Source organism: Collinsella sp. AM18-10, assembly GCF_003471585.1.
Classification (GTDB): domain Bacteria; phylum Actinomycetota; class Coriobacteriia; order Coriobacteriales; family Coriobacteriaceae; genus Collinsella.
In genome coordinates this window covers 1-42,073 of record NZ_QRJO01000017.1, presented here as the reverse complement: position 1 = coordinate 42,073, position 42,073 = coordinate 1, and the positions used below count along the sequence as shown (strand labels likewise).

At 59.9% G+C, this 42,073-nt stretch carries 37 protein-coding genes and 1 riboswitch; of the genes, 14 read left to right on the top strand and 23 right to left on the bottom strand.

What is annotated here, in order from left to right:
* Positions 1-91: 91 nt before the first annotated feature.
* Positions 92-421 carry an IS3 family transposase gene (locus DW211_RS10410; protein WP_197032199.1) on the top strand — a complete coding sequence of 110 codons (330 nt, stop codon included), beginning with the start codon at positions 92-94 and terminating at the stop codon, positions 419-421.
* Between the two features lie 175 nt (positions 422-596).
* Here DW211_RS10410 and DW211_RS08880 read toward each other — a convergent pair whose 3' ends face one another.
* From DW211_RS08880 to DW211_RS08870, 3 genes are all read right to left on the bottom strand, one after another.
* Positions 597-2,045, bottom strand: a complete 1,449-nt coding sequence (locus tag DW211_RS08880; protein ID WP_118260367.1) for a PTS transporter subunit EIIC — start codon at positions 2,043-2,045, stop codon at positions 597-599.
* 31 nt (positions 2,046-2,076) lie between these two features.
* Positions 2,077-3,507 (bottom strand): 6-phospho-beta-glucosidase, encoded by a 1,431-nt coding sequence (locus tag DW211_RS08875; RefSeq protein ID WP_117635389.1) that lies wholly within the window; start codon positions 3,505-3,507, stop codon positions 2,077-2,079.
* Between the two features lie 121 nt (positions 3,508-3,628).
* Positions 3,629-4,609 (bottom strand): EamA family transporter, encoded by a 981-nt coding sequence (locus DW211_RS08870; RefSeq protein WP_118260366.1) that lies wholly within the window; start codon positions 4,607-4,609, stop codon positions 3,629-3,631.
* A 499-nt stretch (positions 4,610-5,108) separates the two neighbouring features.
* Here DW211_RS08870 and DW211_RS08865 point away from each other — a divergent pair, with 499 nt between their 5' ends.
* The 3 genes from DW211_RS08865 to DW211_RS08855 all read left to right on the top strand — a co-directional run bounded on the left by DW211_RS08865 (position 5,109) and on the right by DW211_RS08855 (position 7,332).
* Positions 5,109-5,651: a DJ-1 family glyoxalase III gene (locus tag DW211_RS08865; protein WP_118260364.1), complete on the top strand. Its 543-nt coding sequence runs from the start codon at positions 5,109-5,111 to the stop codon at positions 5,649-5,651.
* The gene (locus DW211_RS08860; protein ID WP_118260362.1) at positions 5,648-6,229 is read left to right on the top strand and encodes a nucleoside triphosphate pyrophosphatase; all 582 of its coding nucleotides are present in this window, start codon (positions 5,648-5,650) and stop codon (positions 6,227-6,229) included. The genes DW211_RS08865 and DW211_RS08860 overlap by 4 nt, the downstream gene beginning before the upstream one ends.
* 101 nt (positions 6,230-6,330) lie before the next feature.
* The gene (locus DW211_RS08855) at positions 6,331-7,332 is read left to right on the top strand and encodes a P1 family peptidase (protein ID WP_118260360.1); all 1,002 of its coding nucleotides are present in this window, start codon (positions 6,331-6,333) and stop codon (positions 7,330-7,332) included.
* A 376-nt stretch (positions 7,333-7,708) separates the two neighbouring features.
* On the opposite strand, the gene DW211_RS08850 is transcribed toward DW211_RS08855, so the two are convergent.
* A complete protein-coding gene (locus DW211_RS08850; protein ID WP_118260358.1) occupies positions 7,709-8,740 on the bottom strand; it encodes a glycosyltransferase family 2 protein in 1,032 nt (343 codons plus the stop codon).
* Positions 8,733-9,935, bottom strand: coding sequence for a UDP-galactopyranose mutase (gene glf / locus DW211_RS08845; protein ID WP_118260356.1), 1,203 nt, complete (start codon positions 9,933-9,935; stop codon positions 8,733-8,735). Before glf ends, DW211_RS08850 begins: the two co-directional genes overlap by 8 nt.
* 231 nt (positions 9,936-10,166) lie before the next feature.
* Here glf and pta point away from each other — a divergent pair, with 231 nt between their 5' ends.
* Positions 10,167-11,147 carry a phosphate acetyltransferase gene (pta, locus tag DW211_RS08840; protein WP_006234296.1) on the top strand — a complete coding sequence of 327 codons (981 nt, stop codon included), beginning with the start codon at positions 10,167-10,169 and terminating at the stop codon, positions 11,145-11,147.
* 348 nt (positions 11,148-11,495) lie between these two features.
* Here the strand turns inward: pta and DW211_RS08835 are convergent, their stop codons facing one another.
* The 9 genes from DW211_RS08835 to rnd all read right to left on the bottom strand — a co-directional run bounded on the left by DW211_RS08835 (position 11,496) and on the right by rnd (position 20,513).
* Positions 11,496-12,674: an acetate/propionate family kinase gene (locus DW211_RS08835; protein WP_118260354.1), complete on the bottom strand. Its 1,179-nt coding sequence runs from the start codon at positions 12,672-12,674 to the stop codon at positions 11,496-11,498.
* A gap of 164 nt (positions 12,675-12,838) precedes the next feature.
* Complete coding sequence (locus tag DW211_RS08830; RefSeq protein ID WP_006234305.1) at positions 12,839-14,017, bottom strand: acetate/propionate family kinase; 1,179 nt, start codon at positions 14,015-14,017, stop codon at positions 12,839-12,841.
* 102 nt (positions 14,018-14,119) lie between these two features.
* On the bottom strand, positions 14,120-15,298 hold the full coding sequence (locus DW211_RS08825) for an MFS transporter (protein WP_118260352.1): 1,179 nt from the start codon (positions 15,296-15,298) through the stop codon (positions 14,120-14,122).
* A 119-nt stretch (positions 15,299-15,417) separates the two neighbouring features.
* Positions 15,418-16,308 carry a LysR family transcriptional regulator gene (locus DW211_RS08820; RefSeq protein ID WP_118260350.1) on the bottom strand — a complete coding sequence of 297 codons (891 nt, stop codon included), beginning with the start codon at positions 16,306-16,308 and terminating at the stop codon, positions 15,418-15,420.
* Positions 16,309-16,349: 41 nt separating this feature from the next.
* Positions 16,350-16,685 carry a histidine triad nucleotide-binding protein gene (locus tag DW211_RS08815; RefSeq protein WP_035137921.1) on the bottom strand — a complete coding sequence of 112 codons (336 nt, stop codon included), beginning with the start codon at positions 16,683-16,685 and terminating at the stop codon, positions 16,350-16,352.
* Between the two features lie 49 nt (positions 16,686-16,734).
* The gene (gene xseB, locus DW211_RS08810; RefSeq protein WP_006234311.1) at positions 16,735-17,001 is read right to left on the bottom strand and encodes an exodeoxyribonuclease VII small subunit; all 267 of its coding nucleotides are present in this window, start codon (positions 16,999-17,001) and stop codon (positions 16,735-16,737) included.
* Between the two features lie 42 nt (positions 17,002-17,043).
* Positions 17,044-18,495: an exodeoxyribonuclease VII large subunit gene (xseA, locus tag DW211_RS08805; RefSeq protein WP_324249364.1), complete on the bottom strand. Its 1,452-nt coding sequence runs from the start codon at positions 18,493-18,495 to the stop codon at positions 17,044-17,046.
* 115 nt (positions 18,496-18,610) lie between these two features.
* Positions 18,611-19,315, bottom strand: coding sequence for a zinc metallopeptidase (locus DW211_RS08800; RefSeq protein ID WP_118260348.1), 705 nt, complete (start codon positions 19,313-19,315; stop codon positions 18,611-18,613).
* A 64-nt stretch (positions 19,316-19,379) separates the two neighbouring features.
* On the bottom strand, positions 19,380-20,513 hold the full coding sequence (gene rnd, locus DW211_RS08795; RefSeq protein ID WP_006234315.1) for a ribonuclease D: 1,134 nt from the start codon (positions 20,511-20,513) through the stop codon (positions 19,380-19,382).
* 98 nt (positions 20,514-20,611) lie between these two features.
* Between rnd and DW211_RS08790 the strand changes: the two genes are divergently transcribed.
* The 5 genes from DW211_RS08790 to DW211_RS08770 all read left to right on the top strand — a co-directional run bounded on the left by DW211_RS08790 (position 20,612) and on the right by DW211_RS08770 (position 27,531).
* Positions 20,612-21,529, top strand: a complete 918-nt coding sequence (locus DW211_RS08790) for a diacylglycerol kinase family protein (protein ID WP_117637502.1) — start codon at positions 20,612-20,614, stop codon at positions 21,527-21,529.
* Between the two features lie 397 nt (positions 21,530-21,926).
* Positions 21,927-23,855, top strand: coding sequence for a C69 family dipeptidase (locus DW211_RS08785; RefSeq protein WP_118260346.1), 1,929 nt, complete (start codon positions 21,927-21,929; stop codon positions 23,853-23,855).
* 400 nt (positions 23,856-24,255) lie between these two features.
* On the top strand, positions 24,256-24,828 hold the full coding sequence (locus tag DW211_RS08780; RefSeq protein WP_118260341.1) for a hypothetical protein: 573 nt from the start codon (positions 24,256-24,258) through the stop codon (positions 24,826-24,828).
* Positions 24,829-25,040: 212 nt separating this feature from the next.
* Entirely contained in the window at positions 25,041-26,792 is a 1,752-nt protein-coding gene (locus DW211_RS08775; RefSeq protein ID WP_118260339.1) for an ABC transporter ATP-binding protein, read from the top strand.
* A complete protein-coding gene (locus DW211_RS08770) occupies positions 26,785-27,531 on the top strand; it encodes an energy-coupling factor transporter transmembrane protein EcfT (RefSeq protein WP_118260337.1) in 747 nt (248 codons plus the stop codon). The genes DW211_RS08775 and DW211_RS08770 overlap by 8 nt, the downstream gene beginning before the upstream one ends.
* Before the next feature lie 125 nt (positions 27,532-27,656).
* Here the strand turns inward: DW211_RS08770 and DW211_RS08765 are convergent, their stop codons facing one another.
* Positions 27,657-28,403 (bottom strand): aspartate/glutamate racemase family protein, encoded by a 747-nt coding sequence (locus DW211_RS08765; protein WP_231501595.1) that lies wholly within the window; start codon positions 28,401-28,403, stop codon positions 27,657-27,659.
* Positions 28,404-28,487: 84 nt separating this feature from the next.
* Positions 28,488-29,744 carry an ATP-grasp domain-containing protein gene (locus DW211_RS08760; RefSeq protein ID WP_118260333.1) on the bottom strand — a complete coding sequence of 419 codons (1,257 nt, stop codon included), beginning with the start codon at positions 29,742-29,744 and terminating at the stop codon, positions 28,488-28,490.
* A 393-nt stretch (positions 29,745-30,137) separates the two neighbouring features.
* On the opposite strand from DW211_RS08760, the gene DW211_RS08755 reads away from it, so the two are divergent.
* On the top strand, positions 30,138-31,271 hold the full coding sequence (locus DW211_RS08755; RefSeq protein ID WP_117776421.1) for a glucosaminidase domain-containing protein: 1,134 nt from the start codon (positions 30,138-30,140) through the stop codon (positions 31,269-31,271).
* A 37-nt stretch (positions 31,272-31,308) separates the two neighbouring features.
* Here DW211_RS08755 and DW211_RS08750 read toward each other — a convergent pair whose 3' ends face one another.
* The 5 genes from DW211_RS08750 to DW211_RS08730 all read right to left on the bottom strand — a co-directional run bounded on the left by DW211_RS08750 (position 31,309) and on the right by DW211_RS08730 (position 35,376).
* Complete coding sequence (locus DW211_RS08750) at positions 31,309-32,688, bottom strand: protein kinase (protein ID WP_158568519.1); 1,380 nt, start codon at positions 32,686-32,688, stop codon at positions 31,309-31,311.
* Between the two features lie 98 nt (positions 32,689-32,786).
* Positions 32,787-33,209: an XRE family transcriptional regulator gene (locus tag DW211_RS08745; protein ID WP_117637494.1), complete on the bottom strand. Its 423-nt coding sequence runs from the start codon at positions 33,207-33,209 to the stop codon at positions 32,787-32,789.
* A gap of 33 nt (positions 33,210-33,242) precedes the next feature.
* A complete protein-coding gene (locus DW211_RS08740; RefSeq protein WP_055309781.1) occupies positions 33,243-33,686 on the bottom strand; it encodes an FxLYD domain-containing protein in 444 nt (147 codons plus the stop codon).
* A 164-nt stretch (positions 33,687-33,850) separates the two neighbouring features.
* Positions 33,851-34,171 (bottom strand): hypothetical protein, encoded by a 321-nt coding sequence (locus tag DW211_RS08735; protein ID WP_147357258.1) that lies wholly within the window; start codon positions 34,169-34,171, stop codon positions 33,851-33,853.
* Positions 34,172-34,173: 2 nt separating this feature from the next.
* Positions 34,174-35,376: an amidohydrolase gene (locus DW211_RS08730; RefSeq protein WP_199576760.1), complete on the bottom strand. Its 1,203-nt coding sequence runs from the start codon at positions 35,374-35,376 to the stop codon at positions 34,174-34,176.
* 131 nt (positions 35,377-35,507) lie between these two features.
* A riboswitch (Lysine riboswitch) is annotated at positions 35,508-35,676 on the top strand.
* Between the two features lie 65 nt (positions 35,677-35,741).
* Here DW211_RS08730 and dapA point away from each other — a divergent pair.
* The 3 genes from dapA to dapD are packed head-to-tail and all read left to right on the top strand — an operon-like array spanning position 35,742 to position 39,543.
* Positions 35,742-38,051 (top strand): 4-hydroxy-tetrahydrodipicolinate synthase, encoded by a 2,310-nt coding sequence (gene dapA / locus DW211_RS10330; RefSeq protein ID WP_118260325.1) that lies wholly within the window; start codon positions 35,742-35,744, stop codon positions 38,049-38,051.
* Entirely contained in the window at positions 38,044-38,784 is a 741-nt protein-coding gene (gene dapB, locus DW211_RS08720; protein WP_199576758.1) for a 4-hydroxy-tetrahydrodipicolinate reductase, read from the top strand. The genes dapA and dapB overlap by 8 nt, the downstream gene beginning before the upstream one ends.
* A gap of 39 nt (positions 38,785-38,823) precedes the next feature.
* Positions 38,824-39,543, top strand: coding sequence for a 2,3,4,5-tetrahydropyridine-2,6-dicarboxylate N-acetyltransferase (gene dapD, locus DW211_RS08715; protein WP_082437754.1), 720 nt, complete (start codon positions 38,824-38,826; stop codon positions 39,541-39,543).
* 245 nt (positions 39,544-39,788) lie between these two features.
* On the opposite strand, the gene DW211_RS08710 is transcribed toward dapD, so the two are convergent.
* Both DW211_RS08710 and DW211_RS08705 read right to left on the bottom strand, forming a co-directional pair.
* On the bottom strand, positions 39,789-40,793 hold the full coding sequence (locus DW211_RS08710) for a nucleoid-associated protein (RefSeq protein ID WP_022094136.1): 1,005 nt from the start codon (positions 40,791-40,793) through the stop codon (positions 39,789-39,791).
* A gap of 111 nt (positions 40,794-40,904) precedes the next feature.
* The gene (locus tag DW211_RS08705) at positions 40,905-41,939 is read right to left on the bottom strand and encodes a DUF2974 domain-containing protein (protein ID WP_233540986.1); all 1,035 of its coding nucleotides are present in this window, start codon (positions 41,937-41,939) and stop codon (positions 40,905-40,907) included.
* Positions 41,940-42,073 lie beyond the last annotated feature (134 nt).

Genomic DNA, 42,073 nt, shown 5'->3' with positions numbered 1-42,073 from the left:
GTCAATCCTGGTCTAACAGAGCCTTATTTAATCCCCGTCCCGAAATTGAACCGCCCCTCATTTCTTGAACATTAGAAATGGGGGCTTCTTTATGGACGGGAGAGTCAGGCACGACGCCACGCTGAGGACTCTTGCAGCAGAGCTTTGCGACAGGGGGTGCGGGCGCGCCGAAGGCCAGCGGGAGGCCGAAGGGTGCCCGGACCCGGCCGGGGCCGGCGGCGTGCGAGGGCAAGCTCATGCGACGGAGCTGCTGCCCGGGCGCCTGAAGGACGAATTCTACAGGAGCCGGACGTGGCGGAGCTTCGAGGAGTTCAAGCGGGACCTCGAAGCCTATACCGTTCACTGGAACAAGAGGAGGCGGGTTAAGCAAAAGGGACTGACCCCGGAGGAGTTCCGAAATCAGTCCCCATGTGCGGCATAGGCCGCTAATTGACCCGTCCAAGTATCGGGGCGCAGTTCATTTCAGCGCCGCCCGAGAAAGCTAAACGCCTTCTGGCAGGTTGTCCCGGGCCGAGGGCGGCCACCTTGATCGCCCTCGGCCCTCACCCACCTCAACTGCCCCTCAATTACATAGAGCTGATTGAGGAGGGCGCAGGCTAGCGGGTGCCTTCCTCATCGTCGTTGGGCCGGTAGGTGATGAACTCGATAACAAAGGCCAGGACGGCAGAGACGAGCGAGGCGATGATCGCGAAGATCATGTGGGAGATCCCGGCGCCACCAGGGGCCCCGTCGATAAAGTTGAGCAGGTTGAAGACGCCGAGGCCACCCGAGATGTACATGAGAGCGCCAGTCATTCCCACGATGGCGCCGCCCACGGCGGAGCTCAGGCATGCCACGACGAACGCGCGCTTGTTGGGGAGGGCGATGCCGTAGATGCCCGGCTCGGTGACGCCGAAGAAGAAGGCGGAGATCATCGCGGGAAGGGCGATGCCGCGGAAGCGCTCGTCCTTGTTTCTGAGGTACATGGCAAAGATGACCGCTCCGAGCGCGAACCCGTGGCCGATGGTGGCGGCGAGCACGCTGTCGTGGCCGAGGGTGTTCAGATTCATGATGGAGATGGGGATGAGGCTCCAGTGGAAGCCAAAGATGACGAGGCACATCCACAGTCCGCCAACCAGGGCGCTGCCCAGGACGGAACCAACCACGGGGAGCTGGAAGATGAACGAGAATGCCGCGCTCAGCAGGTTGGTGATGAGGGTGGCCACCGGGCCGATGATGAGGTAGCCCAAGACGATGGAGACCGTCATCGTGGCGAGCGGGACAAGGAACATCTTGAGCGCAGCCGGCATCCAGCTCTTGAGCCAGCGCTCAAGGATAGAGCCGAACCACACCATGAGAAGGACGGGGATCACCGAGCTCACGTAGCCGGACACGGGCATGATGATGGGGAGCCCGAGGGCGGTGGCGTACCACGAGAACGTGCCGGCCACGCCGAGGTCGATGCTGCCGAGCGCCTCGCCCGAGGTCAGGGCGACCATCGTCGGGTAGAGAAGCGCCACGCCGATTGCCACGCCGGTGAACTCGTTCATGCGGAACTTGCGCGCGGCACTGAACGCCAGGGCGACGGGAAGGAAGTAGAAGAAGCCGTCAGCCACGGTGTAGAGCAGCGTGTAGAGGCCGTCGTTTGCAAAGGCCGGGACAAAGTAGGTGATGAGGGCAAGCAGTCCCTTCATGATGCCTGCGGCGGCAAGCGGTCCCAGGATGGGCTGGAAGATGCCAGAGATGAGGTCGATGACGACGGAGGCAACGGTCTTATCGCCCTGGGGCTCGTCGTCGGCGCTTGCGCCGCCCGAGAAGTTGCCGGCCTCCAGGACCGCGTCGTAGACGTCCTCGACGATGTTACCCACGACCACCTGGTACTGGCCGTTGGCCTGGATGACCTGGATGACGCCCTTGAGGGCCTCGATCTTGGCAGTGTTGGCGCGGGACTCGTCCTTGAGTTTGAAGCGCACGCGCGTGATGCAGTGCGCGACGCTGGCGACGTTCTCTGTGCCGCCTACGTTCTCGAGTATGGATCTGGCCAGATCGTCGTATTTTTCAGCCATTATTTTCTCCTTAGTGATATTGCCCGGGCGGCTAGCCCAGGTCGCCTCCGTTGGTGGCGATGGCCTGTTGATACCAGTAGAAGCTCTTCTTGCGCCTGCGCTCGAGCGTGCCGTTGCCCAGATTGTCGCGGTCCACGTAGATGAAGCCGTAGCGCTTCTCCATCTCGCCGGAGCCCGCGCTCACGAGGTCGATCGGCCCCCAGGTGGTGTAGCCGAGCATCTCGACGCCGTCCTGCTCGATGGCGTCACGCATGGCCTCGATGTGCTCGCGCAGGTAGGCGATGCGGTAGTCGTCCTCGATCGTGCCGTCGGGAAGCACCTCGTCATAGGCGCCGAGGCCGTTCTCCACCACAAAGAGCGGCTTCTGGTAGCGGTCCCAGAGGTCGTTGATCGTGATGCGGAATCCCAGCGGGTCGATGACCCAGCCCCAGTCGCTCGTGCGCACGTAGGGGTTCTCCACGCCGGCGAAGGCGTTGCCCTCGGCGACGCCGCCCACGGAGTCGGGGTCGCCCGCGGTGCAGCGCGAGGAGTAGTAGCTAAACGAGATGAAGTCGACGGTGTTCTCCGCAAGGATGCGCTCGTCCTCGGCGGTCATGCCCACGTCGATGCCCTCGCGCTCGAGCATCTTGAGCGCGTAGCCGGGGTAGTGCCCGCGTGCCTGCACGTCCACGAAGAAGAGGTCCTCCTGGTTCTTGACCTGCGCTGCACGGACGTCCTCGGGACGACAGGAGTAGGGGTAGTAGCTTCCCGCGGCGAGCATGCAGCCAACCTTGTTCTCCGGGTCGACCTCGTGGGCGATCTTGGTGGCCCAGGCGCTCGCCACGAGCTCGTTGTGCGCGGCGCGGTACTCGGCCTCGCGGGCATTCTCCCCGGGCTCGAGGACGATGCCGGCACCCATGAAGGGACGGTGCAAGATCATGTTCATCTCGTTGAACGTGATCCACCAATGCACGAGGCCGCGGTAGCGGTTGAAGAGCACCTTCACGAGCCGCTTGTAGAGCTCGATGAGGGCGCGGTTTCGCCAGGCGCCGTACTTCTTGACGAGGTGGATGGGGCAGTCGAAGTGCGTGATGGTCACGAGGGGCTCGATCCTGTGCTCGCGGCAGCAGCGGAACACGTCCTCGTAGAAGGCGAGCCCGGCCTCGTTGGGCTCCTCCTCGTCGCCATTGGGGAAGATGCGGCTCCAGGCGATGGAGAGGCGAAAGACCTTAAAGCCCATCTCCGCGAAGAGGGCTATGTCCTCGCGGTAGTGGTGGTAGAAGTCGATGCCCGTCTGGGCCGGGTAGTAGTACCCGGGCTCAAAGTCGAGCATGCGCCTCAGGCCGCGACTTACGTCGTTGCGCTCCGACCCGTGTGGGATGACGTCGACATTGGCAAGGCCGCGGCCGCCCTCGTCATAACCTCCCTCGCATTGGTTAGCAGCGGTGGCTCCTCCCCAAAGGAACCCTTTTGGAAATGGCATGGTGCCTCCTTCTCTCTGGCGCCCCCACCTCTGCGGGGACGCTTTATAACGTCCTTGCGACCTCACGCGCCGGGCCCGTGGCCCTTTCCCTGATGCGCGCGGGCCGCCCGTGAAGGGGTGACTAGCTGACGGCTTGTCCTGCGGCGGCGCGACGTGCCTCCCGGCCTCCAAGCAGGGAGGGGACCTGTGCCAGGCACACGCCGGCGAGGATGATGGCGACGCCCAGCCACTCGACGACGCCGAGCGGCTCGCCGAGGACGATCATGGCGATGAGCAGGCCGGCGGGGAGTTCCGCGGCGGCCATGACAGTGGAGAGACCCGCGGGCAGGTGCGGAGAGCCCATGCCGAAGAGCAAGACCGGGCAGAGCATGCCAAAGAAGCCGGCGATGACGGCAAAGGGCAGGATGCCCTGGGCGAGGACGCCCGAGACGACGTAGTCCGGGCACACCGTGAGCGACATGACCACGGAGCCCGCGCACACGATGACGCCGCGCTGCTCGGACGAGCAGGGGGCCTCGACCTTGCCGGAGAGGGTGACAAAGAGGGAGCAGGACACGGCCGCCCCCAGCGCGCAGAGCAGGGCCACGGGGTCGTACCCGGTGATGCCGGTCTTGTAAACGCCGCTCGCGAACACCGTCCCGAAGACGATGGTCAGGGCGGAGGCCACTTGGAGGGGCCTCGGCGGCCGGCGCGTCATGACGGTCTGCCACACGAGACCCAGCCACGTGAACTGGAAGAGGAGCGTGAGCGCCACCGGGGCGGGCAGCACACTCATGGCATAGCAGTAGAGGATTGAGGTGAGGCAGGTGAGGGCTCCCAGGCCCATGAGCTTAAGGGCGAGCTTCCAGCCCACGCGCTGCCAGCGGTGCCCGAGTGCGTGCCCTGCGAGCGTGGCGAGGGCGAAGAAGAGGCAGCCGAGCCACGCTTGGCTCGCCACCACCTGTGCCGAGGTGAAGCCCGCGGCGTAGGCGAGCTTGTAGGTCGTGGCCATCGCGCCGTAGCAGGCGCCGCCCGCAAAGACCTGGAGCGCCGCCTTGGCCTGTCCCGCGCCCGTGGCTCCCGCCCCGGCGGCCTGCTGCTTGATTGTGTTTGTTCCTGCCATTAGGCTCCCTTCCGTCTGCTGTCTTGCAGACGCACGTCTCGTGCGTCTGTTCCCTGCAGTCGGAAGGTGGGCTCGTGCGGTCTTCTGGCGGTGCATGTGGCACCTGCTGCCAAGACGAAAAAAGCCACGCAACCGACTGCTCGGTTGCGTGGCAAAAAGGTGGCTAGCGCCCAGAAAAGTCCACGCGTTTTTAGACTGGGGCATAGTACTACAACAGGTGAGATTCCGTCAAGAAAAACCGAGAAAAAAGTGAGCCTCTGCCCGCCGTACCTGTGGCGGTCGTTCCCCGAACGGGGCAGTGCTGTTGGGGACTGTCTCGATCTGCAACAGTTGGGGCTAGTTTTGGTCGATGGATGTTACAGATTGAGATTGTTGAGGATGGGTGGGGGTAGCTAATTCGGACGGGGCTATTTTAAACATTGGGAAATCGAGCGTGGCAAGCGGAGGTCTTCGGGGTATAAGACGGCTAATTGTATGCCGTTTTTTGAAAGGAACCCTTATGCCCAGCGTTGCCGTTCTTGCCGCCGATGGCTTTGAAACGATTGAATGCCTGACCATGGTCGATGTCATGCGTCGCGGCGGCGTGCGCGCCACGCTCGTCTCGATCATGCCCACCCGCGAGGTCGTAAGCTCGCTGCAGATTCCCGTAACTTGCGACGCGCTCTTTGACGAGATTAACTTTGACGAGTACGACTGCGTCGTGCTGCCCGGCGGTCTGCCCGGCGCCACCAACCTGCGCGCCGACCAGCGCGTCTGCGACGTAGTCTGCGAGTTCGCCGCGACCAAGCATGTTGCCGCCATCTGCGCTGCCCCGTTTATCCTGGGCGAGCTTGACCTGCTCGAGGGACGCCATGCCACGTGCTTCCCCGGCTTCGAGAAGAGCTTCCCCGAGGGCGTCTATACCGGCGACAAGGTCACGCACGACGGCAACATCATCACCGCCAGCGGCATGGCCCAGTCGCTCCCCTTTGCGCTTGAGCTGCTGCGTACGCTCGCCGGAGACAAGGCTGTCGAAAAGGTTGCCGAGGGCATTCAGCTATGATTTTGGCTTCGCAATCACCGCGCCGCATCGAGTTGATGCGCGAAGCGGGCTACGACATCCGCGTCATTCCCGCAGATATCGACGAGACTCCTTTTGATGACGAGGCCCCGCTTACGCTTGTCGAGCGCTTAGCTCGCGCTAAGGCTGCCGCCGTTGCCGCCGAGCACGCCGAGCCCAATGAGCTGACCATCGCGGCCGACACCATCGTCACCTTCGATGGCAAGGTTTTGGGTAAGCCGGCAAACGAGGACGAAGCCCGCACCATGCTCCACGAGCTCTCGGGGCGCACACACCAGGTCGCAACCGGCGTCTGCATCGTTAGAGCCGGAGACGTCATAGCCCCGCACGCCGCCGAGAGCCTGTCGTTTGTCGATGTGACCGACGTGACGTTTTATGAGCTCACCGACGAGCAGATTGAGCGCTACGTCGCCTCGGGCGAGCCCATGGACAAAGCCGGCGCCTACGGCATCCAAGGCACAGGCGGCCGCATGCTTGTGCACGATATTTCGGGTGACTTCTACAACGTGGTGGGCCTGCCCATCGCTCGCGTCGCGCGTGCGATTCAAAAACTATCGTAATTGCATCTGGCGCTGGGTATCCCCCAGCGCCTACAATTTCGGCGTACCGTACGGATCCCGACCGGGCATAAGGCCCGGCGGAAAACCGATAGGAGTAAAACATGGATACACTGCTTGAGGCCATTGACGTTTGCGATGTCGATGGCTTTTGCTTTGGCAACTACACGGACGAGGAGGCCGGCACCGGTTGCACCGTAATCGTGGCAACCGAGGGCGCCACCGGCGGTGTTGACGTTCGCGGCGGTGCCCCGGCATCGCGCGAGACCGACCTACTGCGTCCCGAGAACACTGTGGACAAGGTCCACGCCGTCTGCCTTTCGGGTGGATCGGCCTTTGGCCTGGAGGCCGCAAGCGGCGTCGCCCGCGAGCTCGAGAGCCGCGGCATCGGCCTTCCCGTCGGCCCCACGCAGGTGCCCATCGTGTGCTCCAGCTGCATCTTCGACCTCGCCTTTGGCGACCCCGCCGTACGCCCCAACATTGAGGCTGGCATCTCCGCCGTGCGCGAGGCGCTCGACAACACCCCCACCACGCTCGAGCAGGGCAATGTAGGTGCCGGCACCGGTGCCACCGTGGGCAAGCTCATGGGCCCCGCCACCTGCATGAAGGCCGGCCTGGGCGCTGCCGCCGTGGCACTCGGCCCTGTTAAGGTGGGTGCCGTGGTCTCGGTCAACGCCTGCGGCAATATCGTCGACCCCTTCACCGGTGAATGGGTCGCTGGTATGCGCGCCGCAGCAGATAGCGATCAGATCGTCGACATGGAGCTCGCGGCCTTTGCCGCCGCCAGCTCTATGCAGATGCCGCTCGACCGCACCAACACCACCATCAGCTGCATCGTCACCAATGTGGAGCTCACCAAGGCCCAGGCCACCAAGGTGTCCCAAATGGCCGCAGACGCCTATGCGCACGCCATCCGCCCCACACACACCACCAACGACGGCGACACCATCTACACCCTCGCCAGCGGCAAACTAGACGCTCAGACAAGCGCCGCCGTACCCCTAGACCTGCTGGGCATGCTCGCCGTAAGGGCCCTACAGACCGCCATCGTAAACGGAGCCAAAACCGCCAAAACCTCCCACGGCATCCCCGGCGCCGCGAAGTAATCTCACTCGTCCGTCGGTCGGAGGCGGGCGGGCATTACGTTTGCTGCTCTACAGTCCTATGCAAGACGAAGGCCACATTAAGTGGCCTTCTTTGCATGCGGAACTCGCGACAAACGTAATGCCCGCCCGCCTCCGACCGACTTCCAACCTTATTCTTTTCAGCTCAGGCCCCTGTGTACCGCGCGTCTAAGGTCTTCAAATTCAACTAACCTGACAATCGATTCTTATAGCAGAGGCCCCTTGGCCTTTAGTTTGATACAAGTTCCGCACGAGCCGGAAAGCACTTAATGTGCTTTCCGTGCGAGCAGGACTGTTCGCAGTAGCAAACTAAAGGCCAAGGGGCCCAGTCAACCTAACAGCAGCGATTACTCGGCAGTTAGTTGAATTTGAAGATCTTTGAGGCAAGATGGTATAGGCCGAGTGTGGTTTTGTCTCCGGCCCGTCCATGCAGGTTGGTAAAGAATCCAACCACGCCGTAGCGAGCGCGACGATACATGCGCTCGTCGTACTCCTTCAGGTCCTTCCACAACGTCTTCAGGCGCTCATCGGCACAATCTTCCTCGGAAAGCTTGGTGAGCACCGAGCAAATCGCCATCATCATGGTGAAGTAGCCCATCATGTACGAACGCAGACGCGAGGACTCAACGTCCTGGTACAGGTGGAACGATTCCATCATGATGCGCGTTACGCGGAACTGCTGACCCAGGCGCTTGACCATCGTGGCCTCATTGACGCTCTGGCCCTCGCGACCGATAAAGTAGCGATAGAGGTCGATGTCGGCGTAGTACATGGTCTTGCAGCGCGGCAGCGGCACGTATGCGTAGATATTATCCACGTAGAACGTGTGTGCCGGCATAGGCAGATTGGACTCGCGCAGCACGTCGGTGCGATAGCACAGGCTGTGCATGAGCAGGTTCTGATCGGGACGGAAGTGTCCGATCTGGTCCCAAGAGAAAATCTTTTTGCGCGGCAGGGCAATCTTGTAGCCAATAGCGGTATGCGTGCCCTCGTAAACCTTCTCGTACACGTAGTTCGAGATAAACAGGTCGACGCGCTGGTCGCGCTCCTCAAAGCCACGCAGAATCGACAGCATGGTCGAAAGCGCCGCACCGTCGAGCCAGTCGTCCGAGTCAACGACCTTATAGTACGTACCATGCGCCTCACGCAGGCCCGAGAGGACGGCGATACCGTGGCCGCCATTCTCCTGGTGCACCGCGCGGATGATTCCAGGATAACGGGCCTCCCACTCGTCGGCCTTGGCGGCCGTCTCGTCCTTGGAGCCGTCGTCCACCACAATAATCTCGATATCGGTGGCGTAATTGCTCCCCTCCAAGATGGAGGTGATGCAATGGTCCATGTCCTTGGCGGCGTTATATGAGGGAATACCGAATGTTATGACTTTATGCATGGCAGGCGATAATCTCATCCGAAAGATCGAGGGCAGAATTGGTCACGGCGTCCATATCGTAGTAACGATACTCGGCCAGACGACCCACCGGGTGGAAGTTCGTCAGGTTCTGGACGCGCTCAAGGTAGCGCTCATAGAGCTCACGGTTCTCGGGCTCCAGAATAGCGTAGTACGGCGTCTCGCCCGAGCCGGGCGTATAGGCCTTGGAGTACTCCTTCATGATGGTGGTCTTGCCGGGCAGGACCTGACCAGTCATGTTCTTGAACTCGGTGATGCGCGTATAGTCCTCGCTCGTGGTGTAGTTGACGGTGCCCACGGGCTGGAACTGGTCCATATCGAGCGTCTCGAACTTCATATCGAGCGTGCGGTACGGCAGCGCGCCCAGGTCGAGGTTGAATAGCTCGTCGAGCGGACCGGTGTAGACGATCTCGCCGCCATAGACCTTGCCGTCGATCTTGACGGTGGTCTCGTCGATTTCAAAGAGGTCACGGGCGTCTACGTCATAGAATACGTCGATCAGATCGTGATCGAGCATATGCTCGAACAGCGCGGTATAGCCGTCCTGCGGCATGCCCTGGAAAGGAGCCTGCGGGAAGTAGCGATCGTCATCGCCCACAAAGACGGGAACGCGCCCGGTAATCGAGGGGTCGATCTGGTCGGGCGTCTGGCCCCACTGCTTCATGGTGTAATGCAAAAAGACGTTCTCGTAGACGTAATCGGCGACCTCGGCCAAGTCGGGGTCGTTCTTCTTACGCAGCTCCATAATGGGCACCTTGACATCCTTGCCAAAGGTCTCCACGAGCTTCTGATACAGCTCCTCGCCGCGCTCGTCACCAAAGGCGAGCTTGAGACTCGCATGGTTGAAGGGCACGGGCATAAGGGTACCGTTGATGTTAGCGAGCACCTTATGCTGATAATCCGTCCACTTGGTAAAGCGCGACAGGAAATTGTGCACGCGCTCGTTAAAGGTGTGATAGATATGCGGACCGTACTCGTGGATCAGGATTCCGGCCTCGTCAGTGCAGTCATAGGCATTGCCCGCAATGTGGCTACGGCGCTCCAAAACGGCAACACGATAGCCGATGGTCTCGGCAAGACGGCGGGCGCAAACGGCACCGGCATATCCAGCACCGACGACAATCATGTCGTACGCGCCGGCGTTAAAGCCTTCAGGCAGGCCTGAGGTAATCTGCATCGATACTCCTTGTCAAAAGCCACGGGCTCGTTAGCTGGGCTTTTCTCGAACATTCTTCGAGACATATTTATCAGAGCGATTATAGCGCTAATGCGTCCTATAATGAGCTTGCCACACAAGGAAAGCTCAAGCACAGCGGCGAACATAATTGAAAGGTAGACCCGCTAGCAGCGGGTTTATTCGTGAACAGCCGGGCGCCTGGAGCTTAGCAAAACGCTTGTAAGGAGTAACATGAGCGATTTCCTTAACCGTATGAAGTCTGCCGCCAAGGCCGACCTTAAGACGATCGTCCTGCCCGAGGGCGAGGATCCGCGCACCATCGTCGCGGCCACCAAGATCATCGAGGAGGGCCTGGCAAAGATCGTCATCCTGGGCAACCCCGACGAGATCAACGTTCCCGGCGCTACCGTCATCGACCCGCGCAATGCCGAGAAGCACGAGGAGTACGCGCAGAAGTTTGCCGAGCTCCGCGCCAAGAAGGGTGTCACCATCGAGCAGGCTCGCGCCCAGGTGATGGACGCTACCTACTTTGGCACCATGATGGTCAAGATGGGCGACGCCGACGGCCTGGTCTCCGGCGCCTGCCACTCCACCGCCGACACGCTGCGCCCCGCGCTGCAGATCCTCAAGACCGCCCCGGGCACCAAGCTGGTCTCGGCCTTCTTCGTGATGTGCACCGACACCCCGCAGTTCGGCACCGACGGCACGCTGATCTTCGCCGACTGCGGCCTCAACATCAACCCTTCCTCCGATGAGCTCTCCGAGATCGCCATCGCCTCCGCTCACTCCTGGTCCACCTTCATGGGCAACGTTGAGCCGCACGTGGCCATGCTCTCCTACTCCACCATGGGCTCCGCCGGCGGCGAGGTCGCCAAGAAGGTCCAGGAGGCCGTTAAGTTCTGCAAGGAGAAGGCTCCCGAGCTCGCCATCGATGGCGACCTGCAGCTCGATGCTGCTATCGTCCCCACCGTCGCCCAGCTCAAGGCTCCCGGCTCCTCCGTCGCCGGTAAGGCCAACGTGCTCGTGTTCCCCGACCTCGAGGCCGGCAACATCGGCTACAAGCTGGTCCAGCGCTTCGCCGGTGCCGACGCCTACGGCCCCATCCTGCAGGGCATCGCCAAGCCGGTCAACGACCTGTCGCGCGGCTGCTCTGCCGACGACATCGTGGGTGTCGTAGCCATCACCGCCGTCCAGGCTCAGATGGCTGAATAGCTTACATATCCCCTCGGGACCCTGCAGGGCAAAGCTCTGAAAACGTCCTCGGACATGCAAAGAGGCTCCGCTGCGCGCTTCGCGCGGCGGAGCCTCTTTGCGTCCTGCGGAATGTTTTCAGAGCTTTGCCCTGCAGGGTCCCTGCCGTCACGCAGCAGTCAGGGAATCTGGAGTGGGCGGCGGCTTGGCTACGAGCTGGGGCTGAGGATCTGAATGATTGAGTGCCGTTGTTGGGAGCGCAGGCGTTACCGGCGATGATCACTTTGGGACTGGAATTTCCGCCTGCTAGTAAAAAGGCCTCCGGAGCTGTTGCTCTGGAGGCCTTTTTGTCAATTACAGACGAATGCGTTAGTTGTTCTTGGTCAGACGCTCGACGTCGTGGGCGATCATGTATTCCTCGTCGGTGGGGATGACCATGACCGTGACGGAAGAGCCGGCGGCGCTGATGACCTGCGGGCCGTTACCCACGGCCTCGCGGTTCTTGTTGTTGTCGATGCGCACGCCCAGCCACTCGAAGCAGTCGCAGAAGGCCTTGCGGATTGACCAGTCATTCTCGCCGATGCCGGCGGTAAAGGTAATGGTGTCCACGCCCGCCATGGAAGCGATCATGGAGCCGGCCTGCTGCATGGCCTTGTAGGCGAACATATCGAAGGCGAGCAGGCAGCGCTCGTCGCCCTCGGAGGCGCGCGTACGGATGTCACGGGCGTCGTTGGAGATGCCCGAGATGGCAAGCAGACCAGACTGCTTGTTCATCATGTCATCGACTTCCTGGTAGCTGTAGCCGCCCTCGCGCTGCAGGTAGCACACGGTAGCCGGGTCAATGGAACCACAACGGGTGCCCATCATCAGGCCGTCGAGCGGCGTGAGACCCATCGTGGTATCGCAGCATACACCGTCCTCAATGGCGGCGAGCGAAGCGCCGTTGCCCAGATGACACGAAAGCAGACGGTGGCAGCGCGAACCCAGGATCTCCTTGGCCATCATCCACTCGTAGCGGTGGCTCGTACCGTGGGCGCCGTACTTGCGCACGTGGTACTTGTCACACACGTCCTTGGGCAGGGCGTAGGTGTAGGCGACCTCGGGCATAGTCATGTGGAACGAGGTGTCGAAGACGGCCACGTTGGGCAGCTCCGGATACATCTCGCGACAATACTCGATTGCCGCTGCCTCGCCGTAGTTGTGCAGCGGGGCAAGCGGTGCCACCTCGAGAATCTTAGCCATGACCTCATCGTCAACGACCGCGGAATCGTCAAAGTACCAGCCACCCTGAACGATACGATGCCCAATGCCATCGATCGTAAAGTCGGTCTTCTCGAGCTCCTCGAGCACACGTGCGATAGCCGAACGGTGGTCCGGGAAGGGAACCTCCTCGGTTTGCTTGGCGCCACCGTTCTCGGAGTGGCCAAAGATGCCCATGTCCGAACCGATACGTTCGCAGTTGCCCTTGGCGAAAACCTCGCGGGTATCGGTATCCAAAAGCTGATATTTAAGGCTTGAGCTACCGGCGTTGACAACAAGTACGTTCATGAGACTCCTTTGCAGTGCGATACGGTCGGCGCAGACCCCTTAAGGCGGCCGCATGTTAATAAGAAGTTATCACAACTTAATAAATAACTATCAGGCATATCGCCCAACGAGCACAAAAGAGGGGCCGAACGGCGCCCGGTCGTCCAGCCCCTCCCCTTTTGCAATTACTTGCCGTTGACGATGCGCTCGACGTCGGAAGCGATCATGAACTCCTCGTCCGTGGGGATAACGAAAATCTTAACCTTGGAATCCTTGGCAGACAGGCACCATGCGCCGTCACCACGCAGGGCGTTGCGGGCATGATCCATCTTGACGCCCATAAAGGCCAGGCGGTCGGCCACGCCGGCGCGGACGGCAGGAGCGTGCTCACCGATGCCGGCAGTGAAGACCAGGGTGTCCATACCGCACATAGAAGTAGCCATCTCGGCCGCCTTGGCGGCAATCTTGTAGACGAACATATCGAAGGCGAGCTGGGCCTCGGGGTCACCGGCAGCGGCGAGCTCCTCGACGTTGCGGCAGTCGTTGGTCTTGCCGCCGGTCACAGCCAAAAGGCCGGACTTCTTGTTCATCATCTCGTCGACCTCGTCGAAGGTGTAGCCGCCCTCGCGCTGCAGGTAGCACACGGTAGCCGGGTCGATGGAGCCGCAGCGGGTGCCCATCATAACGCCGTCGAGCGGCGTCAAGCCCATGGTGGTGTCCATGCACTTGCCGTCCTCGATGGCGCACAGGGAAGCGCCGGAGCCGATATGGCACACGACGACCTTGCGGGCCTCGCCGTTGGTCATCTCGGCGACCTTCTTGGAGATGTAACGGTAGCTGGTGCCGTGGGCGCCGTACTTACGGATGTGCAGCTTGTCGCAGACGTCCTTGGGCAGGGCGTAAGTCTTGGCGACCTCGGGCATGTTGAAGTGGAAAGCGGTGTCGTAAACCGTGACGTTGGGCAGGTCGGGATACTGCTCCAGGCAGTACTCGATAACGTTGGCCTCGGGGTTGTTGTGCAGCGGGGCGAGCGGAGCGACCTCGCGGATCTTGGCGAGGACATCCTCGTCGACGAGGGAGGAATCGCCAAAGTACCAACCGCCCTGAACGATACGGTGGCCGATACCCTCGATCTTGACGCCGTTGGCCTCGAGGTCCTTCAGGACAACCTCGATGGCGACCTTGTGGTCGGGGAACTCGATGTTCTCGGTCACCTTCTTGGAGCCGTTGGCAGCATGGGTGAAAGTGCCGCCGGTAAAGCAGACGCGCTCGCAGGAGCCCTTTGCGGACACCTTATGGGACTTGGTATCGATGACCTGATACTTAAGGGTCGAAGATCCTGCGTTGACGACCAGAACGTTCATGTGTCTCCCTACTAACAGGCGGTGTGGCGCCGCCAGGTTACATATGCTTCAATAATAAACCCAAACGCCCTCGCGCTCGGGTTTATTGCGTTGATATATAAGTTATCGGTGTCTAAATACCCATGTCCTTTGACTTGTAAGACGAAATAGCGCGGGGATATACACAAGGGAAGAAATCCCGAGCGCGACAAGCAATATGACTCGAATGCCCGCAACGCTACTCAACACAGCGTTGAGCAGATAGAAAAGAACAGCGCCCACCGCCACCATCTGGCTTTGAACCGAAATCAGTGAACAGCGCATCGATGAATCGGCAGCATTTTGAAAAACTGAGTATTTGATTGGGGCAAACAACGAGTAGGCGACCGTCTGCAGCACATAGAACACGGGCAGCAAATTAGCCGGAGTAAGAGGAATCAAAAACAAAGCTGTCAATACTAAGCGAAAGATGCCGCAAATACGCGCAAAACGGCCCTTGTCGACACGAGCAATCACACTGGGCACAATAAACCCCATGGAGGCCGAGGCAAGGAGCTGGACCGCAATGGTCACGCCCGAAGCGACGGCATTCATTCCGCGGCCTGCAAGTAACAGTGAGAAGAAGTCTTCCAGAGCGACGAAGGCAAATGCCTGAGAACAGTCCATGATGAACGATGACCGAAGAACGCCATTACCCGTAATAGCAGCACCAATCATCTTCGGGCTCATTCCAAGCTCAGGTGTCGCCGCAGTGCCCCCTCTTCGCATCTCAGGAATGCAGATAACGACAACCAACGTCAACACCATTGCGATGATATCTGCCGAAAGACCAATGAGGTATGCACCGACAGACGAAATGAAGCCGCCCACACAAGCGGAGATGGCATAAGAGGCAAAGAAAACAAATCGCTCAACGACATTAAGTCTTACGAGCTGGTCCTGAGAGACGCTGTCAATGTAAATCGCTTCTATGGATCCGCTCACACATGCAACGGCAAAACCTTTGAGAGCAAACGCGCCGATTAAAAGCAGAGGAGAACGGACGAGAAGCAGGGCGGCGTAGTATCCAAGCATTCCCACAACGCCAACGAGACCGCTAGTCTTTCGTCCAAACCTATCAGCAATATAGCCAGTGGGAACTTCAAGGATGAACTTGCTCACTTGATGTGCAATCATCATGCTAGAAATCGCCACCATCGAGAATCCGACGAATTCAAGGTAAACCGTCAGAAAATACAAAATGGTGCTGAAGTTCGACAGAAAAACGAACGTCATATAAAGCAAAACCGTACGGTTTTTCATGCTCCGCCCTCCAAGAGTCAGCAATCTAAATCGGAATCTTGGAAAAGCATGAGGGCAAAGCTGTCAGCTATGTGTTGCAAGGCGTCAATAATCACTTGACGCCTCGAAGCCAATTAATCTCACGAAGCAAGATGACGCAATAGGTGCAGAAAAACCGTCTGGTGTCGATCGGTCCAGGAGTTTTGCCGATAGCAGAAGTAGATGGGCAAGGCTACGTCATGCGAGGCTTCAATGGAGCACTCGCTCACTTCCGATCCATCTGATGCGAGAGAAGAGCCAGAAAAACCCAATATCAATCCCCCGGCTTGAAGAAACTCAGCCTGCGCTCTGTTTCCGTATTCGACGTCGCGGAAGCGGAAATTAACCAGCTGAGCTTCGGGGCATTGATTGATTGCATTGAGACAGGGCGACAAATTAATGGGAACAGCTAACCTGCCGCCCAGTAACTCACGGACGGTCATAGCGCCCACAGATTGATGACCCGCTGGGCACGAAAGAACCTTGAGCTCCTTTTCACCCAAGTATTTCGAAGAAAGGACACTGTTCCTTGGTTCCTCAAATGAGATGGCCGCATCCGAAATGCCAAGCACAAGTGATTCAAAGCATGTAGCCGTTGGCTGATGCCACACATCAAGGTGAATCTGAGGGTGCGAGCTTTCAAACGAGTCGTACCAGTTTTCGGAAAAGAGACGCCCCCGCCCTTGAAGGCAGGGGGCGTAAAGACGGAAGTGGCCGTCGGGCGAGACGCCGTCGTCCCTCGATTGGGCGTACTTTTTAAGATCGTCGACTTGTGCCAGGATCACGCGTGCACGACGCGCAAATTCTCTGCCCGCCGGAGACAAAACAGCCTCCCCCGCCGATCGGTCGAGCAAAACAATCTGATACTCAGATTCCAACTTTTTGATTGCCGACGAAACGGCCTGCGGACTCACATGAACGGCGCGAGCTGCTTTGCGCACGCCGCCATAGTTCGCTACCGCTTGAAGGTATTCGAGTTGAGAAAGCTGCATAGATTACTCCAAAGGCAGCCAAGTCGACGGGCTACGTGTCCTCAGATGAGGTTCTCGCCCAGGTTCTTGCCGCCGAGGACATGCATGTGGAAGTGCATGACGGTCTGGCCGGCGTTGACACCCTTGTTGGAAATGACGCGGAAACCGTCCTCCAGTCCCTTGGCCTTGGCGACCTCCTGGATGGCGTGAGCCATGGCGCCCATGGTCTCGGCGGGCACGTTGTCGGCGATGTCGCTGTAGTGCTTCTTGGGGATCACGAGCGTGTGGACCGGCGCCTGCGGGTTGAGGTCGTCGAAGGCGATGACCTGGTCGTCCTCATAGACAACGGTCGAGGGGATCTCGTGGTTGGCAATTTTACAGAAGATGCAATCGCACATAGCTGGTTCCTTTCTTACAGACCAAGGTAATTATATTTGGTCGAGATGCTTAGAACGAAAGGTTATCATCGGTGTTGGCGGCCTCGCCGTCGGCGAGCACGTCGTTGCCGTCGACGTCCTTAAGGAGCACCGAGACCTTCTGCTCGGCATCGGACAGGCGGGTGCGCAGGCTTTTGAGGAGCTCGACGCCGCGGGTGTAGCTCTCGAGCGACTCCTCAAGCTCCATATCGCCCGACTCCAGGCTGCGGATGATGAGCTCCAGCTCCTGCGAGGCCTGCTTGTACGTAAGCTGCTCGACCGGGGTCTTCTCTGCCATATCTGTTTCCTTTCCTAAGGGTCTATCACTGCGAAACGCGGTCTACTCGACCGTATCGACCGTTGCTGCCACGTTGCCGTCTGCCATGCGCACGCGAATGGCGTCGCCAGGCTTAAAGGTCTTGGCACTCGTAGCCACACCATCATCGCTGTACGCGATGGAATAGCCGCGAGCAAGCACTTTGAGCGGCGACAGGGCATCGAGCGACGCTGCCGCACGGCTCAGGTCGGACGCTGGCTTGCTGAGCATCGTGCGCCCTTGATGCTCTAGGCGGGAACTCGCAAGCGTGAGCGCATGGCGCTTACCATCGAGCCCCGAGGTGCTTGTAATCAGACGCTCGGGCAAGCGCTCAAAGTTGGAGCGGAATGTCCCGACCGAGCGTACTATGGCGCCCGACAGGCGATCGGCAGTCAGCGCAAGCTCCGATTCGCGACGCTCGACCATAAATGTGGGGTCGTTGAGGCACGGGCGACACGCAGCGGCATCGAGCGCATCACCCAAGCGAGCCGTATAGGTATCCCAGGCACGGCGACCGCGCTGATCGAGCATCTCCAGGTCGACCTGGGCCGACCCAATCATCGATGCCATCGCGGCACCCAGACGCTGATGGCGCGCCTCGAGCACATCGGCCAACTCCGTCATAGCCGGCGCCACCGATTCTGCCGCCGCCGTGGGCGTGGAGGCGCGTCGGTCGCTCACCATGTCGCAAATCGAGGTATCGGGCTCATGGCCAATGCCGGTCACCACGGGCACAGGACAAGCCGCCACCGCGCGGGCAAGCTCCTCGTCATTAAAGGTCATGAGGTCCTCAAAGGAGCCGCCGCCGCGCACCAGCAAAATACAGTCGGGCGCCGGCGTAATGGAAGCGGCGCGGCGCAAGCCATCAATGAGCTCGGCCGGCGCACCCTCGCCTTGAACCTTGGCACCCACGCAGACAAGCTCGACGAGCGGGTTGCGACGGCGCAGCGTACGCTTGACGTCGTCGATTACCGCACCGGAAAGCGAGGTGACGACCGCCACGCGTGAGCAAAACACCGGGATGCGGCGTTTGCGGGACTCGTCCATCAGCCCCTCGCGGCGTAGCTTTTCGGCCAACTGCGCCACCTGTTGACGCAGCAGACCCTCCCCCGCCAGCGAAAACGAGCGAGCGACAAAGCTCATGCGGCCCGTGGCCTTATAGAGATTGAAGCTGCCCTTAAAGCTCACCTGCATGCCGTCGCGCAAATCGAAGGTGCGCTTGAGATAGGCGCCCTTCCAGATGATGCAGTCGACGGCGGCCGAGTCGTCTTTAATCTGGAAGTAGCAGTGGCCGCTTCGGGCGTTGGGACCACGGAAACCCGTGACCTCGCCCAGGACACTCAGCTGCGGAATGGCATCGAGCGCACCGGCGGCGATCTCTACCGCCTGGCTCACGCTGAGCTCCTTACGCTCCTGCTCGTCCGAACCGTCGAACTCGGCGGAAACGGCATTGCCGGTTAGATTCCAGCCTGCCACGCAGTCTCCTTTCGTCATCGTGCACAAGGGCTCCGGCCCTGCGCAAATTCAAGTCCAACACATAGTACAGCGCCGCGAGGACACGAATCCCCGCGGCGCCTGCCTGTCCCATTTGTTATCGGTTGGAGTTTCTGTTGTAGCGAGCCATAAGATAGAGCAGCTGAATAATCGAGGTGAGCGCAGCGGCAACATAGGTAAGCGCGGCGGCCGTCAGCACCTTCTTGGCACCGTTGACCTGCTTGGAACTCATGCCCGACTGCTCGATATACGCCACGGCGCGGCGGCTGGCGTCAATCTCGACCGGCAGCGTAACGAGCTGGAACAGCACGCTAAACGAGAAGAAGATCAGCGCGAGGGTCGTGAGTCCCGCGATGTTCATAAACAGGCCCAAGAGCAACACGATGGTCCAGGTGTTCTGGGTAAAGTTGACGACCGGCACGAGGGCGGTACGTACCTTCATCATGGCATAGCCGCTTTGACGCTGCGTGGCATGGCCTGCCTCGTGACAAGCGACAGCAACGCTTGCGACCGAGCCGCCCGAACGGTTGGAATCCGACAGATACAGGTTGTTGTCCTGCGGGTTGTAATGGTCAGTGAGCTCACCGGCGACGCCCTTGATACCCACGGCGTTGCAACCGTTGGCGTCGAGCATGCGGCGAGCGACCGTGGCACCCGTGTCGCCGTCCGAGCGAACCTTGGACCAGGTCTTGTACGTCGAGTTGATATAGTTCTGCGCAGCAAGGCCAAGCACTGTACAAACAAGAACAACCAGCAGGTACAGCGGGTCGATGCCAAAGCCGTATCCATAGTAATAAGGCATGCGAATTCCTCCGAATCGAGTTACACGTTGGAGGCATTCTACCCACTCAAGCGGCTAGGCTTCCTTATAGCAATTCAATTTTGCCATCTTTGACCGTCAGCCCCATATTGCCCGAGAGCAGATCGTCCAGACGCGAACCCACAAGCTCAAAGCGCCAGCCTTCGCGCAGGGGGCTCTGCTCGGGATGCTCAATATAGTCGGCCAGGTCATCGCGCGAGGCAATGACCGAGGTCGCCACGCCCGAGCGCTCGGCAACTAGGCGAATGAGCGCATACATCAGGTCCGTCACGCTCTCCAACTCCGGCGAAATCTGACGGTGCCCGCGCACCATGAGCGGCAGGCGATCGTGCGGGCAGCTCGCACCGCGCTTGATGGCCATGAGCGCACCGTCCACGTCGCGCTCCCCCAACTGATCGGTACCGCGGATGCTACGGAACTCCTCAACGCGCACAGGGTTGCGCTTGACGAGCGCCAGCAGCGTGTCGTCAGACATGACCCATTTGCGCGGGATGTTGCGGCGCTCGGCGCGATCCTCGCGCCAGGCGGCGAGCTCGCGCGCGATACCCAGCTGGTGACGGCTGCACGAATTGATGCGTTTGACCTTGCGGAACGCCTCGTGGCGATCGGCGCGATAGTGCGACTCGTCGGCCAGCGGGCGCAACTCGTCGAGCACCCAGTCCACACGGCCCAGCTCGCGCAGGCGACTCATCATCTCGGTATAGGCGACGATCAAGTACTTGACGTCATCGATCGCGTACTCAATCTGCTTATCGGTCAGCGGGCGACGCGACCAGTCGGTCAGCGACTCGGTCTTGGGCAGCGAGACGCCGCAAAACGTCTGCACGAGCGCGCCGTAGGAAATCTGCTGGCGCTCGCCCAAAAAGGCGGCGGCGACCTGCGTATCGAAAATCGGTCGTGGCAGCACGCCCACGGTATGGAGCATGACCTCCATATCCTGCGAGCAGGCGTGGAAGACCTTGGTCACGCTCTCGTCGGCCATGAGTTCGGCCAAGGGAGACAGGTCGTCGATCACCAGCGGATCAACCGCGACGCTCTCGGCAGGAGTGGCAATCTGGACCAGGCACAGGCGCGGATGGAACGTGCGCTCGCGCAAAAACTCGGTATCGACGGCAATCGCGTCAAACTCACGGGCGCGCTGACAAAAGTCGAGTAGAGCCTGATGTGTGGAAATGTACATATCAACCCATCGAATAAGGTTAGGCCCGAAAAACACGGGTAGGATATCGGCATTGCCTTACAACTATACTCGGTTAGTCACAGAACGGGAACGTAAGTATGCGCTGCCTTATCATCCACAACCCGGCATCGGGCCCCAGCTCAGATGAAATCTACGCATTCACGCACGCCCTCGCGCAGGGCGGCGACGAGGTCGTGATGCGTTTTATCGGCGATGGCATGGAACCCGAAGACGCCGTGGCAGACGTGCGCGAGTTTGATCGCGTGGTGATTTCGGGCGGCGACGGCACCGTCTCCAACGTACTCGACCAAATGCGCGGATGCGGCGTCCCCACGCTCGTCTTCCCCTCCGGCACAGCCTGCCTGTTCTTTAACAACATCGGTAATGCCCCCGAGGCAGCGGCACTTGCCAAGGCCTGCCGTGCCGGTCGCACGGTCAAAGTGGACATGGGCGAGCTCTTTTGGCTCGACGAGAACGGCAACGAAAAGCGCCACGGCTTTATCATCATCGCCGGCTCGGGCTTCGACGCCGAGATCATGATGAAGGCCGCTCCCACCAAAAACGACATCGGCGAGATCGCCTACTTCCTCTCTGCGCTCGCCACGCCCAACCCCACGGTGGCGCACTTTACGATTGAGCATGACGGCATTGTCGAGGAGCTCGACGGCATCTGCTGCATGGCGGGCAATACCTCGGTCATTCAAAACGACATCAACCTGTTCCCCGACTGCCGCATGAACGATGGCATGGTCGACATTGCGGTCATCGAACCCGTGCGCACCGTTCAGCTGCTGCCTACTGTGATCACCGCTGCGCTTGACCCCGCCGGTAAGGTACTCGGGCGCCCACAGTTCAAGATCATCCAGACCAAGGAAGCCAAGATCACCTGCACCCCGTCACTGGGCATGCAGTTCGATGGCGAGATTATCTCCAGCAATTCGGGCGTCTTTGGAGCCCGCGCGCTTCCGCAATGCCTCGACCTCATCGTCGACGAATTCTCCCCGCTCGGAAAATAGGAGGACCCCCGTGAACGACAACCCCATCCTTGGCTTTATCGTCATCGTTTTGGCCATGCTCGTCGGCTATGCCATTAACGTGATTCACCGTCGAAAGAAGTAGCCATTACTCTTAGACGGCCCGTGCAGCCCGGACCCCTCGCCGGCATGAAACCACATGCCGGCGAGGGGTCCGCTTTTTTCTTGACGCTTTATTTAGCTACATTTTTCGCTGGCGTTATACAAATTGATTTCCCACTAAATGAGTTCAATTTACCGTTAATCGCATATTTCGCTACGCTTATCGAGTAAATAACTTTCATGAATGTATATTGTTTCGAATTCGTTACGCTAAGGGGGTGTAATTATTGGGTGAAGCCCTCTGGAGACAGAGGGCTTTCGCACGCAGGGAGGGAATATGAGTAAAACTCATCCCGTCAACGCGCTCAAGAAGCTTGGCATAGGCCTTGCATTTGGAGCTGCAACCATCATGTCCATGCCGACCTCTGCGCTCGCCTGCACGCAGATGTACATGGGCAACAAGCTGACGGCCGACGGTGACACGTACTATGGCCGCGCCGAGGACTTCGATAAGCGCTACCTCAAGCACTTTGGCATTGAGCCTTCTCACGGCCCGGGGCATACGTACGGCTCGGACGAGTCCGCATTCATGTATACCTCGACCAAGACCACGTATCGCTACACCTATGTACGCGACCATCCCTCCCAGTGGCACGGGCGCTATGATGCCTACTCTGAGGCAGGCATCAATGAGAAGGGCGTGTCCTGCTCCGCAACGCTGACCACCGGCATGAATGCTGATGCTGAGGCAGCAGACCCCCTGACCAAAACCGGTATTGGCGAGTACAGCTACGGCAGCGTTATCTTAGGTGAAAGCGCCAATGCACGTGAGGGCGTCGAGCTCCTCGGCAAGATCATCGACGAGCAGGGCGCCTGCGGCAACGATCAGATTATCATCGCCGACAGCAACGAGACTTGGCTGTTTGCCGCACTTTCCGGCCACCAGTGGATCGCCATGAGGCTCACTGACGATATCGCCTCGCTCAACCCCAACATCGGCAACCTCAACTACAAGGTTGACCTCACCGACACCGCGAACTGTCTCCACTCTGCGACCATCGAGTCCATGCCTAAGGAGAATGGCTTCGCCAAGTACTTCGATGACGGTCAATTTGACGTTGCCCAGACCTACGGCGAGGCAATTAGCGAAAAGGCCATGCATTCTTGGGCCCGTTATGTCCAGGGTCGCGCCTACTTCGGTGTGCCGCTCACCGAGGGCACCGACTACGAGATCGTCAAGGACGAGCGCGAAGATGCTCGTGCCACGACCGGCGCCCTGGTTAGCAAGGCGCAGCCGCTGTTCTTCCAGCCCGGCAAGTCCGACTGGAACACCTTTGAGATGATCCGCGCGTTTGGCAACCGCGGCGAGAAGGTCCCGGGCCTCAACGCCAACACCGACGGCGCCTACGCCATTGGTACCGAGACCAACACCGAGGTCAATCTCTTCCAGATCCGTCAGGGCATGGACCCCGAGATCGCGACCATCCAGTGGGAGATGCTCTCCCGCGCCGCCTACTCCGTCGCCATCCCCTACTACTCCGCACTGCTCACCGAGGTTAGCCCGTACTACAGCGACCAGACCGTCTCCTTCGATCACTGCGAAGAGGAGGACATCGTGAACAACGAGGAGCCCGAGAACTCCATCAACTATGTCCTCATGGACATCAGCTCCCTGTGCTTCGAGCACCGTGAGCAGCTCGGCACCGGCGTTCGCGCCTACCTCGACGCTCTCCAGAACGAGCTCATCGAGCAGAACCTCGAGGTCGACAAGGCCATGCTCGCCGAGACCACCACTGAGGGCCGCACCGCCCTGGCCAACAAGGCCGGCAAGGCTGCCACCAAGAACACCTATGTCAAGTGCAAGGCCCTGCTTCAGGAGATGCGCGCTTATCTGAAGGCTGAGGACTTCAGCAAGCCCTTCACCCCGAGCGACCTGAACACCGAGACCAACGGCCTCAAGGTGTCCATCACTTACGCCAAGGATGCTCTTGCCACCGATCCGGTCACCCCGGATCAGCCCGGCACCCCCGAGCAGCCCGGCACCCCCGAGCAGCCCGCTAAGCCCGAGCAGCCCACCACCAAGCCCGAGAAGCCTGGCAAGTCGGACACCACGACCACAGTAACCACCAACAAAACGAACACCAAGGGCGGCCTGCCCACCACCGGTGATCGTTTTGATGGCCGCGTGGTGGCTGCATTCGCCATCGCTGGCGTTGCCGTCATCTCCGCGGGCGGTTACTTCCTCTACCGTCGCAATAAGGAGTAACGTCTTAGCTGAGCGGGCAAGGCAGCAATGGCAGCCTCGCCCGCTTAGCCCGCTCTTTTGACCGACGGGAAACCCGCCTGAAATCTTTTTAAAAAAGATTTCCCCGCACACACTTCGCTGTGCTATAGTGCAGCGCAACAGCAACTAGGTGCGACCGCGCCACGGCATCACGAAAGGAGCCACCAACATGAAGAACACGATGAAATCTCTCAACAACTGGTGGTGGCGTGATGCGAATACGATCGGTCGACAGTGAGTCCCTCACGCCTGTTTTTGCGCTCTAGGTGATTGGAAGGCCTCCGGTTTCGACCGGGGGCCTTTTTCTATCTCGAGCCCAATCGCATTCGCATCACGCGCCTCCGCTTTTCTCTTGCAATCCCCTTCCGAAAGGATTTTCACCATGTCTCAGAACACCACCGCCACCCAGCCCCGCACCGTCCAGACCGCCGACCGCGGCAAACTCGATGTCCGCGCCCTCGTCCTGCTCGCCATCCTGCTCGCCGCCGGCTTCATCCTCAACTTCACCGTCGGCAAGGCAATCTCGGGCATCTCGGGCGGCATGATCAGCCCCGAGTTCATCATCTCGGCCTTCTGCCTCACCATCCTGGTCGTTCGCCCCAACATCGGCCAGGCGCTCGTCATTGGCCTCATCTCGGCTGCCGTAATCCAGATCACCACCACTTCGCCGTTCGTCGATTTTGCCGCCGAGGGCATCGCCGCCATGCTCATGGCCGGCATCGTCAACGCCGCCGGCAAGAACGGTCAGGTCAAGCCCGCCATCGCCATTGTCGCAACCTTCCTGACCACCTTTGTCTCCGGCGTTATCTTCATGGTCATCAAGATGGCCATGCTCGGCGTGGTAGGCGAGCTCGCCGCCGCCATGCTGCCCGTCGTCGCCATGACCGCCGTCTTTAACGCCATTCTGGTCGGCGCCCTCTACTTGCCCATCCAGAAGGCCCTTAGGCTCAATTAACCCGCTCGGCTTTACGAGCCACCCCATCTTGGCGTTCATTCGTCGCTCGCGTACCCAAGTACGCTTCGCTCCTCTTTCGCGCCAACCTGGGGCCCCTCGTAAAGCCGTCTCCGCACTCCACCAACAAAGACTGTCCCAAACAACTAGCTCTTGGGGACGTTCTTAAACGACTAGTCATTAAAGAACGTCCCTGATGACTATGAAAGGTATCCATGGAAACGATCATCAACGTCGACGATGTCTCGTTCTCCTATGGCACGCAGACCGAGCAGGCGCTCAGCCACATCTCACTCGGCGTGAACAAGGGAGATTTCATCGGCATCATCGGACCCTCGGGCGCCGGCAAGTCCACGCTTGCCGCCTGCCTGTCGGGCGCCGTGCCCCACCACTACACCGGCACGTTCTTTGGGGCCGTCATGGTAGACGGCCACGACACCTGCGAAGCCTCGCTCACCGACGTGTCGCAAATCGTCGGCAGTGTGCTGCAGGATATCGACACGCAGATGGTCGCTTCGGTCGTCGAGGACGAGATGCTCTTTGGCCTCGAGAACTTTGGCGTTCCCCACGACCAGATCGAGCGGCGCGTGAGTGAAACGCTCGAGACCGTCGGCATCAGCGACCTGCGTGACCGCGAGATCGTCACCCTCTCGGGCGGACAGAAGCAAAAGGTGGCCATCGCCGCCATCCTCGCCATGCGTCCGCGCGTCTTGGTTCTCGACGAGCCCACCGCGGCACTCGACCCCGCCAGCTCCACGTTGGTCTTCGAGACGCTGCGTGAGGCAAACCGCGCGCTTGGAATCACCATCGTCGTCGTTGAGCAAAAGGTCGCCCTGCTCTCGGAGTACTGCAACCGCGTGCTCGTGCTCAACCATGGCGAAATCGCGCTGCAGGGCGAGCCACACGAGGTCTTCGCGCATACCGACGAGCTCCGTGCCATCGGCGTCGACTGCCCTCGCGTCACGCGTATCTTCAATAGCCTCGAGGCCGATGGCCTGGTAAGCGGTACCCCTTGCTTGGATGTCGATGAGGCCGAGCGCCTGATTTCGGGCATCGTCGACCCCGCACACGCAAGCAGCGACATTCAGGCACCCGCCGGCTCACCGCACGCACCGTCGTTGCGCCCGCACGCCAAGGACGCCGAGCCCGTGCTCACCTTCGACCATGTTGAGTTTGCCTATCCCAATGGCGGCGCCGCCGTCCACGACCTCAACCTGACCCTCTATCCCGGCGAGCTCGTGGGCATCGTCGGCCAGAACGGTGCCGGCAAGACCACGCTCACCAAGCTGCTCACAGGCCTGCTTAAGCCCGCCTCGGGCAGCGTGCGCGTTACGGGGCTGGATACCGCCGCGGTCCCCACGAGCCGCATTGCCCGCGAGGTCGCAACGCTCTTCCAAAACCCCGACCGCCAGATCTGTAAGGATACCGTACTCGACGAGGTCGCTTTTGGCCTGGAGCTTGCCGGCATCGACCGTGCCGAGGCTCTGCGTCGTGCTCAACTTGTTATCGACCGCTTTGGCCTGCCTGCCGATGAGGCACCTTTCTCGCTTTCGCGCGGCCAGCGACAAATGGTGGCGCTTGCCTCCGTCGTAGTGGTTGAGCCCAAGATCGTCGTGCTCGACGAGCCCACGAGCGGCCTTGATTACCGCGAGTGCATGACCGTCATGGAAACGGTACGCACCATGGCCGAGCGCGGCTGCGCCGTGATTATGGTCTGTCACGACATGGAAGTCGTTTCCGACTTTGCCGAGCGTATCGTAGTAATGGCCGACGGTCGCATCCTCGACCGCGGCCGCACGCACGAGCTATTCTCGAACATCGATCTCATGCGGCGTGCCTACGTGGAGCCTCCCCAGGTTATTGAACTCTCGCGCCGTCTGGCATCTTCCGTCTCGCCCGCTTTTGCGCAGGTGAGCGAGGTCACCGATGTCGTTCGAATTACCAAGGAGATGGTCCACCGTGGTTAACGTCATCGACTACATGCCGGGCGATACGCTACTGCATCGTTTGAACCCCGTCGTCAAACTGGGCCTCGCCGCCGCCATCATCGTCGGCATCTTCTTGTCCGACACCTACGTGGCGCTGCTGGGCTTTTTGGCACTCACCCTTGCGCTGGGTGCCTATGCCGGTGTCGTCGACCGTCTGTTCTCGCTGCTCAAGTTGCTGATTCCGCTCGCGCTTATCATGCTGGTGCTCCAGCTGGCCTTTATGCGCGATGGCAACGTTGTGTGGGGCTTTATCACCGACACGGGCCTCATTACCGGATCGAAGGCCTGCCTACGCCTGTTGGGCGTGGCGCTGCCACTCATCCTCATGCTTATGGTGACCAAGCTCAACGACCTCGCCAACGCCTGCGTCGAGGTGCTGCACGTGCCGTATCGCTATGCCTTCACCTTTACCACGGCGCTACGCTTTGTGCCGGTGTTTGGTCAGGAGATGAACGCCATCATGGAAGCGCAGACCGCACGCGGCGTCGAGTACGACACCAAGAACCCCATCAAGAAGCTTAAGCTCATGCTGCCACTGTGCGTGCCACTGCTCATCTCGAGCGTGGGCAAGACCGATGCCACAGCCTTGGCGGCAGAACAGCGCGGCTTCTATCTGCGTACACGCGCCAGCTCATACAAGCGCTACCCCATCAAGGTCCTGGACATCGCCGTGCTCATCGTCAGCATCGCCCTCATCGCCATCGGCTTCCTGTTCTAGTTCGCCACCGGCAGCAACCGCCCAACGCAAAAGGCCTCGGCTCGCACCAAACGAGCCGAGGCCTTTACTGTTTCACCAGATAAAACCTACCAAAATTAACCTGTCCCTTTTTGACGGGTCGGAAGCTAGAGGCGGTAGGGGACGCCGCTGCGGATGATGGATTCGCGCACCAGGACATCCATAGCATCGAGGGTGATCTCGGGCATCTCTCGATACTTCTGCAGCACCGATAGCTCGGTGCAGGCCAGAATGACACGGTCGCAGCCGCTACGGGCGAACTCCCACATCACGCGGTCGAACTTATCCATATCGGGCTCACGTCCGGCCTTCACATCATCGTAGATAAGCGACATCACATCGTTCTGACGTTTCTCGCTGGGATAGACGACCTCAACACCCGCAGCCTCGCATTCGCGGCCGTAGACGCCCGCGCCCACGGTTCCGTCGGTGCCCATAATGCCAATCTTGTGCACCGGCTCGGCCGGCATACTCAGGTTGGGGTCGAACTCGCACTCCCCCATCACCGCACCCGCAAGGGCATAGCGCACCGACTCACGCGGCATGTGGATAATCGGCACCTTCGTAAACGACTGGATCTGGTCGTAGAAGTAGTGCGACGTGTTGCAGGGAATGGCAATGTGCGCACAGCCCAGCGACTCGAGTGCCTGGGCACACTCTTTCATGGTCGCCAGCAGCTTGGCATGCTCGCCGGTCTTAATGGCAAGCGTGCGGTCGGGCATAGTCGACTTGGAGAGCACCACCATGTCGATATGTTCCTGATCGCAGGCAGCAGCCGTATGGCGCACCACCTGGTCGTAGTAATACGACGTGGCCTCGGCGCCCATGCCGCCGATAACTCCCAGCTTTTCCATCGCCGCCTCCTTGGTGACGTTTGCGCAATTGCGCGTATCATACCCGCGCCCGCCCGATGTAAACCGGACGGGCGCCGCACTCATCTACTTGTAATACGTCTTGAACAGCTTAAAGTGGCGCAGCTTGGTGTGCCACATGCGCAGCCAGCGGTTAAAGACAAAGTCGCCCTTCATAAACGAAGGGTCGGCGCCCTTGCCTTCCTTGTCCAGGCGATGCACCTTAGCGCGCAGCTCGGGATCCTTGACGTACTTGTCGACGACGCCCATGGGAACGACCATCCACAGCGCCTCGTCCTGCGCCGTCACAAACTCCGGCTCAAACGGGCGGTTGAACACATACTCGTCCACCACATACTTGGCAACGTTAAAGCCGCTGTTAGTGACGTAGTAGTTGCTGCGACCTTGGCGCGTGTTGAAATCGAAGAACTTAAACGAGCCGTCGCGCTCGTCATACTTAACGTCAAAGTTGGAATAGCCCACAAAGTGAAGGTCCTCGAGCAACTTGTGCACGCCGCCCATGAGCTCGTCATTGGGCTCGGTGATGATACAGGCGTGGTTGCCGACACCGTGAGGCTGATGCTCCTCGAGCAGCACGTGACCCAGGCACATCATGCGCACCTTGCCGTTGCGGTCGGAATAACTGGTGAGCACGCGCATGTACTCGTCATTGCCGGGCACGCGATCCTGCAAGATCAGGTCGTCGGTGTAGCCGCTGGCATACGAGTCGCGAATGACCTGTTCCAGCTCGGCACGGTCGGCAATCTCATAGGCCTTTTTCTGGCCCTCGAACTCGTGCTGCCACCACATGATGCCGTCAGAAGGCTTCAGAATCATCGGGTAGGGAAAATCGATCTGGTCGAGCACTTCGGCAGGCGCCTCGCCTTGGGCGTTCAGCATCGCCATGGTGAAGGTAAAGGTATGCGGATAGGGCACGCCATGCTTCTCGCACAGCTCGTAGAAGATCTCCTTCTTCTGACACTGCTCAAGCATGCTATAGGGAGCGTAAGGCGCGACGATGTTATCCGCCAACTCATGGGCATCCTTGGCCTGAGCCACGAGGGCAACATAGTTATCGCCACAGCCCACAAGGACAATCGTCTTATCGGCATGCGCTTGGGCAATGCCGTTGACGGTCCTGAGCATCACGGGCATGGTATCGATATCCACGTTGGGCGTGTAGTCGATAATCTGGCTGCGGTACGCGGGACCCGTCTGATACTTGCCAAAGACCAGACTCTTGACCTGGTACTCCTCATAGAAGGCGCGCGCCACCGAATAGGCGTTGATGTCGCCACCGAGCAGCACGGGAATGAACTCGCGCTCTGTAAACTGCAATGCCATGGAAACTTCCTATCATGAACTGCCCACACAACGGGCGGTCTTTGCGCAACTGATTTATTCTAGCGTGCCAAGCCGCCGGCGCCCAAAGCTCCACCGTATCTATGGCAATCAGCGCAATTATCCAGCATGAAATCCGCCCTCGCCGTGATGGGACCCTGTAGTTGCAAAACCCCACATGAGGCGACTTTTGATAAACAAAAACCCTCTCGACAGGGCTCCGTAACGTTAAAGTTGAACTCTATGGTTTCTCAACAATTCATCATAACTGCAGGTCAAAGCTAAAGCCTCAAGTTCAACTTGACCCTTTGGAACCTTTAAGGTTCAAGTTGAGGTCGAAAGCAGTAGTAGAATACCGTTCGGACCATAACCTACGATTGATTGCAGAGGGACTGGATGCAGCATTCGAATCATCGCGCCGCAGCGCTCATTGCGTCGAAGCCGGCTCGTATCATCACGAGCGCCGCGCTCGCCGTTGCGCTGACGGCCACGCCGATGCTCTCCCCCGTTGCGGCGTATGCCGCCTCGCAGGCAACGCAGGACCAGCTTTCCGCAGCCCAGCAGAAGATCGAAGCCGCCACGAGCGCCTACAACGACGCCCGCACCAAACTCGATGACCTGCAAAAGCAGATTGACTCCAATGAAGCAAGCATCGAGGAAATCGAGGCCAAGCTTCCCGAGCAGCAGGCCAAGGCAAGCTCCGCCATGCGCGATCTGTACAAGTATCAGAAGGGCACCAACCCCATCGTGAGCTTCCTGGTCAACGCGCAGAGCCTGGGTGAGTTCATCACGACCTGCAAATACACTAACCAGATCACGAGCTCGAGCGTCGACGAGATCGAACAGCTCAATAACATGCAAACCGAACTCGAGCAGAACAAGGCTGAGCTCCAGCAGGCCAAGTCTCAGCTTGAGGCAGAGCAGAAAAACGCCGAGGATGCGTTGGCTCAGGCCCAGCAGCTCCGCAGCGAGGCGCAGGCAAAAGCCGAGCAGGAAAATGCCGCCGAGCTTGCCAAGCTTGAGGCCGATAAGGCCGCTGCCGCCGAGAAGATCTCGGGCGAGGGCGTAAGCGGCAACAATTCCAGCAGCCAGGCCACCAACACCAACACCACCATCGACACCACGGTGAACAACGCCAATACCGGTAGCTCCGATTACGATTCGTTCATTAATGAGTGGACGAGCCGCATCGACAATTATCTCGCCGGCTCCCCCATGGCAGGCCAGGGCTATAACTTTGCCGTCGCCGCTTGGAATACCGGTGTCGACCCCCGTTGGTCCCCCGCCATCGCCTGCATCGAGAGCACCAAGGGTGCTTATTGCGCCAATTCTTACAACGCCTGGGGCTGGAGTGCCCGTGGCGGCGGTTGGCGCAGCTTTGGCAGCTGGAGCGAGGGCATCTCCGCTCACGTTGCCTATCTGGGCGCCAACTACGGCTCCACCCTTACCCCGGCAGCGGCCAAAAAGTACTGCCCGCCCACGTGGCAGGACTGGTACAACAAAGTCGCCGCTCAGATGAACCGCATCTAGGTGCAACTGCAAAGGGCCCCAATGGGGCCCTTTTCTTTTAGGTAGCGGAGGTATCGACGACGCCGGTCGCATTGGCAACCGCGACTATGACGATCATGCATAGGAGCAGCACACCCAATGCCTTGAGCCAAAGTTTCGCGAGTTTCTTGCCGCGATAGCTGTCGAGCAGTGCGAATCGCCGACGAAGACGGCGCTTATCGAGCAGCGCAAAATGCATAAGCACCATAAGGCCATCGACAAAGAAAAAATACTCGATTATGAGAAGCCACGTCGGGTAGCTTTGGTTTGCTCCCGTGGGGTGAAAGACGGCAAAGTGACTTCCGGCAAAGAACACAAGTAGCGAGAAGCAGACGAGCGCATTCCAAATGCGCCCCAGAGACTCCGGAACGCGAGAGAGCGGACCGCATGCAGCGGAGGCGGCAGGCCTAGGAAGCCCTGCGGGGTTCTGGAGCCCTTGGAGCGTCAACACCGTCTCCGAGGCCGGAGTACGGACAGGCGCAGGTGTAGGAGGCCGCACGGGGCGGCTCAGATCGTATGCCGAGCGCGTCGCCCGTCCCAACGCTTCCGCACTCGCAAAACGCTTGGCCGGGTCGAGCGCCATCGACATGCAGACGGCATCGGCAAGTGGAGTGGGAACGCCACGCGCCTCGCATTGCTCGCGCATGTCGAGCCCTGGTTTAGGATCGACTCCCGTCAAACAGAAGAACAACAGGGCGCCCAGTGCGTAGACGTCGCTGCGCACACTCGTCTGCCCAAACCCATACTGCTCGGGCGGCGCATAGGGTCGCGTGCCAAACTTGACGGTGTCTGCATCGGCGCCATCGCGCCACACGCGCGCAATCCCCAAGTCGATAATCACCAGCGACGAAAACGTCAGGCCGTCATCAGGCGTATAGTTGGCACCCGTCACGATGATATTCGACGGTTTGAGGTCGCGATGGATCACCGGCGCCGACGTCTCCCCCGCCATTGCAAAACCGGCGTGGAGCTCGCCCACGGCATCGCATAGGGCAGGATACAATTCACGCGCATAATCGGGGGTGGCTCCCAGACGGTCCACCAGCGCCCTGAGCGTCTCCCCTTCGATGTATTCCATAACCACGTTGAGCTCGTCGCCCACACGATGACAATCGACGATTCTGGGCAGGTGCTCAAAACGCCTGCCTGCCCGCTGGGCGGCAAACAGACGCCCGTATGCCCCGCCGATTTGAGCCGAAGCATCGATGCGTTTACGGACAAAGGGGCCGAGCGAACCACCGCCGGTTCCTTCAAAGTACACGAGCTCGGTTGTTTCAACGGACGAGCGCTTAAGTACACGCTCCACGCGATAGCTGTCGTCGCGATCGAGCGATGCCAGATGTTCGGCAAGCGCTGCGGTCAGCTCGTCATCGGAATATGTTGTGGTCTGAGTATCCATAGCCTCCATCATAGCGCAGGGCGCAGACACCCCATGGCATCCGCGCCCCGTTCGTTTGCATCGTTGTTCGGCAGCTCCGCCGGCTCAGATATCAGCCGCTAACTCACCGTCTCCTCGCCAAAGCGATACAGCTCCTCGTTGACCTTTTGGAGGCTGCACCCGCGATCGATGCAAAAGATGATAATCGCATCACGGCGATCCTTGCAGTTAAGGACGCTTACCCCGGCAGCCGTCAGTGCACGGTTGGCCTCTTTGAGCGTCAGCGCCATCGCAAAGGCAATCTGCAGCACCTTATTGCGACTCGGGTGACGCGCACCGGTAAAGATCTGATAGCCGAAGGTCTCATTGAGATCGGCCATACGAACCACGCGCGAGCGCTCCAAGCCCTTTTCCTGCAGCAGCTGCTTCAGGTAGTCCGAAAGCGACGGGGCGGCAAAGTCGTGCTCCCTGATATAGCCATCGATGTTCGGCGCATCGAGAAGCTCATTGAGCAGCTCCTCGGTCAGCTTTTTATCGGGCATACGACTTCACCTCCCCCCAGTGCATGCAACATGCTAAAAACCGCTTACATCCGAACGCTCCCAGCTAGCAACCTGGTCAGGAGACACCGTACCCAGCGCCTCGAACTTCCAGGAGCCGCCCGCCTTCAGATGATTGGTGTTTGCAAGAGCCGTTCCAACCTGGTTGCCATCGGCATCATACAGAACATACTCAATCTGAATGTAGCTCTTTTCCTTGTCCGTGTTATTGGTCAGCGTGCCCGTGATCTTATAGGCAAACTGATTGGAGGTGTCTTCAGCCTCGTCAGCAATGGTATACGGTTCTTGCGGTTCTTTTTGCTCCTCAGCCTGCTGTGTCGCCTCGGCAGGTTTTGCCGAATCGCTCGCAGACGAATCGGTTGAATTGCCACCCATAGAGCCCACGGCACCGACGATAACCAGCACCACGATGACGCCTAGGACAATCTTGCCGATCGGCTTCTTTCCCTCTTTTGCCATTATGCATCCTTCCTATGATCCGGCTACCGCGCCGGCGCACAGCACATCGTAGGAAGGATTGGACTTGAATTCATTAGCTGTGAGCTAAAGTTGCGATAAACGGCCAATGCAGTTATCCGAACGCCGAGCAAACGCACTTTGCACGACCGTCTGCTGGCTGTGTATCAACCCAACGTGACGGATTCCCCGGTAAAGGTACTCGCAAGCAACAGGATAAAGAAAACTAAATAGCTGATGCTCAATAGGTAGGCGACGACTAAAAAGATGGTCCATCCAACATTGGTCTTACCATCGGCACGACGTTGCTCGCGAGAACGGCACAGCCAGACCGTCACGCCAATGGCCACAATCAGCAGCACGAGCGCCGCCGCGGCCAACCCGGCAAGCGCAAACATCACGCCAATGCTCACAGCAATAACCGGAAGCAGCAGCAAGCCACACCCGCATCCACCCGGACTATATACGGAAGACTGTCGGCGCTTCATCGTCACTCCAAGTTAAGCAATCGTTTGTAGACATCGAGGCCTTTGAGAAGGATTTCCTCGTCGAAGAGCATGCTATCGGTATGCAGAGCGCTTGTGGCATAGGCGGGGCAGCCATCCGAATCACTCGGGTTGTCTTGGTCCTCTGGCATACCCGTGCCCAGCAGGAAAAATACGCCCGGCAGATGGCGTTGATAGAACGCGAAATCCTCGGCAATCAGCAGCGGCTCGTCCACGAGCTGTAACTCGGGCAGAGCAGGCGCGATTCGATCAAACAACTCGGGGTCGTTGTCGACCGGCGGATAGCCCTCGGCAAAGTCGAGATCGTACGTGCAGCCCGTTGCAGTGCATGCCTCATCAAGCACGCGGCGCACACCCTCGCGTGCACGGTCGAACATGCCGTCCGTAAACACACGCAAGCTGCCGGCCACATGGGCCTCCCCCGCCACCGCGTTGCAGACGGTACCGGCCTGCAGCAGGCCAAACTTGCCGATACAGGGCTCGTCGGTGCCCAGTTCGTCCATCAGCTCGCGCTCGGTAATCAAAAACTTCGCTGCCGCCAACGCGGCATCGTGTGACTCCTCAACCGGCACACCATAAGTCTTAGCAATATGGATACTCGTACCGTGAATATGGATATGCGTCTCGCTCGAACGCGCCAGCAGCGGACCAGAACAACTCGCCAGCGTGCCGGCAGACAGATCGGGCCACACGTGAAAGCCAAAAATACGGTCGACCCCGTAGCATTCGAACACACCGCTCTCGCATACTGTCTTGGCGCCACCGGTCGTCTCCTCGGCAGGCTGGAACACAAAGAGCACGTTGCGCTTGATGGCGCCTGCCTGCTCACGAATCGTGCAATCGACAAAGGTTGCCGCCGCAAGTGCCATAGCCATGTGTCCATCGTGGCCGCAAGCGTGCATCTTGCCGGGATGGGTCGAGGCAAAGGCCGCACCCGTCGCCTCCGCGATGGGCAGCGCGTCCATATCGGCGCGAATCGCCGTGGCATGCGCGGTGCCCGTGCCAGCATCGAAGAAAGCACAGACGCAGCTGGGGCACGGATGGATCACTTCACAGGCAAGCGAGGCGAGCACGCCCTCGATATAGGCTATGGTTTGAGGAAGATCGAAATCGAGTTCCGGAATGCGATGCAGGTCGCGACGATAGCGACGAAGTTCTTGGAGCTCGGTCATAAAGGATCCTTTCATGGGGGCATATCCATTCACACACTATTGTGATGCAGAATTGTGACGCCCTTGTTTCTAGCATATCCCTGCATTTTTTAAACGTTATATACGAATACTCTTGTTTGGTAAAGTGCAACGTGGTAGGGTCGTTACCACTTGATAGAGGCGCGGGCACGAAGAGCCGCGGGCGAGCCGGCAGGCTTTGACCCCGCGGGGAGGCGAAACCCGCCGAACTGGGTTTTTCGGGCACGAACAACCTGGTGGGCCTGCGGGAAACACCCGCAGGACTGTCTGCAGCAATGCGGGAGCGCTATCCGGACATTGGGTCCACGCTATGCGGATTCGATGCGCAGATAGCGCCGTCTGGATAGCGAGGTTTACGGGACATGGCATTGACCCCCAACGAGGCATATGCGGCCAAACAGCCGTTTGTGGACAAGGTAACGCTCGAGCATATCGTCGAGCAGTTCCCCACGCCGTTTCATCTATACGACGAGGCGGGCATCCGCCGCAATATGCAAGAAGTGCGCGACGCCTTTGCATGGAACCCGGGCTTTAAGGAATACTTTGCCGTCAAGGCCAACCCCAACCCGGCGCTCATCTCCATTCTCAACGAATACGGCTGCGGCTGCGATTGCTCGAGCTATACCGAGCTCATGATCGCCCGCTCGCTGGGTATCACCGGCCACGACATCATGTTCTCGTCCAACGACACGCCGGCGGCGGACTTTGCCCTTGCAGATAAACTGGGCGCCATCGTCAACTTTGACGACATCAGCCACATCGAGTTCTTTGAGCGTGTCGCGGGGCCCATCCCCAAGACAGTCAGCTGCCGCTTTAATCCGGGCGGCCTGTTCCAGCTCTCCAACGGCATCATGGATAACCCCGGCGACTCCAAGTACGGCATGACCACCGAGCAGCTCTTCGAGGCCTTTCGCACGCTCAAAGCCAAGGGCGCCGAGGACTTTGGCATCCACGCATTCCTTGCCAGCAACACCGTCACCAACGACTACTACCCCAAGCTCGCGTGCATCCTCTTTGAGCTTGCCGTGCGCCTGGAGCGCGAGACCGGCGCACACGTCGCCTTCATCAATCTATCCGGCGGCGTCGGCATCCCCTACCTGCCAGAGCAGCAGGCCAACGACATTCACGCCATCGGCGAGGGAGTGCACGCGGCATACGACGAGATCCTGGTTCCCGCCGACATGGGCGATGTGGCCATCTGCACCGAGATGGGCCGCTTTATGATGGGCCCCTACGGCTGCCTGGTCACCAAGGCCATCCACGAAAAGCAGATCTACAAGGACTATATCGGTGTCGACGCAAGCGCCGTCGATCTGATCCGCCCTGCCATGTATGGCGCCTACCACCACATTACAGTGATGGGCCAGCCGGGTGGCTCCGACAAGACCGCGGCGCCTGTCACAAACACGTACGACATTACGGGCAATCTGTGCGAGAACAACGACAAGTTCGCCATCGACCGCGAGCTACCGCAGATCGACATGGGTGACGTGCTCGTGGTCCACGATACCGGCGCGCACGGCTACTCCATGGGCTACAACTACAACGGACGCCTGCGCTCCGCCGAGGTATTGCTGCGCCCCGACGGATCGGCAGATCTCATTCGTCGCGCCGAGCGCCCGGGCGACTACTTTGCCACACTCGACGTGCTGCCGTGCGGCCGCGAGCTGCTGGCCAAGTCGCGCGCCGAGAGCGCCCGTCGCCGCGCCCAGGACGAACGCCTGGCCGTCGCCGCTCAATGGAACAAACGCATCCAGATCGCGGAAGCGAAGGAGAAGAACATGGATATCCGCAACCTCGAGGGCTCAATCGTCGCCCTTGTTACGCCGTTTAAAAAGGACGGCAGCGTCGACTTTGACGCACTCGAGCGCCTTATCGATTTCCACCTGCAAAATGGTACCGACGCCATCCTCACCCTGGGCACCACCGGCGAGAGCGCCACGATGACCGACGACGAGGACAACTCCGTCGTCGCCGCAGTGGTCAAGCAGGTTGCGGGCCGCGTCCCCGTCATCGCCGGCTCGGGTTCCAACTCCACGCAGACCATGCTTACCAAGTCGCTCACCTATCAGGGCCTGGGCGCCGACGGCCTGCTGCTCATTACCCCCTATTACAACAAGTCCAACGAAGAGGGCATTTATCAGCACTTTAAGACCGTTGCCGACGCGGTGGACATCCCCTGCATCCTGTACAACATTCCCGGCCGCTGCGGCTGCGGCATCAGCGAGCGCAACGTGGAGCGCTTGGCCGCGCACCCCAACATCATGGGCATCAAGGAAGCCTCGGGCAACGTTGCCTACGCGGCCAAGATCGCCCACCTGCTGTCCGACGACTTCCGTATGTACTCGGGCGAGGACGCGCTCACCGTGCCACTCATGAGCCTGGGCGCCTCGGGCACCATCAGCGTGTGGGCCGACGTTCAGCCGCAGCTCGTGCACGACATGTGCCGCGCCTATCTGGACGGCGATGTGGCGCGTGCCCGCGATATCCAGATTGCCGGACAGCCGCTCATCAATGCCCTCTTTAGCGAGGTCAACCCCATCCCCGTTAAGGAAGCGCTCGCTCAGATGGGTATGATCGAGGCAAACTACCGCATGCCGCTGTGCCCCATGGCCGACGATACGCGTGCCGCACTTACCGATGCTCTGAAGGGAGCTGGTCTGCTTGATTAAGACCGTCATTATGGGAACGGGCCGCATGGGCTCGCTCATCCGCACTACCGCCGAGGGCATTGTCGACGCCGCCGGTCAGCCCGTTTTCGACATCGTCGCCCAGATCGGTTTCGATCTGTCCGAGCTCGAGAGTGCCCCGGCAGCCGACGTCATCATCGACTTCTCGAACGTCGTGACCTTCGATGCCGTCGTCGCCTATGTCGAGCGCACGGACGCGGCGTTGGTCTCGGGCACCACAGGCTACACCCCCGAGCAGATGGACCGCCTGCGTGAGCTGGGCCAGAACACCCGCGTTATGCACTCGGGCAATTACTCGATCGGCATCGCAGCCCTGCGTCATCTAGTGGCCCAGGCCACGCGTGAGCTGCCCGGCTTTGACTGCGAGATTGTCGAGACGCACCACAACCAAAAGGTCGACGCCCCCAGCGGCACTGCAAAGCTGCTGCTCGACGCCGTAGTCGAGGCCGAGCCCAAGGCAGGCTACCACCCCGTCTATGGCCGCGAGGGCATGTGCGGAGCGCGCGACCCCAAGGAGATCGGCATGCACTCGCTGCGCGGTGGCACTGTCGCCGGCGTGCACGAAGTGAGTTTCTTTGGCCAGGACGAAGAAGTCACGCTCACGCATCGCGCCACAAGCCGTCAGATCTTCGTCAACGGCGCCCTGGCAGCCGCGCAGAAGCTCGTCACCCGCGAGCACGGCTTCTATACGTTCGACCAGGTCATGTTTGCCTAACCAGGTATCAACCGGATCCACCCAAAGGAGAGACAGCAAATGAGCAATGCAGCCGAGATGGATGCCCAGGAGATTATCAACTACATCGCCACAGCGCCCAAAAAGACGCCCGTCAAACTGTACGTGCGCGAGAAGCCCGGCATGAAGGTTGCCTGGGGCGATGCGCACGTCTACGGCGGTCGTCGTGGCAAGACCGTCTTTGGTGACTGGGATGAGCTCAAAGCCATCCTTGATGCCAATGCCGATTCCATCGATTACTACGATGTGGAGAACGATTGCCGCAACTCCGCCGTGCCCATGCTCGACCTTAAGGGCATCAACGCCCGCATCGAGCCGGGCGCGATCATCCGTGACCGCGTCGAGATCGGCGATCGCGCCGTCATCATGATGGGTGCCATCATCAATATCGGCTCCGTCATCGGTGAGGGCTCCATGATCGACATGGGCGCCGTGCTGGGCGGCCGCGCCACCGTGGGCAAGAACTGCCATATCGGCGCCGGCACCGTGCTGGCAGGCGTCGTGGAGCCCGCCAGCGCCACGCCCGTCATCATCGAGGACGATGTCATGATCGGCGCAAACGCCGTGGTCCTGGAAGGCGTGCGCGTGGGCAAGGGCGCTGTTGTCGCCGCCGGCGCCGTGTGCGTCGAGGACGTCCCCGCCGGCGCCGTCGTGGCCGGTGTCCCCGCCCGCGTCATCAAGATGCGCGACGAGAAGACCGACAGCAAGACCGGCCTCGAGGAAGGTCTGCGCCAGCTGTAGGGTTACGCGGGTTTACCAACCCGCGTAACGGCTCGACGCTGCAAACGCCCCAGAGCGGCAATCTGACGTTCAATCGTCGGGCATGACCAAAAGGTCAATGCCCTCCTCTTTCACGTCACCTTGCTCGCTCTGGGGCGTTTTCGCTGACTTATGCTCAACCAGTAGCGTAATTAAGCCCCAAGTAAAAAGGCCGAAGCCCTCATCCGAGGCTTCGGCCTTTATTTTTTGCAGCGTCCAAGCGCAGTTTATCGATTCTCAATTGACCCGATATTCTTGAGCTCGATGGAGATGAGGCCGTTGGGTTCGTTGACGAACTCGATGTACTCGGAGTTCGAGCCCATCTCGGCCGGAAAACTGATCTCGATGCCCGTATCGGTACGAATCTTGTGGTTGCGCACTGCCGCACGCTCGACCTGCTTGCGCTCCACGGGAACGCGCTCGGGAACCTTCTCCTCGGTCAGTGCCGCGCGTACACTTTCCTTGATAACCGGCTCATCCTCAAAGACCTCGTCGACGATATCCCAAGGCGGCAATTCCTCGTCATCCTCGACCTTTTCAGCCACGGCAGCCTTGACCTTAGCAAGCGCCACAGCAGTGTTGGCGCCGTGTTCCTCGGCGACTTCCTCGACCACGCGCGTCACGGTGTCGATGACCTCCTTGCCCGACACCCCCGTATCGCACTGCAGCAGACCGTCGGGAATGAGCATACGGTCTTCGCCGGCAATCTTGCGCTTCTTGTCCACATAGCCGATCTCCATGGTGCTCGCGCGCACGATGGCATAGCTTGGCACCTTTTGCGAGGGGTTTGGCAGAATAGCGTAGTGGCGCGCGATGTCGTTGCGCACCTCCCCCTCCTCGCGGCCCACCTCGTGCATAAAAGCCTGCTTGGAGCCCAGCAGCATCACGGCAAACCAGCGGGCATCCTCGTCGTCGTCAAAGTCGGCCACGAGCACATCGGTGGACTCGGCTTTTTCGGCCTTGGTAAGCTCGGAGGAAATGAACTCCGCAATCTGCTGCGACAGGTCTACGAACTCGCGCTCGCCAAAGAAATAGCCCTTGAGCTCGCCGCCAAACGCAGAGTTCTCGGCAAACGTGGCGCGCTTATTGTCGGCCGAGGTTCGTGCGCGGCGCAGATGCGTGGTCACAAAGTTGCGCACGGTACGGCTCTCGATATCGAGCTCGCGCTGGCTCATGACGTTGACGGCAGAGTCAAAGTCCAGGATATGCAGAATCGCGTGATTGATTTTCATATACGGCATTCCGTTCTAGATCGATTTCGGCACGAACCAGTATAGCGGTCGGGCCCGCCCCAGGCGCATCGAAGCTTGATGCATCGGGGACAGGTTGCTTTGCACCAATGGTTAGCGCAGGAGCTCGGACTGCCAAGCCTCGAGCTGTTCTGCCAAACTCTTGCCGGCAGCGGGCATGTCGATCTGGGGTCGTTTAGGCAGCAGTGCGCATTTAAGGATTGCCACGATGGTCTGCGAGACAAAGCGTCGCGTATCCTCGTCAAAGCCTTGCGCAGCCTGGAGCATCACGGGCAGGCTCTCGCGCAGATTCCCGGCGATATCCGCAAACCGCTCAGCACCCGTAGCCTCAAACACGGAGAACAACGCATCTACAAAACGCTCGCGCTCGCTAGGCGACACTGCAAGCAGCATCTCGCGAATGGAGCCATCAACGTATCGAGCACCGGCGGACAGGCGCTCACAGTACACGAAGTCGCGACCATCAACCACCCAGCTAAAGGGATTATGCTGCAGCAGGCTGAACTCGGTGCTCTCAACGATGGCATAGTCCTCCTGTGTCTCGAACATCATGCCAAAGATCGACGACCGAGGTAGCGTCTTGTCGATTCGACCGGAAAGATCGGCAAAGGCGTTGCCGTTCAGAAACTCCTCGATGAAGCCCGGACCATCATGGGAATACACCCGTTCGATTCGCTCACGGGCGACATCGGAGCACATCGCCGCACCGTACACCGCAAGGTTTCCACCCTTGGAATGACCTCCGCACAAAAGCGGCCCGTCAATCGCATCCGCCGCCTCGTCCACATAACGTACCGCGGATTCCTGGGCCGGCACAGGACACCGGAACGCCATGTTAAAGTCCTCTTTCCAGCCCACAATCGTGCTGTCGGTCCCCCGGAAGGAAAGATAACTAAACCCCGCCGGAAACCGGAACGCCATGGCTGCAAACTGCTCTGTCGCTACCACATCGCTCACGGCACGATAGCCGCAAACGCGCACGCCACGGTAACGAGGGTTTGCTGCCACGGCCTCCAACAAGGCCCTGCTCCCCTCTGGGTCCCACAAGTCACCAATCATGTCCCGGTAGCACTCGGCACGCAGCAGTTCGCGTACGTCTAGGCCCTGCCAGTTCGTCAGCTCCGCCATATCACCCGGCAAACGCAAATAGGACAACCACGCAAAGACCAGGCTATCCACCGCACAGAACGACCGCTCCTCAAACGGATCAAACACCGTCTGGGATCGCGTCGAAAATGTTGGTGTAAGGGTGGCACCCTAGC

Coding starts and splice junctions, on each gene's coding strand:
- DW211_RS10410 (WP_197032199.1), top strand. CDS start 92: ATGGACGGGAGAGTCAGGCACGACGCCACGCTGAGGACTCTTGCAGCA.
- DW211_RS08880 (WP_118260367.1), bottom strand. CDS start 2,045: ATGGCTGAAAAATACGACGATCTGGCCAGATCCATACTCGAGAACGTA.
- DW211_RS08875 (WP_117635389.1), bottom strand. CDS start 3,507: ATGCCATTTCCAAAAGGGTTCCTTTGGGGAGGAGCCACCGCTGCTAAC.
- DW211_RS08870 (WP_118260366.1), bottom strand. CDS start 4,609: ATGGCAGGAACAAACACAATCAAGCAGCAGGCCGCCGGGGCGGGAGCC.
- DW211_RS08865 (WP_118260364.1), top strand. CDS start 5,109: ATGCCCAGCGTTGCCGTTCTTGCCGCCGATGGCTTTGAAACGATTGAA.
- DW211_RS08860 (WP_118260362.1), top strand. CDS start 5,648: ATGATTTTGGCTTCGCAATCACCGCGCCGCATCGAGTTGATGCGCGAA.
- DW211_RS08855 (WP_118260360.1), top strand. CDS start 6,331: ATGGATACACTGCTTGAGGCCATTGACGTTTGCGATGTCGATGGCTTT.
- DW211_RS08850 (WP_118260358.1), bottom strand. CDS start 8,740: ATGCATAAAGTCATAACATTCGGTATTCCCTCATATAACGCCGCCAAG.
- glf (WP_118260356.1), bottom strand. CDS start 9,935: ATGCAGATTACCTCAGGCCTGCCTGAAGGCTTTAACGCCGGCGCGTAC.
- pta (WP_006234296.1), top strand. CDS start 10,167: ATGAGCGATTTCCTTAACCGTATGAAGTCTGCCGCCAAGGCCGACCTT.
- DW211_RS08835 (WP_118260354.1), bottom strand. CDS start 12,674: ATGAACGTACTTGTTGTCAACGCCGGTAGCTCAAGCCTTAAATATCAG.
- DW211_RS08830 (WP_006234305.1), bottom strand. CDS start 14,017: ATGAACGTTCTGGTCGTCAACGCAGGATCTTCGACCCTTAAGTATCAG.
- DW211_RS08825 (WP_118260352.1), bottom strand. CDS start 15,298: ATGAAAAACCGTACGGTTTTGCTTTATATGACGTTCGTTTTTCTGTCG.
- DW211_RS08820 (WP_118260350.1), bottom strand. CDS start 16,308: ATGCAGCTTTCTCAACTCGAATACCTTCAAGCGGTAGCGAACTATGGC.
- DW211_RS08815 (WP_035137921.1), bottom strand. CDS start 16,685: ATGTGCGATTGCATCTTCTGTAAAATTGCCAACCACGAGATCCCCTCG.
- xseB (WP_006234311.1), bottom strand. CDS start 17,001: ATGGCAGAGAAGACCCCGGTCGAGCAGCTTACGTACAAGCAGGCCTCG.
- DW211_RS08800 (WP_118260348.1), bottom strand. CDS start 19,315: ATGCCTTATTACTATGGATACGGCTTTGGCATCGACCCGCTGTACCTG.
- rnd (WP_006234315.1), bottom strand. CDS start 20,513: ATGTACATTTCCACACATCAGGCTCTACTCGACTTTTGTCAGCGCGCC.
- DW211_RS08790 (WP_117637502.1), top strand. CDS start 20,612: ATGCGCTGCCTTATCATCCACAACCCGGCATCGGGCCCCAGCTCAGAT.
- DW211_RS08785 (WP_118260346.1), top strand. CDS start 21,927: ATGAGTAAAACTCATCCCGTCAACGCGCTCAAGAAGCTTGGCATAGGC.
- DW211_RS08780 (WP_118260341.1), top strand. CDS start 24,256: ATGTCTCAGAACACCACCGCCACCCAGCCCCGCACCGTCCAGACCGCC.
- DW211_RS08775 (WP_118260339.1), top strand. CDS start 25,041: ATGGAAACGATCATCAACGTCGACGATGTCTCGTTCTCCTATGGCACG.
- DW211_RS08765 (WP_231501595.1), bottom strand. CDS start 28,403: ATGGAAAAGCTGGGAGTTATCGGCGGCATGGGCGCCGAGGCCACGTCG.
- DW211_RS08760 (WP_118260333.1), bottom strand. CDS start 29,744: ATGGCATTGCAGTTTACAGAGCGCGAGTTCATTCCCGTGCTGCTCGGT.
- DW211_RS08755 (WP_117776421.1), top strand. CDS start 30,138: ATGCAGCATTCGAATCATCGCGCCGCAGCGCTCATTGCGTCGAAGCCG.
- DW211_RS08750 (WP_158568519.1), bottom strand. CDS start 32,688: ATGGATACTCAGACCACAACATATTCCGATGACGAGCTGACCGCAGCG.
- DW211_RS08745 (WP_117637494.1), bottom strand. CDS start 33,209: ATGCCCGATAAAAAGCTGACCGAGGAGCTGCTCAATGAGCTTCTCGAT.
- DW211_RS08740 (WP_055309781.1), bottom strand. CDS start 33,686: ATGGCAAAAGAGGGAAAGAAGCCGATCGGCAAGATTGTCCTAGGCGTC.
- DW211_RS08735 (WP_147357258.1), bottom strand. CDS start 34,171: ATGAAGCGCCGACAGTCTTCCGTATATAGTCCGGGTGGATGCGGGTGT.
- DW211_RS08730 (WP_199576760.1), bottom strand. CDS start 35,376: ATGAAAGGATCCTTTATGACCGAGCTCCAAGAACTTCGTCGCTATCGT.
- dapA (WP_118260325.1), top strand. CDS start 35,742: ATGGCATTGACCCCCAACGAGGCATATGCGGCCAAACAGCCGTTTGTG.
- dapD (WP_082437754.1), top strand. CDS start 38,824: ATGAGCAATGCAGCCGAGATGGATGCCCAGGAGATTATCAACTACATC.
- DW211_RS08710 (WP_022094136.1), bottom strand. CDS start 40,793: ATGAAAATCAATCACGCGATTCTGCATATCCTGGACTTTGACTCTGCC.
- DW211_RS08705 (WP_233540986.1), bottom strand. CDS start 41,939: ATGGCGGAGCTGACGAACTGGCAGGGCCTAGACGTACGCGAACTGCTG.